Annotated in this window: 21 protein-coding genes and 1 pseudogene; 13 read left to right on the top strand and 9 right to left on the bottom strand. The window is 70.8% G+C overall.

Features of this window, described 5'->3' with window-relative positions; genetic code table 11:
* Window positions 1-71 precede the first annotated feature (71 nt).
* The gene (locus ABZ855_RS28500; RefSeq protein ID WP_360811564.1) at window positions 72-1,031 is read right to left on the bottom strand and encodes a hypothetical protein; all 960 of its coding nucleotides are present in this window, start codon (window positions 1,029-1,031) and stop codon (window positions 72-74) included.
* A gap of 123 nt (window positions 1,032-1,154) precedes the next feature.
* Here ABZ855_RS28500 and ABZ855_RS28495 point away from each other — a divergent pair, with 123 nt between their 5' ends.
* Entirely contained in the window at window positions 1,155-1,973 is an 819-nt protein-coding gene (locus ABZ855_RS28495) for a methyltransferase domain-containing protein (RefSeq protein WP_360811562.1), read from the top strand.
* A gap of 24 nt (window positions 1,974-1,997) precedes the next feature.
* Here ABZ855_RS28495 and ABZ855_RS28490 read toward each other — a convergent pair whose 3' ends face one another.
* Window positions 1,998-2,252 carry a hypothetical protein gene (locus ABZ855_RS28490; protein WP_360811560.1) on the bottom strand — a complete coding sequence of 85 codons (255 nt, stop codon included), beginning with the start codon at window positions 2,250-2,252 and terminating at the stop codon, window positions 1,998-2,000.
* Between the two features lie 601 nt (window positions 2,253-2,853).
* Window positions 2,854-3,735: a formyltetrahydrofolate deformylase gene (purU, locus tag ABZ855_RS28485; protein WP_360811558.1), complete on the bottom strand. Its 882-nt coding sequence runs from the start codon at window positions 3,733-3,735 to the stop codon at window positions 2,854-2,856.
* A gap of 237 nt (window positions 3,736-3,972) precedes the next feature.
* On the opposite strand from purU, the gene ABZ855_RS28480 reads away from it, so the two are divergent.
* The 12 genes from ABZ855_RS28480 (at window position 3,973) to ABZ855_RS28425 (ending at window position 25,106) form a co-directional block, all read left to right on the top strand.
* Window positions 3,973-5,448 carry an aldehyde dehydrogenase family protein gene (locus ABZ855_RS28480; protein WP_360811580.1) on the top strand — a complete coding sequence of 492 codons (1,476 nt, stop codon included), beginning with the start codon at window positions 3,973-3,975 and terminating at the stop codon, window positions 5,446-5,448.
* Between the two features lie 20 nt (window positions 5,449-5,468).
* The gene (locus tag ABZ855_RS28475; protein WP_360811556.1) at window positions 5,469-6,602 is read left to right on the top strand and encodes a glycine betaine/L-proline ABC transporter ATP-binding protein; all 1,134 of its coding nucleotides are present in this window, start codon (window positions 5,469-5,471) and stop codon (window positions 6,600-6,602) included.
* Window positions 6,599-8,620, top strand: a complete 2,022-nt coding sequence (locus ABZ855_RS28470) for an ABC transporter permease subunit (protein ID WP_360811554.1) — start codon at window positions 6,599-6,601, stop codon at window positions 8,618-8,620. The genes ABZ855_RS28475 and ABZ855_RS28470 overlap by 4 nt, the downstream gene beginning before the upstream one ends.
* A gap of 19 nt (window positions 8,621-8,639) precedes the next feature.
* The gene (locus ABZ855_RS28465) at window positions 8,640-9,641 is read left to right on the top strand and encodes an ABC transporter substrate-binding protein (protein ID WP_360811552.1); all 1,002 of its coding nucleotides are present in this window, start codon (window positions 8,640-8,642) and stop codon (window positions 9,639-9,641) included.
* A 345-nt stretch (window positions 9,642-9,986) separates the two neighbouring features.
* Window positions 9,987-12,434, top strand: coding sequence for an FAD-dependent oxidoreductase (locus tag ABZ855_RS28460; protein WP_360811551.1), 2,448 nt, complete (start codon window positions 9,987-9,989; stop codon window positions 12,432-12,434).
* 138 nt (window positions 12,435-12,572) lie between these two features.
* Complete coding sequence (locus ABZ855_RS28455; protein WP_360811549.1) at window positions 12,573-13,805, top strand: sarcosine oxidase subunit beta family protein; 1,233 nt, start codon at window positions 12,573-12,575, stop codon at window positions 13,803-13,805.
* Window positions 13,806-13,829: 24 nt separating this feature from the next.
* Window positions 13,830-17,156, top strand: coding sequence for a sarcosine oxidase subunit delta family protein (locus ABZ855_RS28450; RefSeq protein ID WP_360811547.1), 3,327 nt, complete (start codon window positions 13,830-13,832; stop codon window positions 17,154-17,156).
* On the top strand, window positions 17,149-17,784 hold the full coding sequence (locus ABZ855_RS28445) for a sarcosine oxidase subunit gamma family protein (RefSeq protein ID WP_360811545.1): 636 nt from the start codon (window positions 17,149-17,151) through the stop codon (window positions 17,782-17,784). The genes ABZ855_RS28450 and ABZ855_RS28445 overlap by 8 nt, the downstream gene beginning before the upstream one ends.
* A 388-nt stretch (window positions 17,785-18,172) precedes the next feature.
* Window positions 18,173-21,085 (top strand): glycosyl hydrolase 115 family protein, encoded by a 2,913-nt coding sequence (locus tag ABZ855_RS28440; protein WP_360811578.1) that lies wholly within the window; start codon window positions 18,173-18,175, stop codon window positions 21,083-21,085.
* A gap of 135 nt (window positions 21,086-21,220) precedes the next feature.
* A complete protein-coding gene (locus ABZ855_RS28435) occupies window positions 21,221-21,904 on the top strand; it encodes a polysaccharide lyase family 7 protein (RefSeq protein ID WP_360811543.1) in 684 nt (227 codons plus the stop codon).
* Between the two features lie 3 nt (window positions 21,905-21,907).
* The gene (locus tag ABZ855_RS28430) at window positions 21,908-22,657 is read left to right on the top strand and encodes a heparin lyase I family protein (RefSeq protein ID WP_360811541.1); all 750 of its coding nucleotides are present in this window, start codon (window positions 21,908-21,910) and stop codon (window positions 22,655-22,657) included.
* A gap of 163 nt (window positions 22,658-22,820) precedes the next feature.
* On the top strand, window positions 22,821-25,106 hold the full coding sequence (locus ABZ855_RS28425; protein WP_360811539.1) for a glycoside hydrolase family 95-like protein: 2,286 nt from the start codon (window positions 22,821-22,823) through the stop codon (window positions 25,104-25,106).
* 92 nt (window positions 25,107-25,198) lie between these two features.
* On the opposite strand, the gene ABZ855_RS28420 is transcribed toward ABZ855_RS28425, so the two are convergent.
* From ABZ855_RS28420 to ABZ855_RS28395, 6 genes and pseudogenes are all read right to left on the bottom strand, one after another.
* On the bottom strand, window positions 25,199-26,395 hold the full coding sequence (locus ABZ855_RS28420) for a mannose-binding protein (RefSeq protein WP_360811537.1): 1,197 nt from the start codon (window positions 26,393-26,395) through the stop codon (window positions 25,199-25,201).
* A gap of 45 nt (window positions 26,396-26,440) precedes the next feature.
* Window positions 26,441-29,371: a hypothetical protein gene (locus tag ABZ855_RS28415; RefSeq protein ID WP_360811535.1), complete on the bottom strand. Its 2,931-nt coding sequence runs from the start codon at window positions 29,369-29,371 to the stop codon at window positions 26,441-26,443.
* Between the two features lie 188 nt (window positions 29,372-29,559).
* On the bottom strand, window positions 29,560-46,914 hold the full coding sequence (locus tag ABZ855_RS28410) for a hypothetical protein (RefSeq protein ID WP_360811533.1): 17,355 nt from the start codon (window positions 46,912-46,914) through the stop codon (window positions 29,560-29,562).
* Window positions 46,915-47,268 (bottom strand): hypothetical protein, encoded by a 354-nt coding sequence (locus ABZ855_RS28405; RefSeq protein ID WP_360811531.1) that lies wholly within the window; start codon window positions 47,266-47,268, stop codon window positions 46,915-46,917.
* A 2-nt stretch (window positions 47,269-47,270) separates the two neighbouring features.
* The gene (locus ABZ855_RS28400) at window positions 47,271-47,738 is read right to left on the bottom strand and encodes a YbaB/EbfC family nucleoid-associated protein (protein WP_360811529.1); all 468 of its coding nucleotides are present in this window, start codon (window positions 47,736-47,738) and stop codon (window positions 47,271-47,273) included.
* A gap of 82 nt (window positions 47,739-47,820) precedes the next feature.
* Window positions 47,821-49,433 (bottom strand): annotated as a pseudogene (locus ABZ855_RS28395) (microtubule/TRAF3 and DISC1 binding protein); the annotation flags it as partial.

Here is a 49,433-nt window from a genome sequence, read left to right as displayed (position 1 = left end):
GACGATCCACGGCCGCGACTCCCTTTTCCCCACGGCAAGACCAACGAGGAACCACGCCGACAGTCACATGATCAACAACTTCTGTTAGGACCTCTAAGCAGTTGGCGTCTCGTCGGGACCGGGCGTCGAGTCCGGTGGAGTGGGCCGTCCTCCGCGGTGCGGGGCAGCATCCGCACTGTCGCGTCCACCGTCCAGACCGCCACGGCCTGCCGCATGCCCGCTTGCCACACCGCGTTCTCCGCCAGGGTCGGATACACGCCGACGACCTCCGCGCGGTACGCCTGCTCGATCTCCGCGGCCAACCCGGCCGGCAACGTGAAGACGCACCAGCAGCTGGAGAACGGCATCCGGCAGTACGCGGCTGTCAGGAACACCGACTGGTAGGAGGCCGCCTCGAAGTCGATCAGGCGCAGGCCCTCCGAGGTGAGCAGGTTGTTGTCGGGGCAGGTGTCGCCCGGGGTGAACGCCGGGTACTCCTCTCCGCCCGCCGTCCCGATCCCGGCCAACTCCTCGGCGAGGCCGGGCGGAGTCGCGATACCCGCGCCTTCGAGCTGCGCCAGTAGCTCAGTGGCCCTCTGCGCGATCCACGGCTCCTCCCCCCACGGCGCCATGCCCTTGTCGTACTGGGACCGCAGCCGTGTGAGATCGGCCCGCCGGTGCACCGATTCGGCAGCCAGCCGCCCGAGCCCTCGGGCCCAGGCCAGCAACCCGCTTTCCGCGGCCTTCGGATCGTTCCCGAGCAGGACGTCCGCCAGGGTCGGGGCGTTTCCGAGGTCTTCCATCACCAGCAGGGGAACCTCGGGGTCCACGCCGAGAAGCTCCGGACCGGCGATGCCGAGGGAGAGCGCGGCGGCCTCAGCGGTGAAGCAGCGCAGGGAGTCCGGCTCGTTGCCGAACGCCTTGACGATCACGGTGCCGCCATCGGCCGTTGCACAACGCACCACGGTGCTGCGCGAGCTGCCACCCAGGTCGACCGGGCCGGACAACTCGACGCCCAGCAGTTTCCCGGCGGCGCGCAAGATCGACTCCACCTCCGGCATTCTGCCAGTAACGGCCTGGATGCTGTTGGCCGCTGCGTGACCGTCAACCGACTTGCGATGGTCTTTCCGGACTGAGGACGGACACGCGGAAGGCCTGCGGCTTAGGTTGGGTGAGTGACGACTACCGCACCGCAAGAGGCATTTCTGCAGGCGTTCCACGCCCAGTACCCAGCAGTGACCGCAGAAGCGTTCGGCCGTGGCCATGCTCCAGACGGCCGGTCAAGCTATGAGATCTTGTGCGATCGGGTGGCTGGAAGCATGCGCGTGCTGGACCTCGGCTGCGGCGACGGCCTACTGCTCGAGTTGCTGGCCCGAAGGACTGGGAGGCAACTCGCGGGAGTGGACCTGTCCCCGCACTCCCTGGCCCTGGCACGACGTCGGCCGGCGCTTTCCGGAGCGAAGCTGGAAGAGGGCCGAGCTCAGGAGCTTCCTTTCGCCGACGACAGCTTCGACGCCTGCGTTTCCCACATGGCACTGATGTTGATGAGCGAGATCGAGCAAGTCGCAGCTGAGGTGGCCCGGGTCCTGTCTCCCGGAGGGGTTCTGGCTTGCGTGGTGGGAGGCGGGGCCGTAGGCGGCGAGGCATACGAACGGTTCCTCGTGTTGCTGCGGCGCACGATCGAGGAGACGCCTGCCTCGCAGCGCATCCCGGCGTTGGGGGACAAAAGGACACGCAGTCGCGAAGGGCTCGATGAAGTCCTCGGGCCGGCAGGTTTCGCGGCTGTGGGCTGGGAGACCGTTCCTATCGATCTGAGCGGACCAGTGGAGCAGGTGTGGGCTGCGGTTTCCAGCCTCTATGATCTCGGCCCCCTCGATCGCGCTACTGTGCGGCGGTTGCGGCAGGCCTTCTTGGCCGAGGTGAGGGACATGACGACACCGGATGGGGTCATTCCCTGCGCCTTCAAGGTTCACGTCGCGGTGGCCCGTCGTTGACGTACGGGTGCCGAACGAAATTGATCAGCCGTTTCCGCTGATGACTGTCCGAGCGGCACTCGTGGTCACGATGTCGATGGCGAGGCGTAGAGGTGCTTCTGCCCAACCGAGCAAAGCTCGGGTGATCACGATCGACTGGATGATGCTCATGCCGTGCTCGGCCAGCAGAGTTTGAACCGCCTCCATCCCCTCGTTCGCGAGCACAGGCCGACATTGCTCGACAAGCGCGGTCCATCGCGCGGCTTCCTCGGGCCGCAACCCGGTGACGTGGTCGAACATGGGTGATACTCCCTGATGCCGGGCTCGGGTCCGTGGGCGCCTGGAGTTACTGGTCGCAAGCACTGTCGTGGTAGGTGCGGAAGTCGAAGAAGCCCAGTCCGTCGATCTGGAGGGAGCGTTCGATCTCGTGAAGGGTCCAGCAGTGGTCGGAGTAGTCGTCGACCGCGACGCCACCTTCTTGTAGAAGGCGTGATGCAAGGTCGCGGATCTCGGCTGTGCCATCGATGCGGCCGGAGATGTCGACCTGCAGGGCCCAGGAAGGGCGGGAGCCGAGCAGCTTCCAGACGGCGGACGTCTTCGGGTTCCCAGTCGGCGAACAGTTGGCCGTCGCGCTCGTTTTCGAGGTTGATGTAGAGGTTACTGTCAGTCCAGTATCCGGCCTGGCCTTCGAACAGCCGGGCCAGCGTTGCTGTAGTCGCAGTCATCTCGCCGCAGGGGAAGATGAAGACGGTCCGCATGGACGGAGAGTAGACGGTCTCAGAAGCCTGTGGCCAGGCAATTTCGTGCCGTCCGGAGGCTGCGGCGCTCGGCATGCCCGGATCGACGTGTGAGCATGGCGAGACGGGCGGGTGGGTGGGAAGTCTCGTATACGACCGCCGCCTCAGCGGAACACCACCGTCCTGTTTCCCTCCACCATCACCCTGCTCTCGCTGTGCCACTTCACCGCGTGTGCCAGTACCTGTGCCTCCACGTCCCGGCCCACCGTCACCAGTTCGCCCGGGTCCAGGGAGTGGTCCACCCTCACCACGTCCTGTTCGATGATCTGGCCCTCGTCCAGGTCGGACGTCACGTAGTGAGCTGTCGCGCCGACCAGCTTCACTCCTCGGTCGTACGCCTGCTCGTACGGGCGTGCTCCCTTGAAGCTGGGGAGGAAGGAGTGGTGGATGTTGATCGCCCTGCCCTCCAGCTCCTTGCACAGGTCGTCCGTGAGGACCTGCATGTAGCGGGCCAGTACCACCAGGTCGATGTTCAGGTCCCGGACCAGTTCCAGTAGGCGTGCCTCCGCCTCCGGCTTGGTCTCGCGGGTCACCGGGATGTGGTGGAAGGGGATGCCGTAGCTCTCCGCCAGGCCCTCGAAATCGCGGTGGTTGGAGACGATCGCCGGGATCTCGATGTTCAGGCCGCCCGTGCGGCGGCGGAACAGGAGGTCGTTCAGGCAGTGGCCGAACTTGGACACCATGATCAGGGTGCGGGTCGGCGTCGACGCGTCCCGCAGGGTCCAGGAGATGCCGTACGCCTCGGCGACCGGGCCGAATCGGTAACGCAGGTTTTCCAGAGTGGCGTCCGGATCGGAAACATCGAAGTGGACCCTCATGAAAAAGCGGCCCTGGAGACGGTCGTCGAACTGCTGGCTCTCCAGGATGTTTCCCGAGTTGCGGACCAGAAAGCCGCTCACGGCGTGGACCAGCCCCGAGCTGTCGGGACACGAGAGGGTGAGGACGTACTCACTGCCGGCTGCAGGGCGAGGAAACTTGGGGGACACGTCGACCTCCGCTGGTGCGTATTGCACAACATGGTGAGCGATACGCAACATGGTCGGCTCGGCGGGCGCTCCGGTCAAGAGCGGCCGGGTGAGTGTGCACACCGGGGAAGGCTGTCGAAATCGTCATCCGCCAACTACTTGACGTATGTCTGCACATTCGCCAGGGTGTTCCACCACAAGCAATTGGGTGCACGATGCGCAACGAATTTCAGTTGAAAGGCTTGGCGCGTGGCAGACCTGGCAGACCTGTATGTGGACGGTGAATGGCGGGTGCCGGTTGCCGGTGGCCGCCGGGAGATCCGATGTCCCGCCGACGGCAGGCTCGCCGCCACCGTCTCGGAAGGGACGCGTCCCGACGCCGAGGCCGCCATCGCCGCCGCCCGCCGCGCCTTCGACACAGGACCCTGGCCGCGTACTCCCGAACGGGAGCGCGGCCAGTTGCTGCTGCGCACCGCCGACATCATGGAACGCGACGCCAAGGAGTTCGCCCGCGCCGAGTCGCTGGACACCGGCAAGCGGCTGGTGGAGAGCGAGTACGACATCGCCGACGTCGTCTCCTGCTTCCGCCACTACGGCGGGATCGGCGGCACGGACGCCGGCCGCGTGATCGACACCGGACGTGATGACGCCGTCAGTCGGGTCGTGTATGAGCCGGTGGGGGTCTGCGGGCTGATCACTCCCTGGAACTATCCGCTCCTGCAGGCCAGTTGGAAGGTTGCCCCGGCGCTTCTCGCCGGTAACACCTTCGTCCTCAAGCCCAGTGAGCTGACCCCCTCCACCTCCATCCTGCTGATGAGGGCGCTGGCGGAGGCGGGGCTGCCCGCCGGGGTCGGCAACCTCGTGCTCGGTGCCGGGCCCGAGGTGGGGGCCCCGCTCTCCGAGGACCCCGCCGTCGACATGGTCTCCTTCACCGGGGGGCTCGAGACCGGCAAGCGCATCATGGCCACCGCCGCCGCGGGCGTGAAGAAGGTGGCCCTGGAACTCGGCGGCAAGAACCCCAACGTCGTCTTCGCCGACGCCGACTTCGAGGCGGCCGTCGACTTCGCCCTCACCGCCGTCTTCCTGCACTCCGGGCAGGTCTGTTCCGCCGGGGCGCGGCTCATTGTCGAGGATTCGATTCATGATCGGTTCGTTGACGAAGTCGTTCGGCGGGCTCGGCAGATCCGGCTCGGCGGGCCCTTCGATCCCGAGGCCGAGACCGGTGCGCTGATCTCCGCCGGGCATCTCGAGAAGGTCGAGGCGTATGTCGCGGCCGGTATCGCCGAGGGTGCCGTACTGCGGTGTGGTGGTGAGCGGCCTGACGATCCCGCGCTGGCCGGCGGCCACTACTACCCGCCCACCGTGCTCGACGAGTGCACGCAGGACATGCGTGTGGTGCACGAGGAGTCCTTCGGGCCCGTGCTGACCGTCGAGCGGTTCAGGGACGGCGACGAGGATGACGCCGTACGCATCGCCAACGACACCGAGTACGGGCTCGCCGGGGCGGTGTGGACGCAGGACGCCGGCAAGGCCCAGCGGGTCGCGCGCCGGCTGCGCCACGGCACCGTGTGGATCAACGACTACCACCCCTACGTACCGCAGGCGGAGTGGGGTGGTTTCGGGCATTCGGGTGTGGGCCGGGAGCTGGGACCGAGCGGCCTGGACGAGTACCGAGAGCCCAAGCACATCTGGCAGAACATCCAACCCCGGCCGCAGCACTGGTTCCGCGGCTGAACGCCGAAAAGAGGTCGATCGTGACCCCAGTACAGACCGAGGTGCCGCAGCGGCGCGGCACGTCCCAGAACTCGGACGGCACGCCGGTCATCTCCGTGCGCGGCCTGTGGAAGGTGTTCGGACCGAAGGCGGAACGGGTCCCGGAGTCGGAGGAGCTGTGCGGCCTCACCCGGCGCGAGCTGATGGACCGTACGGGATGCACCGCAGCCGTGCGCGACATCGACTTCGACGTGGCGCCCGGCGAGGTGTTCGTGGTCATGGGTCTGTCGGGCTCCGGCAAGTCGACCCTGGTGCGATGTCTCACCCGGCTGATCGAACCGACCGCCGGTGAGATCGTCTTCGAGGGCGAGAACATCCGCGACGCCGACGACAAGCGCCTGCGCGAGCTGCGCCGCGAGAAGTTCTCCATGGTGTTCCAGCACTTCGGGCTGCTGCCGCACCGGCGGGTCGTCGACAACGTGGCCTTCGGGCTCGAGATACGTGGGATGAGCCGGGCGGAGCGCGTCAAGCGGGCCCTGGAGGTCGTCGAGCTCGTCGGCCTGTCCGGGTACGAGAACTCCTACCCCGACCAGCTCTCCGGCGGTATGCAGCAACGCGTCGGCCTGGCAAGGGCGTTGGCGGGCGATCCTGAGGTTCTGTTCTTCGACGAGCCGTTCTCGGCGCTCGACCCGCTGATCCGCCGCGACATGCAGAACGAGGTCATCCGGCTGCACCGCGAGGTCGGCAAGACGATGGTGTTCATCACCCACGACCTCTCCGAGGCCCTCAAACTCGGCGACCGCATCCTCATCATGCGCGACGGCAAGATGGTCCAGTGCGGGACCGGGGACGAGCTGGTGGGCGCGCCCGCCGACGACTACGTACGCGAGTTCGTGAAGGACGTGCCGCGTGCCGACGTCCTCACCCTGCGCTGGATCATGCGCCCGCCGGCCGACGGCGACGACCTCGACGGCCCCGAACTGGGTCCGGACGTCGTCGTACGGGAGGCCACCCGGGCTGTCCTCGCCGCCGAGAGGCCGGTCAAGGTCGTCGAGAACGGCAAGCTGATCGGCCTGGTCGGCGACGAGGAGATCCTCGCGGTGGTCGCCGGGCAGGGACAGGGACCGGCACAGGGACAGGGACTGGGACAGGGACAGGGAGGCGGCGCGCGATGACCGTCGCCATGGAGAAACCCCCGGCTCCCGAGCCTCCGCAGCAGACGGACACCGTGCCCGAGGCCGCGGCGCCCGTCGCCGCCGTACGCCGGGTCAGCCGGCGCATGGTGGTCGGGGCGATCCTCGTCCTCTGGCTGGTGCTGTTCGCCGTACTGCGCGGCACGAACACCCTGCCGCTCGCGGCGGCGGACCTCACCTGGCTGCACCGGTGGCTGAACGACGTCAACGACTCGATCGGCGCCAACCGCAACTCCAACCCGCTCTTCCTCTACTTCTTCAACGAGATCCGCCTGGTCATCGACAACCTGGTGACCCTCGTCCAGCAGCTGATCTCCCAGCCGTCCGACTCCCGGCCCCTGCCGCAGATCGGCTGGCTCGGGGTCGTCGGCATCGCCGGGTTCGTGTCGTGGGCCGTGGGCAACTGGCGGGTGGCGCTGCTGACCGTGGCCGGGTTCGTCTTCTTCGGGCTGCAGGGGCTGTGGCAGGAGAGCATGGACACGCTCTCGCTGACGCTGTCGGCGGTGTTCGTGGCGCTGCTGTTCGCGATCCCGCTGGGCGTGTGGGCGGGGCTGTCCGACCGGTTCAACCGGATCATGACACCGCTGCTGGACTTCATGCAGACGATGCCCACCATGGTCTATCTCGCCCCGCTGACCCTGTTCTTCCTCATCGGCGGCGCCTCCGCGACCATCGCCACCGTCGTCTACGCGGCCCCGCCGACGATCCGCATCACCGCGCACGCCATCCGGACCGTGCCGGAGACGACCGTCGAGGCCGCCGACTCGCTGGGCGCGACCCGGTGGCAGGCGCTGCTGAAGGTGCTGCTGCCGATGTCGAAGCGGACCGTCGTCATGGGCGTCAACCAGACGATCATGGCCGCCCTCGCCATGGTGACCATCGCCGCCCTGATCGACGCGCCCGGCCTCGGCAAGACCGTCATGCAGGCCCTCGAGTCGCTCGACGTGGGTACGGCCTTCAACGCGGGCCTCGCCATCGTCGTCATGGCCATCGTCCTCGACCGGGTCACCACTGCGGCGAGCGGACGCGAGGAGGCGGCCCGGCGTTCGGGCGGCAGACTGCTCGCCTGGCGGCGCCGGCTGGTGGTGGCGGGCGCGGCCGTCGCCGCCGTACTCGTCTACCTCTCGCACACCTACGTGTGGGCGGCGGAGTTCCCCGGCGAGGGTGATGTCGGCAGTTCCGTCGCGAAGGCGGCCGACACCGCGAGCACCTGGGTGCAGGACAATCTGTCGGGCCTCACCAACGCCTTCCGGGACTCCCTCACCAACGGTCTGCTCAACCCCTTCCAGACCCTGCTCACCGACTCGCCCTGGTGGCTCGTCGGCGCGGTCCTGATCGGCATCGCCGTGGTGCTCGGCGGCTGGCGGGCCGGGGTGACGACGGCGGTGTGCGTCGGTCTGCTGGTCGCCACCGGTGTCTGGTCGGACAGCATGACGACCCTGGCGTCCACGCTCTTCGCCACGGTCATGACGATGCTGCTGGCCGTCGTCTTCGGCGTGTGGATGGGACGCAGCACGCTCGCGGACCGGCTGATCCGGCCCACGCTCGACGCGGCGCAGGTCATGCCGCCGTTCGTCTACCTCGTACCGTTCCTCGCGCTGTTCGGCGCGACCCGCTTCACGGCGATCGTCGCCGCCATCGTGTACGCGGCCCCCGTCGCCATGAAGATCATCGCGGACGGGATACGGAACGTGCCCGCGGCCACCGTGGAAGCGGCCACCTCCGCCGGGTGCAACACCTGGCAGATCATCACCAAGGTCCAGCTGCCGATGGCACGCGGCGCTCTGACCCTGGCCACCAACCAGGGCCTGATCTATGTGCTGTCGATGGTTGTTGTGGGCGGCCTGGTAGGCGCGGGCGCCCTCGGCTACGACGTCGTGGCCGGCTTCTCGCAGGGGCAGCTGTACGGGAAGGGGCTGGCGGCGGGGCTGGCCATCGTCCTTCTCGGAGTCATGTTCGACCGGATCACTCAGGCAGCGGCGCGGCGTGCAGGCGCGTAACGCGTAAGGAGCTACCACCATGGCAAGGCAAGCAACACAGTGGAGAGTCGGCGCGGCCGGCATGGCCGTCCTCGCCCTCACCCTCACCGCCTGCGGCGGCGCGAAGGTCGGCGACGACTCCTCGGGCTCCGGCACCTCCGGGGGGTCGTCCGGCGGGACCTCCGGCTCCTCCGCGAAGTGCGGCACCTTCAACCTCGCGGTCAACCCGTGGGTCGGCTACGAGGCGAACGCGGCGGTCGTCGCGTACGTCGCGGAGCACGATCTCGGGTGCAAGGTCACCAAGAAGGACCTGAAGGAGGAGATCGCCTGGCAGGGCTTCGGGACGGGCGAGGTGGACGCCGTCATCGAGAACTGGGGCCACCCCGACCTGAAGAAGAAGTACATCACCGACCAGAAGACCGCCGTCGAGGCCGGCGCGACCGGCAACGAAGGGCTGATCGGCTGGTACGTGCCGCCGTGGCTCGCCAAGGCGCACCCGGACATCATCGACTGGAAGAACCTCGACAAGTACGCGGCGAAGTTCAAGACCTCCGAGTCGGGCGGCAAGGGCCAGCTCCTCGACGGCGACCCGTCGTTCGTCACCAACGACGAGGCGCTGGTGAAGAACCTGAAGCTGGACTTCAAGGTGGTGTACGCGGGCAGCGAGACCGCGCTCATCCAGGCCTTCCGCAAGGCGGAGAAGGACAAGGAATGGGTGATCGGCTACTTCTACGAGCCTCAGTGGTTCATGTCGGAGGTGCCGCTCGTCAAGGTCAAGCTGCCGGAGTACAAGGACGGGTGTGACGCCGACCCGGAGAAGGTGGCGTGCGACTACCCCGTGTACAAGCTCGACAAGATCGTCAGCACGAAGTTCGCCGGGTCGGGGAGTCCTGCGTACAACCTGGTGAAGAACTTCAGCTGGACGAACGATGACCAGAACACGGTTGCGAAGTACATCGCCGAGGACAAGATGACGCCTGAGGCTGCGGCGAAGAAGTGGGTTGAGGCGAACCGGGCGAAGGTCGACGCCTGGATCAAGTGATGCCTCGAGTGTCCTGAGGTGTGTTGAGCATGGTGCCCGGTGGGCGGTGCGCGTAAGTGTGCGCCGCCTGCCGGGCATTGGCGTTTTTCTTCGCCCCCGCCGCCCCTACCCGTCCCATCCGTCTCGGGGGCGCTGCCCCCGAACCCCCGCTCCTCAAACGCCGGAGGGGCTGACTTCCAGCCCGTCCGGCGTTTGAGGACGAGCGCGTTCAGCGCGAAAGCGGGGGTCTGGGGGCGCAGCCCCCCAGGGGGCGAGAACCCCTTGACACCCACCTGTGCTGCAGGCACATTGAGTTGCGCAACCTGAGTCATGTTGCGTAGAAAGCAACTAACCGGAGGTGCGGCGATGGCGGGACCCCGAGTGGTCATCATCGGAGCGGGCGTCGTTGGCGCGGCACTCGCGGACGAGATCTCCGCGCGAGGCTGGACCGAAGTGACCGTGGTCGACCAGGGCCCGCTGCCCGCCACCGGGGGCTCGTCGTCGCACGCCCCGGGCCTGGTCTTCCAGACGAACTCGTCCAAGACGATGACCGAACTGGCCCGCTACACCGTCGAGAAGTTCTGCTCCCTGGACGTCGACGGCAAGCCCTGCTTCCTCCAGGTCGGCGGCCTCGAAGTGGCCACCACCCCCGAGCGCCTCACCGAACTGCACCGCCGCCACGGCTGGATCACCGCCTGGGGCATCGAGTCCCGCCTGCTGACCCCCGAGGAGTGCGTGGAGCAGCACCCCCTGGTCAACCCCGAGCGGGTCCTGGGCGGCCTCCTGGTCCCCACGGACGGCCTCGCCAAGGCGGTGCTGGCGGTTGAGGCGCAGATCCGCCGGGCGACCGAACGCGGCGTGACCTTCCTGCCCCGCCACGAGGTGCTGGACGTCCTGCAGACCGACGGGCAGGTCACCGGTGTCCTCACGGACCAGGGCGAGATCGCCGCCGACATCGTCGTGTGCTGCGCCGGCATCTGGGGGCCGAAGATCGCCCGCATGGCCGGCCTGAACCTCCCCCTCACCCCCCTGGCCCACCAGCTGGCCTGGACCGGCCCGGTCCCCGCGCTCGCCGGCCAGACGGAGGAGGCGGTCCGCCCGATCCTGCGTCACCAGGACGCCGACCTCTACTACCGCGACCGCTTCGACGCCATCGGCATCGGCTACTACGGCCACCGCCCGATGCCCGTCTCGGCCGACGACATCCTCTCCTTCGGCCAGGCGGACGAGGCCGGCGGGATGCCCTCCGTCCTGAAGTTCACCGAGGACGACTTCGAGCCCGCCTGGACGGAGACGCAGTCCCTGCTCCCCGCCACCAAGGACGCGAAGGTCGAGGAGGGCATCAACGGCCTCTTCTCCTTCACCACCGACAACTTCCCGCTGCTCGGCGAGTCCCCGGACGTCAAGGGCTTCTGGGTCGCCGAGGCCGTGTGGGTCACCCACTCGGCGGGCGTCGGCCGGGCCATGGCCGAACTGCTGGTCGACGGCTTTTGCTCCTCCTTCGACCTGCACGAGTGCGACCTCAACCGCTTCGAGCCGCACCAGCTTGCCCCGGAGTACGTCCTGGCCCGCGACTGCCAGAACTTCGTCGAGGTCTACGACATCCTGCACCCCCTGCAGCCGTCGGGAGACCCGCGCCCGATCCGCACCAGCCCCTTCCACACCCGCCAGCGTGAGCTGGGCGCCTTCTTCCTGGAGGCCAACGGCTGGGAACGCCCGCACTGGTACGAGGCCAACGCGCCCCTGGTGGCGGGCCGTTCCATCCCCACCCCGGGCGACTGGGCGGCCCAGTACTGGTCGCCGATCGTCGGCGCCGAGGCCCAGGCGACCCGCGAGACGGTCGCGATGTACGACATGACGGCCCTGAAGCGCCTGGAGGTGACCGGCCCGGGAGCCGCCAACTTCCTCGAAGGCCTCACCACCAGCAAGGTCGCCAAGTCGGTCGGCTCGGTGACCTACACCCTGCTCCTGAACGACGACGGCGGCATCCGCAGCGACATCACCGTGGCCCGCCTCGGCCGCGACCTCTTCCAGGTCGGCGCCAACGGCAACCTCGACCTCGACTGGTTCACCCGCCACCTCCCGGCCGACGGCACGGTCCAGGTCCGCGACATCACCCCCGGCACCTGCTGCATCGGCCTGTGGGGCCCGCTGGCCCGCAAGGTCCTCCAGCCCCTGACCGACGAGGACTTCTCCAACGACGGCCTGAAGTACTTCCGCGCAAAGCGTGCCTACATCGGCAGCGTCCCGGTGACGGCGATGCGCCTGTCCTACGTCGGCGAACTCGGCTGGGAGCTCTACACCACCGCCGACCAGGGCCAGAAACTCTGGGACACCCTCTGGCAGGCCGCACAGCCGCTCGGCGGCATCGCGGCGGGGCGCGGCGCCTTCAACAGCCTCCGCCTGGAGAAGGGCTACCGCTCCTTCGGCACCGACATGACGTACGAGCACGACCCGTACGAGGCCGGCGTCGGCTTCGCGGTGAAGCTCGACAAGGGCGACTTCGTGGGCAAGGCGGCGCTGGAACGCCGTAAGGGCGAGGTGCGGCGCAAGCTGACCTGCCTGACCATCGAGGACCCGGGGTCCGTGGTGATGGGCAAGGAGCCGGTGTACGAGGGTGACCGGGCAGTCGGCTATGTCACCAGCGCGGCCTACGGCTACACGATCGGCAAGGGCATCGCGTACGCGTGGCTGCCGGTGGAACTGGCCGCGCCGGGGACGGTGTTGGAGATCGGTTACTTCGATCAGCGGGTGGCGGCGGTGGTCGCCGAGGAGCCGTTGTTCGACTCTACGATGTCGCGTCTCCGTGGGTAGGCGCGCCACGGGGGGTGCGGTTATCGACCTGCGGGCCGGTGGGGGCTTGTCGCGCAGTTCCCCGCGCCCCTGTCGGGGCGCTTCGCCGCCCCTCCTCAGGATGACGAGCCCACTCACTGCAGAAGACGGAGACGCGTGATGAGCCCCCGTACACCCGGTGCCGAGCTGCCGGAGCATCCGGACTGGTTGTGGCGTACGCCTGAGCCCAAGCGGTCGTACGACGTGATCGTGGTGGGCGGTGGTGGGCACGGGCTCGCCACCGCGCACTACCTGGCGAAGAACCACGGCATCACCAACGTGGCCGTGCTGGAGAAGGGGTGGCTCGCGGGCGGCAACATGGCCCGCAACACCACGATCATCCGTTCCAACTACCTGTGGGACGAGAGCGCCGGCATCTACGAGCACTCCCTGAAGCTGTGGGAGGGCCTGGAGGAGGAGCTCGACTATCCGATCCTCTTCTCCCAGCGCGGAGTGCTGAACCTCGCGCACAGTCTTCAGGACGTCCGTGACAGTGTGCGCCGCGTGGAGGCCAACCGGCTGAACGGCGTGGACGCGGAGTGGCTCGACGCCGAGCAGGTCAAAGAGGTCTGCCCGATCGTCAACATCTCGCCGGACGTGCGCTATCCGGTGCTGGGCGGCACCTATCAGCCGCGCGCCGGCATCGCGAAGCACGACCACGTGGCGTGGGGTCTCGCGCGCTCGGCGGACGCGGCCGGCATCGACATCATCCAGAACTGCGAGGTGACGGGACTGGACGTGGTCGGCGGCAGGGTCGTCGGCGTCCAGACCACCCTGGGTCCGATCTCGGCGGGCAAGGTCGCGCTGTGCTCGGCGGGCCACAGCTCGGTCCTGGCGGCCATGGCGGGCATCGAACTCCCGCTCCAGAGCCACCCGTTGCAGGCCCTCGTCAGCGAGCTGCTGGAGCCCGTGCATCCGACGGTCGTCATGTCCAACGCGGTGCACGTGTACGTCAGCCAGGCACACAAGGGCGAGTTGGTGATGGGCGCGGGCATCGACTCGTACAACTCGTACACGCAGCGCGGGGCGTTCCACATCATCGAGGAGCAGATGGCGGCCGCGCTGGAGCTCTTCCCGGTGTTCGCCCGGGCGCATGTGCTGCGTACGTGGGGCGGCATCGTCGACGTCAGTCCGGACGCGTCGCCGATCGTCGGGCTGACGCCGGTGGACAACCTGTACCTCAACTGCGGCTGGGGGACCGGCGGTTTCAAGGCCACCCCGGGTGTCGGCTGGGTCTTCGCCCACACGATCGCCCACGACACGCCCCACGCCCTCAACGCCCCCTTCTCGCTCGACCGTTTCACCACCGGCGCGCTCGTCGACGAGCACGGCGCGGCCGCGGTGGCCCACTAGGGATCCTCAAGGGAGCCGAACGACATGCTGCTCATCCCCTGCCCGTGGTGCGGGCCCCGCGACGAGGCCGAGTTCCACTACGGCGGCGCGGCACACGTGCCGTACCCGGAGGACCCGTCGGCCCTGACCGACGAGGAGTGGGCCCGGTACCTGTTCTTCCGCGACAACGCGAAGGGTCCGTTCGCGGAACGCTGGAGCCACGCGGCGGGCTGCCGCCGCTGGTTCAACGCGGTACGGGACACGGGAACGAACGAGATCCTGGCGGTGTACAGGGCAGGGGAGGAGCGTCCAGTCACAACTCCGGTGGCGGATGCGGCTGTTGCTTCTCCTGGGGTCACCACTCAGCCCCGGCCGGCACCTCCAGCCCGTCCGGCGCTTGAGGACGAGGCCCCTTCAGGGCCGAACGGGGGGCTGGGGGCGGAGCCCCCAGAACTTTCGGGAAGGGGTGGGGTGGGGGAGGAAACCCAGCCGTTCAGACTCCCCACCCGCGGCCGAATCAACCGCCAAAACCCCCTCACCTTCACCTTCGACGGCACCGAATACCAGGGCTACGAAGGCGACACCCTCGCCTCCGCCCTCCTCGCCAACGGCATCATCCAGACCGGCACCAGCATCAAACTCGGCCGCCCCCGAGGCATCTTCTCCGCCGGCGTCGAGGAACCCAACGCGGTCATCCAGATCGAGGCCCCGTTCCCCGAGCCGATGCTCCCCGCCCCCACGGTCGAGCTGTACGAGGGCCTCGCAGCGAGCAGCCTCCCCGGCCAGGGCCGCCTGGCCACCACCCCCGACCCCGCCCGCTACGACGCCGTACACGCCCACTGCGACGTACTGATCGTCGGCGCGGGCCCCGCGGGCCTCGCCGCCGCCGCGACGGCTGCCCGCACCGGCGCCCGGGTCATCCTCGCCGACGACCGTCCGGAGCCGGGCGGCAGCCTCCTGGGCACGGCCGAACACCTCGACTGGGTCGAGTCGACCAGGGCCATCCTGGAAGCGGCGCCGGACGTACGTGTCCTGCCCCGGACCACCGTCTTCGGCTACTACGACGACAACCACCTTCTCGCCGTCGAACGCCGCACCAACCACCTCGGCGCGGCGGCCCCAGAGAACGTCTCCCGCGAACGCGTCTGGCGTATCCGCGCCCGCCGCGTCGTCCTCGCCACCGGCGCCCACGAACGCTCACTGGCCTTCGCCGACAACGACCGCCCCGGCGTGATGCTGGCCGCCTCGGCGCGTACGTACGTCAACCGGCACGGTGTCCTGCCCGGCCGCAGGGCGGTCGTGTTCACCACGAACGACAGCGCGTACGCCGCCGCCCTGGACCTGGCCGGAGCGGGCGCGGACATCGCGGCGATCGTCGACACGCGCCCCTACCCGGGGGAGTGGGCCGACCGCGCGAGGGCGGCCGGCATCGAGGTGCTGGCGGGACACGCGGTCGTCGGCACAGAAGCCGCCACGGAAGCCGGCGACGGCACAGAGGCGGACCCGCGCCTGACCTCCGTGACGGTCGCCGTCTACGAAGGAGAGCCCACAGGAAAGCCCGCCGAAGCCGGAGCAACCACAGACAGCCGACGCGAGTTCGCCGCCGACCTGCTCCTCGTCTCCGGCGGCTGGAACCCGGTGGCCCAGTTGTTCAGTCAGGCGGGCGGCAAGCTCCGCTACGACGGCGCGCTCGGCGCCTTCGTCCCCGACACCTGCCGGCAGGCGGTGGAGGTCGCGGGCAGCGCGTCCGGCGTACTCGACCTGCCCTCGGTGCTCGCGCAGGGCGTCGGCGCGGCCTCCCGCGCACTCGAGGCGGAGGGCTACGCCCCCGAGGCGCCCCGTCTCCCCGCCCCCGACCCCGCCGCGCAGCCCCACACGCCGCCCATGCACGTGTACACCATCCCGGATGCCTCCGACACGCACTCCTTCGTCGACCTCCAGCGCGATGTCAGCGTGGACGACCTGGCCCGCGCCACCGGCACCGGTATGCGCTCGGTGGAGCACACGAAGCGCTACACGACCGCGGGCACCGCCAACGACCAGGGCAGGACGTCCGGTCTGCTGGCCAGCGGTATCGTCGCCGCGCTGCTCGGCGTCGACATCTCGGCCCTCGGCACGACCACGTTCCGGCCGCCGTACACGCCCGTCTCCTTCGCCACCCTCGCGGGCCGCGACCGGGGTGCGCTGCACGACCCGATCCGTACGACCGCCCTGCACACCTGGCACGTCGAGCACGGCGCGCTGTTTGAGAACGTCGGCCAGTGGAAGCGCCCCTGGTACTACCCGCAGGCGGGCGAGGACATGGAGGCGGCCGTCCTGCGCGAGTGCGCCGCCGCCCGCGACAGCGTGGCCTTCATGGATGCCTCCACCCTCGGCAAGATCGACGTCCAGGGCCCGGACGCGGGCGTCTTCCTCGACCTGCTCTACACCAACATGATGAGCACCCTGAAGGTCGGCATGATCCGCTACGGCGCGATGTGCCGCCCCGACGGCATGATCTTCGACGACGGTACGGTCATCCGTCTCGCCGCCGACCGCTTCCTGGTCACCACGACGACGGGCAACGCCGCCGCCGTGCTCGACTGGATGGAGGAGTGGTCCCAGACCGAGTGGCCGGACCTGCGCGTCCACTGCACCTCCGTCACCGAACAGTGGGCGACGGTGGCACTGGTCGGCCCCCGCTCCCGTGAGGTCCTCGGCTCCCTGGCGCCTCAACTGGCCGTGGAAAACGCCGACTTCCCGTTCATGGCGTGGCGCGAGACGTCCGTCGCGGGTATCGACGCGCGCGTCTGCCGGATCAGTTTCTCCGGCGAACTGGCCTACGAGATCAATGTGTCGCCGTGGGAGGCCCGCGCCCTGTGGGAGGCGCTGTACGAGGCCGGCGCCCCGTACGGGATCACCCCCTACGGCACGGAGACCATGCACGTCCTGCGCGCCGAGAAGGGCTACCCGATCATCGGCCAGGACACCGACGGCACCGTCACCCCGCAGGACCTCGGAATGAGCTGGGTGGTGTCGAAGAAGAAGCCCGACTTCATCGGGAAGCGGTCGTACGCCCGTGCCGACGCCGTCCGCCCCGACCGCAAGCACCTGGTCGGCCTGCTCCCGGACGACCCGGGCACCTTCCTCCCCGAGGGCACACAACTGGTCGCCGACAGCGTGCTGCCCGCGCCGCCCGTCCCGATGCTCGGCCATGTCACCTCCAGCTACCGCAGCGCCGCCCTGGGCCGGACCTTCGCGCTCGCCCTGATCAAGGGCGGCCGGGAACGCGTCGGCGAGCGGCTGTACGCGCCCGTGGGTGACCGGCTGGTCCCGGTGACCGTCGCGAGTCCCGTCCTCTACGACCCCGAGGGAGCCCGCCGAGATGGCTGACACCACCACCCTGAGCGCCGCCCGGCCCTCCTCCTTGTCCTCCCCGTCCCCCGTCTCCCCCCTCTCGGACGCGGCCGGCCGCCTCGCCGCCGCCACCCGCACCTCCCGGGGTGCGGTCCGACTCGCCGAACTCCCCTTCCTGGCGCAGCTCAACGTGCGCCTCGACGCCAAGGGGGCGGCGGCGGACGCGGTCGGCCTCGCCCTCGGCCTTCCGCTGCCTCTCGCGCCCAACACCGTCGTACGGGCAGGGGAGTTGGTCGTCCTGTGGCTGGGGCCGGACGAGTGGCTGCTCGTGGGGCCGCCCGGCAGCGAACGGGAACTGGAGAGCCGTATCAGGGAGGCGGCGGGGGAGGAGCCGGTCTCCGTGACCGACGTCTCCGCCCAGCGGACCACGCTTCTCGTCTCGGGCCCGCGCGCCCGCGACCTCCTGGCCCACGGCTGCCCACTGGACCTGCATCCCCGCGCCTTCGGCACGGGCCGCTGCGCCCAGACGACCCTGGGGCGCACCCAGGTGGTCCTGGTCGCCCGGGACGAACCCCGGGCCGGCTTCTGGGTGCTGGTCCGCTCGTCCTTCGCGGGCTATCTGACGGACTGGCTGCTGGACGCGGCTACGGAGTACATGGCCTGAGGCCCCGGGGAGCCGAACCCGAGGGCGTGGGTGGCTCCAGAGAGGGAGTTGCCTGGTGGGAGGCCGGACACCGACGGGGGCAGTCGGTGCCGGTGGACGCCCTTGGTGCGGGCGAGTGGCATGCGCCGGGATATGGACTCCGGGTTGGCCCTGCCCTAGGGTGCATGAGGTGTAGCAAGCGCTTTCTGGCCTGCGTCATCTCACCGTCCGCACTCATACGCTCAGCTCCTTGACCGGCTGCGCGAAAAGCCGACGCGGGGCCTGGGCGGAGAAGGAGCGTCTCGTGCCCCACCGCGAATCCCAGGACCGCTCGGCGCCGCAGACCCCGGCACAGAACCCGCCCCAGACACCGGCGCAGCCCTGGACCCGCAAGTCCTTCCTGCGGGGCATGGCCGCCGCCGGAGTGACCCCGCTGCTCCTCGGGCCCCTCTCCGAGGCCGCCCACGCCGCGTCCTCCACCCGGGTGGGCCGGACCGGCGGCGCCGAATTCCCCCTGGTCCGGGGCGGATTCGCCACTGACGTCCATGTGGACGCGGCCGACGACCCCGCCGTGATCCGCGCGGCCGGGGATCTGCGGGCCGACATCGAGCGGGTCGGCGGGGTACGACCGGGCCTCCTGCACACCGTCCCCGAGAAGGCCGCGCACCTCGTCCTCGTCGGCACCATCGGGGCGAGCCCTGTCATCGACGGGCTCATCGCCGAAGGGCGCCTGAACGTCTCCCGGATCAAGGGGAGTTGGGAAGCCTCGGTCACCCAGGTGATCGACCGTCCGCTGCCCGGCGTCGACCGGGCCCTGGTCATCGCGGGCAGCGACCGGCGGGGCACGATCTACGGGATCTACGACACCTCGGAACGCATCGGCGTCTCCCCCTGGTACTGGTGGGCCGACGTGCCCGTCGAGCACCGCGACGAGGTGACCGTCCCCGCCTGCCCCTTCACGCGGCACGAGCCCTCCGTCCGCTACCGGGGCATTTTCATCAACGACGAGCAGAACCTGACCACTTGGTCCCACCGCACCCAGGAGCCGGACAAGAACATCGGCCCCGAGACCTACAAGCGCGTCTTCGAGCTGCTCCTGCGTCTCAAGGCCAACTACCTCTGGCCGGCCATGCATCCGTACTCCGACTTCTTCAACAAGCACCGCGAGAACCCCGAACTCGCCGAGCACTACGGCATAGTCGTCGGCTCCAGCCACCCCGAGGCCCTGCTCCGCAACGGCGTCCACGAATGGGACCCGTGGGCGGCGGAGCACCGCAACCCCGACGGCAGCCTGCCGGTGTACGACTACACGGTGAACCCCGGTGTCATCTCGGACTACTGGAGAGCGCGCGCCCGGCAGAACGCCGGCTACGAGAGCAGCTGGACGCTCGGCATGCGCGGCCTGCACGACAGCGCGCTGGAGACGAGGAACGCCACCACGATCCCCGAGAAGGTCGTGGTGATGAACGACATCATCGCCGACCAGCGCCGCATCCTGACCGAGGAGGTCGGCCGGGCCGCCGAGCCGCAGATCTTCATCCCGTACAAGGAGGTGCTGGACCTCTACAACGCGGGCGTCCAGGTGCCCGACGACGTCACCCTCATCTGGCCGGACGACAACCACGGCAACATGCGCCAGCTGCCGAACGACGCGGAGCGGCGGCGCGCGGGCGGCAACGGGATCTACTACCACCTCTCCTACTGGGGCCGGCCGAAGAGCTATCTGTGGCTGGACACCACCCAACCGGCCAAGCTCTGGCAGGAGTTGCGCCGCGTGTACGAGCACGGCGCCGACCGTATGTGGATCTTCAACGTGGGGGACCTCAAGTCGATCGAGAACGGGCTGTCCTTCGCCATGGACATCGCCTGGGACGTGAACCGCTGGGACGCCGACGACACCGGGGGATTCCTGGTCGAGTGGGCGGGCCGGCAGTTCGGGCGCCGGCACGGCCGCGAGATCGCCGCGATCCGCACCGAGTACCACCGCCTCGCGGCGGAACTGCGCCCGGAGTTCATCGCCCCGGGCCTCGTCTCCGTCATCCACCACGGCGATGAGGCGGGCCGCCGGATGGCCGCCTACGAGCAACTGCTCGAACGGGCCCGCACCTTGGGCGCCAAGCTGCCCGAGGCCTACCGGGACGCCTACTTCGAGCTGGTCGAATACCCGGTGCACGGCGCCTACTTGATGAACCTGAAGTACTACTGGGCGGACCGCAACGCGCTCGCCCGTCGCCAGGGACGCGGCGCCGGGACCAACCGCTTCGCCGACCTCGCCGAGGCGGCCCACGCGACCGAGGCGGCGCTCACCAAGCGGTACAACACCGAGGTGGCGGGCGGAAAATGGGACGGGATCGTCAACCCGTACCCCTCGCAGATCCCCAAGGCACCGGGCCGCCCGGCCGTCACCAGGGTCGCCCGCCAGGAGACGTCGGGCCTGGGCGTGGCGTCCGAGGGCAATGAGACGGGGACGGCCCGTCCGCTGTCCTTCTTCTCCGGTACTCGGGACCGCCGCTTCCTGGATGTCTTCAACACCGGTTTCCTGGAGGTGAGTTGGACCGCCGAGACCTCTCATCCCTGGGTGCGGCTCAGCGAGTCGGGCGGTTCGCTCACCGACCAGGTCCGGGTGTGGGTGGAGATCGACTGGGACCGGGTGCCCGAGGGAACGTACGACGCGACGGTCACCGTGAGCGGGGGCGACGCCGGGCAGCGGATCGACGTACCGCTGAGGGTGCGCAACGACGGTGAACGGGCGCTGCGCGGGCGGGGGTTCGTCGAGGCGCACGGGTACGTCTCGATCGACGCCGCGCACACCGACCGCCGGGTGGCGCGTGGCGGGGCCCGCTGGCGGACCGTACGCGGGCTGGGCCGTCGTAGCGGCGCGGTGGAGGCGGTGCCGTCGACGGCGGAATCGTTCACGGCCGAATTCGCCGACCGGGCACCGGAGTTGAGGTACCGGGTGCGGTTCAGCAGCAGCGGTACCTTCCCGGTCACCGTGTTCCGGCTGCCGTCGCTCGACGAGCGGGGACGGCGACGGGTGGCGGTGTCGCTCGACGACCAGCCGGTGACGGTCCTGTCGGGCCAGTCCGTCGCCACCGGCAACCGGGGTGACGCCTGGGCCCGCAATGTGGAGGACGGTGTCGAGCGGCTGACGGCGACAGTGACGGTCACCGAACCCGGCGAACACGAACTGCGGCTCTTCATGGTCGACGCGGCCATCTCCGTCGACCAGATCGTCATCGACACGGGCGGCCTGCCGGTCAGCTATCTGGCTCCGCCGGAGAGCTTCCACCCGGCGTTCAACCCGGGGCCGCGAGGGGAGTAGCCAGGCTCTGAGGGCGGTGTACATCGGATCTATCTTCGGCCGGACGTGAATATTGACGCGCTTCTGGTCTAGTCCTACGCTCCATCGGGAGATAGATCCGATGAATCACCGATCCCTGTGAAAGGTTGATTTGGCATGCCCATGACTTCATCGCGGCGTACGGTTCTGACAGCCGGAGGCTTACTCGCCGCGGGCGCCGTCTGCTCGACGGCCTCCGCGTCTCCCGCCGCCGCGGCCCCCACCGCGTCCCCCACGGACGGCTGGACCAAAACGCCGTTCACGTACAGCATGCACAAGCCGTGGAACCTGGACCTGAGCGACCGGTACAGCGACAGCGGCGGTGTCCGGCGCATGTGGGTGTACGACACCGACGAGCCCCTGTCGGAGGGCAGTTCCACCGATCCGCGTACGGAGATGCGCTGGAAGCAGGAGTACACCTCCGGCCGGCACATGTGGGACGCCGACGTGTACCTCCCGTCCGGCACCAACGGCGCGACCTTCGCGCAGATCCTCCGCGTGATCCACCCCGAAGGCACCCCGGCCACCGACTTCATGCTCAACATCTACAACGCGAACGGCGGAACGGTACGGGCGTTCGACCGCACGGTCCTGAAGACCGGCGCGTACGACACGTGGTTCAACGTCAAGCTCGCGCACGACGCCTCGGCCGGCAGCGTCAAGGTCTACCTCGACGACACGCTGGTGCTGACCGCCCAGGACCGGGGCCCCGCCACCCGGCACTTCAAGAACGGCGTCTACCACCACGGCACCGGACGGGCCGAGGCCCGCTTCCGGAACATCACCTACTGGACCAGGTGAGCCGTGCGCAGACGAGCGGCACTCACCGCGCTCGGCGGACTCGGCCTCGCCGGTGCCACCGCCGCGATCCTGCCGGGACAGGCCCGGGCGGCCGACGAGGTCCAGTTCCAGAACCGGGGCAGCGTCGAGGGCTGGGATCATGCCTACACACAGAAGGACGGTGTCATCGCGACCGTCGACTCGCCCACCTACAAGGGCGCACACGCGCTCGCGGCGACCCAGACGTACATCGACGAGACCGGCGGTTACCACTCCGAGGTGATCCGGCGCGGCGCGCAGAGCGTCGGCGAGGACCGGTACTACGGCCAGGCGATCCGCCTCGCGCCCGACTGGACCTTCCACGACCAGAACGTCACCTTCCAGCAGTGGTCGCCCGAAGACCCGGAAGGGCCCTGGCTGTTGATGTTCGTCATCGGCTCGGAGATCCGGTTCGGCGGCTCCGGGGGCATCAATGGCACCGCCGGATCGATCAGCGCTCTGCGCGGCACCTGGATCCGGATCGTCACCCGGCTGAGGCTCGACGGCGACGGCCGGGGCGCCTTCGAGGTGTGGCTGAACGGCACGAGGACGGTGAGTCGGACCGGCATCACCGTACTGCCGTCCACCTCGCGGACGATCCGCTGGTCCAACGGGATCTACTGCACCGCCTGGCGCGAGGGCACGCCCAGCGGGCCTCGGACGCTGACGATCCTGCACGACAGCCACCGGATCGCTTCGACCTACGCGCTGGCCGAACCGGCCAACTGGTCCTGACGGCGCCGATCCCTCCGGCCGGGTTTCTTCGCCCCCGCCGCCCCTACCCGTCCCATCCCTTCCTGGGGGCTGTCGCCCCCAGACCCCCGCTTCGGCCTGAACGGCCTCGTCCTCAAACGCCGGACGGGCTGGTAGTCCATCCCCGTTTTCTGGAGGCACCCGTATGACCTCTCGCAGAGCAGTGCTCGGCTCGGCGCTGGGCGGTACGACGCTCGCCGCCCTGCCCTCGGTCGGCCAGGCCGCCGCCACCACGGCCGCACCCCGTCCCTGGAAGCTCCGCAACCGTATGGACACGTCCGACGCCTGGAGCAAGTTCCTGCGCGCACAGGACCTGTTGTGGCGCAGGATGCCCACGCTGTGGCACGAGGGCCCGTTCCTCGGAGACGGGCGTCTGGGCAGCATGGTCTACCGGGAACCGGGCGTGAACGCCGTCCGCTTCACCGTCCAGCACGGCGAAGTCCAGGACCACCGGCCGGAGTTGGGCAGCGGCTGGGGTACCTGCCGGCTCCCCGTGGGACATCTGACCCTGGACCCGGTCGGCACCATCACCGGGGTGGACTGGCGCCTGAGCCTGTGGAACGCCGAGCTCACCGGCACGATCACCACGGACAAGGGCACCCTGACCCTCGCCGCCCTCATCCGCGACGGCGTCCTCGCCGCGCGCGTCACGGCGGACGGCGACGAGGAGGTCCACTGGACGTTCCATCCTGAGGAGGCGATCAGCCCCCGCAAGATCAGCGAGGCCCCGCCTGCGGACTACGTCACCAACCCGCCGTGGACGACCCTGACCACCGGCGACATCGAACAGGTACTCCAGCCCCTGACCGGCGGCGGTCAGACCGCGACCGCGTACCGGCACTCGGGCGACACCCTCGTCCTCACCGTCGCCCACAGCCACCCGTCCAACACCCGGGCGGCCGAGACGTCGCTGAAGAAGATCCAGAAGGTAAAGAAGACAGGCTCGTACGCGGCCCTGCGCGGCCCCCACACCCGTGCCTGGCACGCTTTCTACCGCAAGAGCTTCGTGTCGATCCCCGACGAGCGGCTGCAGAGCTTCCACTGGATCCAGCTCTACAAGGTCGCGTCGGCGAGCGTCGCGGGGGGCCCGCCGATGGCCACCTGCGGCCCCTGGCTGGAGCCCACGCCCTGGCCTGCGGTGTGGTGGAACCTCAACATCCAGCTGGAGTACTGGCTCATCCACGGCTCCAACCACCTGGAACTCGACTCGCTGGCCACCACCGTCCGCCAGAACCAGGAACAACTGACCGCGAACGTGCCCGCCGCCTACCGCTCGGACAGCGCCGGGGTGGGCCGCAGCTCCGACATGTTCGCCAACCGGACCGTCGGCAGGCCCGGAACCGGCGCCGAGGTGGGCGATCTGACCTGGGCCCTGCACAACGTGTGGCTGAGCTACCGCCACAGCATGGACGACAGGCTGCTGCGGGACACCGTCTTCCCCCTGCTCCGCCGGGCGGTCAACTACTACCTGCACTTCCTCCAGCCCGGCGACGACGGCAAGCTCCACCTTCCGTCGACCCTCTCCCCGGAGTACCCGGTGGTCCCGCCGCAGGACACCAACTACGACCTGGCGCTGATCCGTTGGGGCTGTACCACCCTCCTGGAGGCGGCCCGGCGCCTCGGCGTCGAGGACCCGCTCGCCCCTCGCTGGCAGGAGACCCTGGCCAAGCTGACGCCGTACCCGGTGGACGCCAACGGTTTCATGATCGGCGCGGACACCCCGTACGCCCAGTCCCACCGCCACTACTCCCACCTGCTGATGGTGTATCCGCTGTACCTGGTCAACTGGGACCAGCCCGAGCAGCGCGAGCTGATCGAGAAGTCGGTCGTCCACTGGCACGCGCTGACCGGCGCCCACCGCGGCTACAGCTACACGGGCGCCGCCTCGCTCTACGCGATGATGGGCCGCGGCGACACCTCACTGACGTACCTGAAGAAGTTCTTCGACCCCACCACGCGCTATCCGTGCCGCGCCAACACCCACTACACGGAGGCCGGCCCGGTCATCGAGACCCCGCTGTCGGCCTCACAGTCCCTGCACGACATGCTCTGCCAGAGCTGGGGCGGCGTCGTACGCGTCTTCCCGGCCGTCCCGTCCGCCTGGCAGGACGTCACCCTGCACGACTTCCGCACCCAGGGCGCGTTCCTGGTCAGCGCGGCTCGTACGGCGGGCACCACCCGGTTCATCCGGATACGCAGCCTGGCCGGCGAACCCCTGCGCCTGCGCCACGACCTGACCGGCGGTCGGGTGAGCGCGGTGCTGGACGACGGCACCCCGGCCCGCACACGCACCTCGACGGACGGCACCCTCACCATCGAGCTGGCCAAGGGCCGGGAGGTCCTGCTGTACGCGGGGGAGCGGCCCGACCTCGTGATCGAGCCGGTGGCGCCGGGGGAGCGGGGGGCGGCCTGGGGGCTGCCCCAGCCGTAGTCGGCCCCACCCACGGATGCCGCAGGCCCTGCCCGGACGATGTCGGGCAGGGCCTGCGGCAGGTCGCGTGAGGCGCGGGGACGGTCGGACCGTCAGGTGGACCAGATGACGGTGCCCTTGTCCACGATGACCACCTTGGTGTCGGACCGCAGGATCAGTTTGGCGCCCGGGTGCCCCTGGGTCTGGGAGGCCCATACAGGCCGGTTGTCGCCGTTGTAGACGACGAGGTTGCCGTCCTCCTGGAAAATGGTCCTGTGGTTCTTTCCGAACATCATGGACGCCCACCGCGCCTTGTTGTTCTCGTCGTAGACGACCAGGTTGCCGTCCTCCTGCTGGACCAGCTTGATCCGGTTCGTGGTCCAGGACTCACCGACGGAGATCGTGCTGGGAGCGGAGACGGACGTCTGCGTCCACACGGGGGCCTTGGGCGGGTCCGGTTTCGGGGTCGGCTTGCTCGCCGGCTGCGGCTTGGGAGCCTTGGCCGTCGACGGCTTCTCGGCGGTCTGCGGCGGCTTGGCCTGTGACTCCTGTGACTCCTGTGGTTTCTGCGCTTTCGGCGGTGCGGCGGCCGGAGAGCGCGGCGGGGCCGAGGTCTTGGACACCTTGGGGCTTGGGGGTGCGGTGGGCCGCTCGGTGGCGTAGTCGTCCGGCGACTCGCTCGCGGCGTCCATGCCCAGAATCGTGTCGGAGTCGTCCCGCTGGGACGCGCTCTGCACGGTGTCCGACTTCTTGCCGTCGTCCTTCCCGCCCGACATCAGCAGGAAGGGTACGGCGATCAGTACGGCCCCCACGATGGCCGCCGCGGCCAGCATCGGCTTCTTCGGACGCCCCACATGAGCCGCGTGGGTGTCGCTCTCGGGCGGCGCCCCACCCGCTGCCGCCGCGACGGCGACCGGCATCGCACCCTCGGGATCCTGCCCGCGCGCGCCCGTCGCGGAAGCGGCGCCCTCTTCCGTGGAGGCGCCCCCGCTCACGGTGGTCGTCGCCTCCGGCTGGGTGACGGAGGCGGCAGAGGTGGCGGACGCGGACCGTTCGGATGTGGTGGAGGCGGGGCGCTCGGATGTGGTGGAGGCGGGGCGCTCCGGGGCCGTCGAGGGGGCGTTGGCCGTGGTGCGTTCGGGGTCGGCGGACGTGGCCCGCTGCTCCGGGGCGACGGCGGGCCGGCCGCCCGGGGTCAGGGCGCCCTCAGGGGGCTCCGCCGAGGCCGACAGGGCGACCGCGACCCGTACCCGTGGTGAGCCGTTCGCGGTTCCGGGTGCCGTCCCGTCGCCCTCGTTTCGTGCGCCCATCCAGTCGTTCCTCTCATCAGGACAAGTGGTTCATGTCGTCCGTGGTCAGTACTCGCCGACCGGCCCCGAGCAGCGTTCGGGCCACTCCTCCGGGTCCGGTGACGTGCGGTCCTTCAGGGCGTGCCGGAGTCGTTCGAGGGCCGTGTGGTCGGCGTCCTCCAGCACTCCGGACGTCGTGGTCAGGTCGGGGAGCTGGCGGAGCAGCACCAGCGGGGTGGCGCCCTCGGTTCCCGCGTCGAGGACGTCGACGACGTCGAGGACCCTGAAGGGGGTGCCGGGCGTGAAGACGATCTCCTCACCGGAGTCCAGCAGCTGCCGTACCCGGCGGCCGGTGATCGACCAGATCGCGTAGGCCACGCCCCCCACCCGGTCCTTCCCGGCCGGGTCCAGCGGCACCCCGCTCAACGGCGCGGGATCCCGCAGCACCGCCCCCGGCCGCAGCTCCCCGTGGCCCGGGGCGCCGCCGGGGCCGCGCAACACCGCGCCACGGTACGAGGGCAGCCGTCCGAGTCCGGAGGCCAGACAGGCCGCGTACGGCAGCAGCCCGGGCTCCCCGTCCCGTAGCGACCGGGTCAACTCCCGGTGGCTCAGCGGCGCTTCGCCGCCCTGGAGGTACATCCGCACGGCGATCAGATCGGCGCGGGCGGCTTCCTGGGCGGCCCCGCGCAACGTCGGCATCCCGGCGAGGGCCCGGTTCACGGCCGCGCTGTGCCGCTCCCAGGCGGCGTCGGCCAGCACGCGGAAGGAACGCCGTTCCTCCTCGGTGCTCTGGTGCCGGGGCGGTATCGCCCCGGCGGGCAGCGGGCGGCCGGCCGGAGGAGGCGGTGAGGACTTGGGGGAGGGGGTGGGGGCAGGGACGGGGCGGGCAGGGGGTGGCGTCGGGTTGTTGGGCGTGGGGTTTGGGCTGGGTTCGGGGGTGTCGGAGGCAGAGGCGGGGCGGGGTGTCGGAGTGGCAGGGCGCGCGCCCGGGGCCGCCGCTGAGGTGGGTATCGGGGGCGGGCTGCCGGGTTCGCTCTGCCTTGGTTCCGGCTGCTTCGGGTCCGGGAGTGCGGTGGGGGACGTCGTGGGTGCGCGGTTCGGCTGGGGGGCGGGGGTGTTGCTCGCGGTGGGGAGCGTGGGGGGCGGGGTCGGCGTAACTGGGGTCGCTGGCGCGGGAGTTGTCGAGGCTGGGGGCGCGGGTTGCGTGGCGGCAGGGTTGTCCGGGGCCTCGGGTGTACTCGTCGTACGGGTCTGGGCGTTGTCGCCGGTGGTGGACGCGCCGCGGGCGCCGCGCGGAGTGGTCGGCGGGGTCTGACGCAGGGGCTGACGCGGGGTCGGTGGGGCGGCAGGGGTGCCTGCCGCCCCTGAGGTTGCCGTCCCTGAGGTTGCCGTCCCCGAGGTTGCTGTCCCTGAGCTTGCCGACGCCGGGCTCGATGCCGCTGCGGGGGCTGTCAGGGGACGACGGCCCTCGGGTTCCGTCCGCTCGGGTTGCCGGGGTGCCGTAGGCAAGGGCCCGCCCGTCGCTGTCGGGCGGGGGGCCGGTGGCGTCGGCTCCGGGTGGGCCGGGGGTTCGGGTTGTGGTGCTCGGCGGGGGGTCTGGGGCTTGGCGAAACGGATCATGCGGAGACCCTGGTCGGCGGCCAGGCCACGCAACGCTCGGCCGCCGTCGAGCGGAGTGCCGTGCACATGGAGGGCCGAGCGCTCGCGCAGGGCGGGGGCGAGGGTCTCGAGGAGACGGGACAGGACCGGCCACAGCGAGGAGTCGAGCCGCTCGCCGGGGCGGCCGATCTCGATGACCGGACCGTCGCCGCTCACCGGATGCACACTGTTCGGCGGCGGGGCGCCGTCACGCGCCCCCACCCACAGCCCCGCCCTCGTCGCCGTGGCCTGCCACTCCTCGGAGAGCCGGACCACCCCGTCCTCCGTACCGCCGATCTCCTCCAGGGGCGGAGCCCAGTGCAGCAGCCCCGGCGGCGGAGGGTTGTCGGCGTCCCCGGAGGGCGGGCACACCACGGCGTCCACGAACGGCACCCACACCGGCCCCCCGTCCGCGCCGACCAGCACGGAACGGACACCGTACGAACCCAGCGGGCGTTCGGCGGCGAACAACGGCAGCCCGGTCGTGACCTCGACCTCCGCCTTCAGCATCCAGGCCACCGACTGGCCGAGCCGCAGTACATCGCGCCGCCCGCCCGGGGCGAGCCGGACCCGGGACCGTACCTCGGCCGGCAGGGTGATGAGCAGTTCGGCGACCTCGGACGCCGCGACGTCCTCGCCCCACGGCACGCCGACGACCACAGCGGGACGCTTGTTGTCGACCGGTATCGCGTGGAACACGTCTCCGGGCCTGGACGCGGTCGCCTCCGCCGGACGGATCAGCAGGCCCGCCGGGATCCGGTCCACCACGCAGCCGTCCGCCATCCGGGCGGGCGCCCGCTGCACGCCCGTCTGCCACTCGGGGGCAGGTGTGCGCGGGCCGAGCAGCTCGGGCTGCTCCCCGGGCGCGAACCGCCACCAGCCGCTGTCACCGGGAGGCACGAACACCGAGCCGCCCGGCACCACCAGTACCTGCCCGTCGGGAGCCTCGACGACCAGTTCCCAGGCGTCCGCGATACGACGGGCCAGGGCGGGCCGCTCCGGGCGGTCGTCCCCGGCGCCTGCCATCACCAGCCGTACGGAGCGGGTGCCCTCCGCGTGCAGGGTGTCGAGCAACTCGCTCAGGCGCGGCCACAGCGCCCCCGCCGCGCCTTCCGGCACGGTGGCGACGATCGTGACCGTGCCGCTCTCCGGGTGCAGCGTGTGGGCCAGGTCGGCGATGTCGGCGGGGTCCAGGGTCTCGTCCGAGGCGGGGCGCAGGAGGAACAGGCCGTCGTGGTCCTCGACCAGGACTCGCTCGGCAGGCTCGCCCGCCCCCTCGGTGGAGGGTGACACCCGTCCCGTGTCCGCCGCCGGGCGGCCACCTCTGCGCCGGCCGAGGGCGCCGCCCCAGCGGCTCACGCCCGGCTCCCGTCGACCGAGGCGGGCACGGCACGCCTGTGCGCGCCGGTCGCCATGGCAAGTCCACCGGAAGACAAGACGCGTACCACCCTTCGAACCTTTCTTCACCCACCCGACCGGAATCCCTCCCGGCCGGCCTGAACGTGTGTTGCACAAACGTTCGGGGGGAGGGTCAACACTACCTACCGCTAATCGACTTGAACGCCGGGCGCCTCCTCCGGAACCCCGACGAGACGGCCGTCACTGCCAAAGACGAGGAGAACGGTCACCGCGCTCCCACCGGACCCGCTGGACCCGCCGAGGAGCGTCACCTCTCCGTCCGCATCCACCACGGCCACCCCCTTCACCCCCTCGAACAGGTGCACGGCAATCGCGAGTAGCGCGGACAGTCGTGTCTCCGCGTCCGTGTACGCGGGTTCGCCGAGCAGTACGTGGAGGCGCTGAACCGGCGTCAGATCGCCGAGGGGCAGGTCGCCGCCGAGCAGGATCGCCTGGGTGCGCTGGGAGTTGTCGAGGAGCACCCCCAGTTCCTCCAGCCGCGCCACGGAAAGGCTGAGGTCACTGGCCGGCTGCGGCACCGTCCCGGCGGGCACCTCACCGTCCCCGACGCCACGCACCAGCCGCTCGCGAAGGGCGTTCACCGTGTCGATCCCGGCGTCCGCGAGTGCGGTGGGCGCCGTGTGGCGCAGTACGGACAACAGGGTGCCGGTGTCGTCATCGGGCGCCGCGCGCAGGGTGAAGGCGGTTCCGTCGAGTACGGCGGTGAGCGCGCCGGTGCGCTGGAAGCCGGGCGTGCCCGGGATGTCCTCGGCGCCGCCCGGGGAAGCGGGGGTGGCAGGGGCAGCCGGGGTGTCCACGCTGGTCGTGGCCGTCGTGGCCGTCGTGGCCGTCGTGGCCGTCGTGGCCGTCGGGATGGTGGGGGCGCCGGTGTTCGTCGGCTGCGGCTGCCCGGACACGGCGCCCGAGGGCGTCGTCTGGAGTGCCGTACCGTCGGTCGACGCGTCGCTGCCGTCGTAGTGGTTGAAGCCGTTGTAGTAGATCTCCACGCTCCTGCCGGCGGCTCCGCCGACCCCCTGCGCTCCGAGGCTGCTGACCACGTGGTGCCCTCCTGTCGGGAGGGTTCGTGCCACATCGAGCCGGACCCCGAAGGCGTGCGCCGTGAGCGCCGGGAAGACCTCTCCGTACGCCGACTCCCAGTTCTGCGCCCAGCTCTGTACCGCGTTCAGGAGACCGGCCAGTTCCTCGGTGGTGAGCGGGGCGGGGCTCGTCGCGTAGGCCAGCGTCAGCTGTCTGCGCAGTTCGTTGTCCGACAGGCTGTTCAGTCCGCCGGGCGGCACGGGGAGGCCGTGCCAGCGGGCGAGCGCGAGCAACTGGGCCGTGCGGGTCTTGCGCAGTTCGGCGCTGAACTCCTGCGTGGTCGAGAGCCGGAGCTGACCGATGATCTCGTGGGGCAGCTGCCCGCCGCCCGTCGCGCGGACGAGGTAGTCCGTGATGAACTCCCGCATGGCTGCGGTCACTTGATCCGCCTGCGGGTGTGGGGGCAGGACGCTGGTGTTGGAGTACGCCTTTGCCCGTCGCTGGAGGGAGGTGCGCACGGCGCCGGTGTCCGACAGCCACTGGAAGGCCCCGGGGTGGTCGGAGGCCAGGCCCGGGAGGTTGTGGCGGACGTGCTGCGGCGCACTGGCGAGGAACGAGTGGAGCAGGCACTCGCCGTTGGCGACGGTACGGATGGAACGGCCCCCGGCCGGAGGCAACAGGTTGGCGTCGGCTTTGGCCTTCCCGGAGCCGCCACCTGCCGTCTTCGACGGTGGCACGCCTGCCGAGGAGGACGACGCGGCTGACTGCACGAGCGGGGATGCGGGCGGGGTCACCGTCACTTTCGAGGGCGCGGGCGGAGTCATGGTCGACTTCGGGGCAGCGGGCGGCGTCCCCGTCTTCGACGTAGGCGCGGGCGGCGACATGGGCGGGACCGGCGGCACAGGCTTCGTCTTGCCCTGCGCCGGAGGCGCGGGCGGTATCACCGTCACCGTCGGAGACGCGGGCGGTGTCCCCGTAACCGTCGAAGGAGCGGGCGGCGTCCCCGTCTTCGGCGTTGGCGCGGGCGGCGCCACCAGCGGGTCCTGCGACGCGGGCGGCGTCACCAGCACCGTTGGGACAGTAGGAGCCGGCGGCGTCACCAGCACCGTCGGGGCGGCAGGCGTCGGCGGCGTCCACGGCGCCGTCGGAGGAGTCGGTGGTGTCACCGTCAGGGTCGGTGTCGCAGTGGTCGTCCGCGATTGTGTCGGCCCCGGTGCCCCCGGTCGGGGTGCCCGCAGTGGGCCCGGATTGCGGGCCGGGGTGGAGGCCAGGGACGACAGGGGGACGCTCACCAAGCCCTCGCCGCTGGTCTCGCGGGCCCCGCCGAGTGTGCTCGCGAGGTTCGGCAGTTGCTGCTCGGCGGTGGTCTGGTCGGTGGCCCGGTCGGCCTGGTCCTGGAGGGCGAGGACGATGTTCCGGTTGAGGGAGCGCAGCCCGTCCCGTACGGCATCGTGGTGGGCGGTGACCGTGGCGAGGTCGTCGATGGCCGTGTCCAGGCGGGTCTGTGCACCGGACGCCTTTGCCGTCGCGTCCGCCAAGGTCTGTTCAAGGTCCGGCAGTTGGTCGGCGGCCGTAAGGGCGTTGGCCCGCGCGGCCTTGAGTTCGTTCTGGAGGCGGACCTGGTCCGCGCGCAGGTCCCTCAGCTCCCCTTGGACCAGGGCGAGCCGGTCGCCTGCCTGCTGGGCGCGCTTCCGCGCTTCGGCCGCCCGTGTCTCGGGTACGGTGCCGGCGTTCTGGCGGGCGATGTGATCGAGGAAGGCGTCGGCGGCCCGTGCCTCGCCGGACGCGGCGGACTCCCGCTGCCTGGCCTCCGCGATCCTCTCGGGCAGGGCGAGGAGCGCGGCGGACAGCTTGCGGCTCTCGCTCTCCCAGTGGTCCCGCTGCGCCCGGCCGGAGGCCAACGCGGTCTGCGCGTCGGTGAGTTCGGTCTCGGCGCTGTCGAGGGCGGTCCGGGCCCCGGTGCGTTCGGTGGTGGCGGTGTCCAGGTCGGACCGGGCGGTGGTGAGGGCGTCGCGGCTCTCGGCCTGCGGGCCGCGCAGGTCGCTCTCCCGCTGCCGTGCGTCGGCCTGGGCGCGGGCGGCGTCGGCGTGTGCGGTGATCCGGGCGGCGAGGTCCGTCCAGGCGTCGGTGGTGTCCGCGTCGGTGCTCGCCAGAGCGCCGGTGGCGTCGAACCGCCAGTGCCGCAGGCCGTCGTCCGTACGCAGCACCAGCTCCACCGGGCGGTACCCCAGGACGGCGGTCCGGGAGGCCGCGTAGAGGGCGCGGCCCAGGAGGGAGCCGTCGGGGTCGGGGCCCGTCGCGAGCCAGAGCTGCGCGGCGGGATCCGCCGGGTCGAGCCGGTCGGCCAGGGCCCGGGGCAGGTCGGTCAGCGGGTGGGTGGTCCAGTCCCGCAGATCGGCTGCGGGCTGGTCGGCGAGCATCGAGCGCAGGTCGTAGATCTGCGGATCGGTACGGGCGTCGGTGATGCCGTACCCGAGCACGTCCCGTTCGGACAGCCGCAGTTCGGCGCTGCCGATGACGTGCCGGGTGCCTTCGGGGCCCTCCACCGTGATCACGACGTCGGCCATGGTCTCGTAGCTGCGGACACCGCGCCCGTCCGCGGGCACCGCGCTGCCGCCGGTCTTGAACCACTCCCGGCGGGTCGCGGCGCCCGCCGAGCCCTGCCCCTGGGTGATGGGCTGCTGGGCCAGCAGCGGCACGCCCACGCCGACGATGTTGCGGCCGTCGCCGCCCGCGTCGTAGGCGGCCTGCAGACCGGCGCCGGGGGTGACGCCGGTCGCCAGCAAGGTCGAGGCGGCCGTGGTGGGCAGGCGCAGCCGGTCGAGGGTCACGTCTCCGGCGTCGGTGACACGCCGGGGGTTGTGCAGGGAGATCCGCAGGGTCGGGGCCGTGTCGGGGTCCGGCTCCAGGGGGTAGGCGCCGGGCAGGGTGTCGGTCAGGCCGGCGGTGGCGCGGGGCAGGTCGAGGCTGATCTCGCCGGCCTGGATGAGTTCCCCGATGCGTACGGCGGTGGCCTCGGCGGAGCTGGAGGCATCCGTCGACCGCCACTCGGACGCCAGCCGGGGCGCGACCGTCCGCAGGGCCTGTCCGAGTTGGGGATAGCCGTTGAAGTGGAACACCGGGGTCGGCCCGGTGGGCACGATCCGCTGCCCGTCGGTGACCCGGCGCCCGTCCGTACCCGGGGGCGCCTGGGACGGGTGGACGTCGGAGACGGCGGCCGGGAGCGGGGTGGCGGGCGCCGGGGGGTCCGCCGCCTCGCTGCCGGTGAAGCGCAGGGTGACCTCCGCGGGCACGGTCACCGTGCGGGCCGGACGGCCGTGCAGGGTCTGGTCCAGCCAGTCGGCGAGGCCGGTGTCCCCGTCGGAGTCGTACCAGGCCAGCATCCCGCCCTCGACAAGGCCGCCCGGGACGTCCAGCGGCCAGTCGGTGACGAGTTCGGAGCGGACCGAGGCCACGTACTCGTACTCGAGGTCGAAGTCGGCCGCGTTGTCGGTCCGCATCCAGAAGCGGTCCTCCGCCGAGGCGGAGACCTTGCTGCTGTCCGTACGGACGCCGGCGACCGTCAGCGCCGGGCCCGTGCGGTCGGTGCGGGCGTCGTCGGCGGGGCGCGGGTAGCGGGTCGTGGGGTTGAAGGTGCCGGTGTGCTGGCGGGTCTCGGAGACGGCGCTCGAGGTGTTCGCCGGGGCGTGGATGTGCACCTGCTCCTGCCCGGTGCCCGCGCCCGCCGGCCTGCCGCGCACCGTGCGCAGCCCCGCGGTGTCCTGTACGGGCCTGGCCCTGAGGGTGACCTCGACGAGCCGGGCGCCGCCCTTGGCCACATGCCGGAAGTGGAACCGCTGGACACCGTGCGGCCCCCGGCCGGGCAGTGCGCGCAACGAGGTCGGCATGGTGAGGTCGGCGATCCTGGCTCTGACGCCGGGCAGGTACGAGGCCCGGCCCGGCGTGGTCGAGCCGGGCGCCTCGCGTTCGACGAGGGCGGTGAGTTCGGTGCGCAGCCGGTCGCGCTGCTCGGCCCGGCCGTCGGGGCCGCCGCCGAGCTGCTTGACGGACAGGACACCGGCCAGGCCCGGTTCCCCGGTGCGGGCGAACCTGTCCGGCAGGGGCAGCGTCGCCTCGGGCCGCTCGGGCGCGGTCAGGCCGTCGATGTCCTCCAACCAGGCCGCGTCGCGGGCGAGTTGGGGGTCGGTGAGCAGGAACTGCGCCGCCTCCGGCAGCTCCACGGCCACCGTGATCGGTTCGGCGCTGCCGAGACCGAGGCTGTTGCCGAGCAGGTTGCGCCGTCCGTGCCGGACGGTCATGAGGATGGTCGCGCCGCTGCGGACGCGGTGCTGGGTGCCGCTCTCGGTCGGGGTCCGGGTGACGCCGGTGCTCGATCCGAGGGTGTGCGTGTCGTCCGTACGGCGGGTGAACCCGTAGCGGCCGGAGGGGTTGAACCTGGCGGAGGGGCCGGGCTTGGGCGCGCCCTCGGGGACCTTCGGGGGCCGCTGCTGCGACGTGGCGGCGACGGCGACCCCGTGGCTGCTGCTGGTGGTGGTCTGCTGGGCGGCGGTGTCGGTGGCGCCGACGTCCGTCTCCAGGTACTGCTTGGCGCTGTGGAGGTGCTCCGGGTCGTGCAGGAAGCCCTGGAGTTCCACCGAGAACTCGTGGTCGGCGCCGAGGCCGGGCAGGGTCAGGCCCTCGATGACGTAGCCGCCCTTGAAGATCTGGTGGGCGCGTGCGACGAGGTTGGCGGGGCTGAGCGCGGTCCGCAGCGCCTCGGTCGCCGGTGAGCTCTGGTCGGTGATGTCCGAGCCGGTCAGGGCCTCGGACGCCCAGTCCCTGGCGGGCGCGGTGACCGACGCCACCTTGCCGGGCACATAGGCGGCGACGGTGTCCCACGCCTGGTCGAGCAGGCCGCGCTCGGGGTGACCGGGGTAGGTGTTGGTGACGGCCTGTTCGAACGCGTCGAGCAGGGCGGCGGTGCCGCGTACGCCGTCCATGATCGCGTCGTCGGGCAGCCGGACGACACCGGGCAGCGGGTTGCCGTCCGGGCCGGTCATGGCCAGCTTCGCGTGGTCGTCGGCGTTCGCGAGGCGGACGCTGTGGCCGGGCGGGGTCTCGCGCTGCTGCCCGGGCTCGACCGTGCGGTGGTGCGGGACGAGGAGGGTGAGGCGCCCGCCGACGGTACGGACGACGGGACGCTCGGGCTCCGCCGGGCGCTCGATGTCGGGGGGCGCGGCGGCGGACACGTCGTCGTCCGGGTGGTGCCCGGGGTCGGCGAAGCGCACGGCCGGTTCCGTGCCCGGACCTTCGTACAGGTCGAGCGCGAGCTGCGCCGGAACCTCGAACACCTCGGCGGCCTGGCCGCTGCCGATGAAGAACTGGTCCTGGTTGATCCCGGCGCCGACCGTGGCGGTGTGGGCGGTGCCGGCCGTGTACGTGTAGTCCCCGCTGCCGCCGAGCGACCACGGCCGGTCGCCGCCGACGGGTCCCGACGCGCCGCCGCCGAAACCGGCCTGCCAGCCGTAGGCGTAGCCGTTCGACTCGGTGCCGCCGATACCGAACGACGAGATGCCCATGTTCTGCACATCGGGCAGCGTCCGGCGGTGCCGCGTCTCGGTCCCTGGACCGGTGTCCCGGAAGGCGGACAGCCGCAGTTGGACGCGGCGGGTGCCGCCGGTCCGCGTCGGCCGGTCGAACCACAGGGCCTGGCCGCCGTCCAGCATGGCGTCGACCGACGCGCGCAGCCCCACCTCGGAGCGGGCCTGTTCGAACCGCCGCAGGTTGATCAGCTGGGCCTTGGCCCTCTCCTCGTCGAACAGGGTCCCGGACGTCGGCTCGGCCGGCGGGAGGAAACCCTGCTCGCGCAGCCACGACTCGGCCCGCCCGAAGAGCTGTTCGGTGCCCGTCACGGCCAGCGGGGCGGCGGACATGCCCAGGTTCCGCAGGTTCTCCAGATCGTCGGGCAGCTCACGCGGGCCCTCGCCGGGCGCGTGCTCCTGGCCCGTCGCGTCGGCCTTGCTGAGGATCCGCAGCCGCATGCCCTCGTCCCAGGGCCCGAAGTCGTGGGACGTACTGCCGCCGCGCGCCCGGATCAGGGTGACCCGGTGGGTCACCCGGACCGGGCCCAGCAGATGGCTGCGGTTGCTGCGCATGGCGTGGGTCATGCTCGCGGAGCCGCCCGAGGCGAGCGCGCTGTTGGTCTGCCACTTCGCGCCCGCCTTGCCGACGAAAGTGCCGGAGACCACCGACGAGGCCCCGGCGTGTCCCTGGGCATGGTCCCCGGTGAACGAGGGGCCGAGGCTGCCGTCCAGGGCGACACCGCTGGTCAGCTTCGCCGAGCCGTCCACCTTCACCGTCTGGGTGACATGCGCCTCCAGGTTGATCTTTCCGTCGAGCGAACGGTGGGTCGCCGCCACCGGCTCCACGACGGTGGTGAGCCGCAGCATCCCGATCGCGTTGCCGTCGCCGTCCAGCAGAACCGGCGAGAACACGCCCCGGCCGCGCTGCAACGGCAGCGTGCCGCGCAGGACCGGCTCGGACAGAAACGCCTCGAGCTCCCCGACCGAGGACTTGGACAGCGCCGCCAGCTCGGTGCCGAAGGCCTGCCGCACCTCCGCCAGCAGCCGCCCCGGCTCCCGGACCGAGTCCACACCCCACACCGGCAGGTCGTCGAGATCGGCGGGCTCCGGCAGCTCGCCCTCGTGGTCGACCGCGAGATGCTCCGGGAACCAGATGGTCACCGGTCCGTGCGACCTGGGCGGACCCCAGTACACCGGCGGTGCGAGCGGCGTCGAGTCCAGCCGTACCTCCCACTCCCCGCTGAACTCGAAGGGCTGCGACAGCTCGTTGCTGCGCTGCGCGGTCATCGTCTGCACGAGGTTGGTGACCGTGGTGGCCGAGGAGAACTGGTTGTGCGTCAGCGTCAGGGACAGCGCGGCGTCGACCGCCCGCACCGGCCCGGCCGCCGCGATCGGAAACGAACCGGACCACGGCACGGGGATCGCGCGGACCGTCCCCGACGCGACCGTGCCCGACGACTCCTGCGTACCTTGCGCACGCCGCTCCACCCGGCCCTCGGGATCGGTGACGCTGTTCGCGCCGTAGCGCTCCGAGCGGACCGGGTCACGCAGCGCGAGACGCACATCGACCGTGCGCTCCCGGCCCTCGTGCACCACCGTGACGCTCAACCCACCACTGCTGCGCAGATACGGCAGCTCCCGCGCCAGCTCCTCCGCGCTGAGCCGGTCCCGCAGCCGGCCCAGCACCGGGTGGTCGTCGGCCACGGGCCGGGGGATACCCAGCGCGGCCATGACCTGGTCGTGCAGCCCGTCGACCACGGCGGCGGGCAGCGGCTCGACATGGACGAGCCCCACGTGGCCGTCGTGCTCGGAGCCGTAGGACCGGACGAAGGACGAGGGGGGCGTGGTCCAGATGCCGGTCCCTTGCCCCGACTGCTCGGACTGCTCGGGCTGCTCGGCCTGCTCGGACTGCTCGGCCTGTTCGGAAGCGACCGGGGGCGCGCTGTGCAAGGCGGCCTCGGCGGCTTCGGCCTCGCGCTGCCGCAGGGGGGCCAGCTTCTGCTGGATCAGGGCGTCGATGCCCGGCCGGCGTGCCTGCCGGGCGGCCTCCGCCGCGTCCGCCGCCGCCTGCGCCACCTCGGCGGGGGGCACCTGGCGTCGCGCGGTGACCAGGGAGGCGAAGTCGCGGGCGTTGCCGTGACCGATGCCGATGTTGTGATGCGTACGGTCGGTCATCACCGCGGCGACATCCTGCGCGGACCTGAAGTTCGCCCCCGCGCCCGTGCGCAGCCGTTCCTGGTGGATGAGCGCCGAGTCACGGATCTGGTAGGCGCCGGACTCCTGGTTCGGCGTGCCGAAGCGCCCCGCGAAGCCCCAGTAGTCGGCCCAGGGCAGGGTGAACTCCACGACCACCTCGGTGTCCGACGCCGCGTTCGCGTTGCTGAACACGCTGGTGTGGGACAGGGAGGTGGTGAAGAACTTCCGGTACTCGTTGCTGCGGTTGTACTCCATCGCGGCGCCGATACCGGCCGCCGGGTTCCTCGCGCCGAGGATCTGCGCGGCCTCCTCGGCCGACATCTTCCGGTAGAGCCTGGCCGGTTCGCCGCCCGTGTGCGGGATGACCGTCGGCAGCGCCGCCTGCTCGTCCCGGATACGGACCAGGTCGTCGTGGAAGGCGCGCATCCGGGCGGCCAGCGAGTCGTGCGTCGCCAGTCGGCTCGTCAGGATGTCCTGGCCGTCCGCGAACACGTAGTAGCCGCTGTTGAAGTCGGCGGCGGAGGCGTCGGACTCGAAGAAGTCCGTGTAGGCGCGGAAGTAGTCCTCCATCACGTCGGCGGTGATCCGCCTGGCCGGACCCGAGGGAGCCGCGTGCATCCCGGCAACCGCGTCCGAGTCCGTGTCATCGGCGACGCTGTCCGTGTCCACGTCCGTGTCCACGTCCGTGTCGGCGTGCGTATCCGCCGGGGAAGAGGAAGTCCCCGTCGCCGTAAGGGACTTGGCCGCCGAATCCGTCACGGGCTCGGGGTCCCCGTTGACGCCGGCCATGAACTCCCGGAAGTTCTTGAGGACGGTGTTGTCCGCACCGGTCGCGGCCACCGGGTTCGCCGGTCGGTTGTGCACGGCCTGCGGATCGGTTCCGTACAACCGCCGCAGCAGCGACAGCAGGCGCGGCTCGTGGTCCTCCACCCACTTGTCGCCGTTGTTGCGCGTGCGGCCCGTCGTCGGGTCCGTGCCGTGGTTGGTGCCCAGGTACGCGTTGCTGAGCTGGGCGAAGAACTCGTACTCGTTGAGGGCGGAGTAGGTGTCGGCCGGCCGGCCGGTCAGGTCCTGGCCGACACCGTCCGGCCACTGCACCTGCGGGCCCGGATCCCGGCCCTCCGCCACCGCCTCCCGCCAGGCGGCCTCCTGGTCCTTCTTGGCAGTGAACACATCCTTGATCAGGTCGCGCTCGCCGTCGGTCAGGGCGGCCAGGTGCAGCAGGTGCGCGATCTCGTGGGTGGCCGTCGAGTAGCCCTCGGCCTGGTGCGGGGCGGGTCCCACCGGGGTGGTCTCGCCCAGCAGGTTCTCCTCCGGGACGGCGGCGGTCAGCCCGCCCGTCGTCCCGCGCCGCTCGTCGAAACGGCGTCGGGACTCCGCGTCCAGTCGCCGGTGGAGACGGGTGAAGGAACTCATCCGCGACAGCGGCACGTCCTGCGGCAGCACCACCACCGCCCCGCCCGACATCAGCAGCTGTGCGGTGGTCCCCTTGTCCTGCAGCATCCGTGCCGTCTGCGCGTACGTCTCGTGCCGCGACGACACCGGCCGCAGCACCTCACCCGGCACCACCACCAGCAACCGTGCCGCCACCCGCGCGAACTCCGCGGCCGACAAGGACTGCCCGGCCCCGTCCACGAACGGCCGATGCGTGGCCAGCCACCGCCGGTGGGCCGGGTCCAGTAGCTCCAGGGTCTGGTTCAACTCCCCTGCCGGCAGCGCGAGCAGACCCGTCACCAGCGCCTCGGCCTCCGGCGGCCGGACCGCCTTCACCACCGACACCGCGTCGGGTTCCACCTCCGAGTCCAGGTCCAGGTCCAGCAGATCCGACCAGTCGTCGGGCAGTACGGGGGCCACCTCGTCCAGCGTCGCCAGATAGTCGACGAACGGCTCGCCGTGCACCGCGGCCCGCTGCCGCGCAGCGTCCAGCTTCCGCTGCACCAACTCCTGTGCCAGCCGTACGCGTTCCAGGTTCGCGGCGTCCCGGGCGTCCTGCGCCGCCCGCGCGACCTCGTCCGCCGACAGCGCGCGCATACCGGTGATCAGCGCGCCGAACTGCTTGCTGTTGCCGTGGCCGATACCGACGTTGTGGTGCGTCAGGTCGGACACGACGGCGTCGACGTCCTCCTTGGACTTGAAGTTCGCCGCCGCGCCGGTGCGCAGTTGCTCCTGGTGGACGAGTGCCGAATCGCGGATGCGGTAGGCGCCGTCCTGCTGGTTGGGGGTGCCGTGCTGTCTGACGAAGTTCCAGTAGCCGTCCCAGGGCAGCGTGAACTCGATGACGGCCTCGGAGGGCGAGGCCGCGTTGGCGTTCTCGAACACGCTGGTGTGGGACAGGGACGTGGTGAAGAACTTCCGGTACTCGTCACCGCGGTTGAAGCTCATCGCCTTCGCGAGACCCGCCTTCGCGTCCCTCGCGTTCAGGAAGTCCGCCGACTCGGTGTCCGCCATCTTCCGGTACAGCCGCATGGGTTCACGATCGGAGTGCGGAATCACCGTCGGGCGCGCCGACTGTTCCCTCTCGATGGCCAGCAACTCGTCGTGGAACTTGGCCATCTGCGGCAACAACTTCGGATGCCGGGCCAGATCCGGGTCCAGGACGGTCTGTTCGTCGAGGAACGCGTAGTACACGCTGTCGAAGTCCCGGGCGCCCTGGTCGGAGAAGAGGAAGTCCGCGTATCCGCCGTAGAACGAGGCCGTCACCGCGGGCGTCAGCTTCTTCGCGGGCGCCGACGTTCCCTCCGTGGCGGACGTCTCCGCCGGGGCGGGCGGCGCCGAAAGCAGGGGCGGCGCGCCCTTGCCGGAGAAGTCGAGGTACGACCTGATGGTCCGGCGGTCCTGCGGGGTGAAGCCGCGCCACTCACGGCTGTTCTGGATGCCGTACACGGCCAGCTCGGCCGTCTTCTTCTCCGCGCGGATCTTCGCGTCGGCGCTGCCCCACCAGGGGACCTCCGACTCCCGCCCGGCGTTCCGCGCGGCGTTGGCGACCACCCACTGCCCGGCGAGGGTCGGCACCTTGTTCAGGGTGATCCGCTGGTAGCCGATGGCCGGCGCGTGCCAGGTCTGCATGCGCTTGGCCTGCAGGTTGCCGTTCTCCTCCAGATAGCGGACGTCGTGCCCGACCAGTGCGAAGGACTCCAGGTTGCCGCTGCGGAACCCCAGGTGCCTGAGGTCGCCGTCCGCGATGTTCCTGAGGTGGTCGAAGACCTGGAGCTGGTCCTCGCGGGTCGCGTCGGGGAAGGCCTCCCGCCAGTCCTCGCCCGTCCAGAACTCCGTGAGGTCGTGCACGTTGGCGTGGCTGTCGGCGAGCCGCCCGAGGGCACCGTTGTGCGCGGTGTCCCCCGCGATGATCACGGTCGTGCCGGGCGGCAGGTCGGCGATGATCTGCCGCAGCCCCTGGGTGCCGGTGTCGTGCTGCGGATGGGCCTCGCCCTCCTGGCGACTGCCCAGCCGCGACCACAGGACGACGTACGGGCCGCGCTCCGGAACCCCACGGGCCGCGAGGAAACCCCGCACCCGGTCGGTGCGGGGGGAGTCCAGCCCCCAGGCGGTCCGCATACGGGCCCGCTCACGGTTCCGGTTGCCCCACAGGTTCGCGACCTCGCTCGTGGCGTACGCGGTCGTCTTCTGGAGCCGCATGCTGCGCAGCCCCGGCGGCACCGGCGGGCTCATATCGGCATAGGAGATCGGCCTGTTGCCGTTGGCGGTCTGGGTGTACAGGCTGTGCGGATCGTCGGTGTGCAGGATGTGGACGCGCTCCTCCTGCGCCCGCAGATCGGCGTCGCGCCGGGCATCGAGCCCCGCCAGCCTCTCCGCGCGCTCCCCGGCCGACAGACCGGTCTTCGCGTAGAGGTCCGCCACCGCCCGGGCGTACTCGGCGCGCACCGAGGCCGCGAGGGTTCTGCGGACGAAGGGGCCCAGCTGGTCGGAGGTGCGCGGCCCTGTCAGCACGCCCAGATGGAGCTTCGGGTTGAGCGTGAGGGCGGTGGCGATGCCGAACATGTCACCGCTGAAGTTGCCGGCCGTGAGGATCAGGGCACGGTACGGACCCGACCCGGCCCGGAAGACGTCGGCGAGGTCCGCGAGGACCCCCTGCAGCCGCTCGACGTCCTGGGGTGTCGCGCCGAAGGCGGCCCACTGTTCCGACAGGGCGGTACGGGCGGCCTTGGTCCCCGACAGCCCGCCCAGCACCTGCCCGAACTGCGCGGTCAGCTCGGCCTTCCCGCCCGCCGGGATCCGGGCGGCGTACTGCCCGGCGCGCCGCTTCACCAACGTCTCGGCGAGAGCGGCGTCAAGGCCCGGATTCGCGCCCAGCGCCCACAACAGGTCGAACAGGGCCGAGGCCCGCTGCCGTTGGTCCACGCCCACGGCCAGCGCGAACGCGGTGTCGATCGCGGAGTCCAGCTCCGACGGGAGGGTGTGGCCGTCCTGGACTTCCGGGGCGTCGTCGAGAAGGCCGTCGGCGGGACCGATGGTGACCTCGACGCCGTCGATCGTGCCGCTGAGCGTGCCCGGGTTGCCGGGGTGCGCCCGCAGTACGTTCGACGAGGAGCCGGACGAGCCGGGGAAGTGCGCGGCCAGGGCCTGGTTGACGGCGTCCGCGTACGGCCGGACGTCACCGGTGCCGAGCCGGAACTCCAGCCGGTCGACGGGACGCGGACTGTCGAAACGCACCGTCGCCTGGGCGCCCCCGGTGAGTACGGCGGGACCCGTGACGTCCCCCATTCGGCCGCCCCCGATGAGGGCGTCGAGGGCCGCGCCGATCTTCTGGCTGATTTCCAGGCTGCGCCGGTTGGCCGCCGGGGTGACCCCGGGCTCGAACACGGGCCCGCTGATCGTGGCCGCTCCGGGCGCGGCGGCCGAGGAGGAGGACGCCGTGGCCGGCGACTGCGCCGACACGATGCGTATCTCATGGCTCACGGTGCTGGGCCGGCCATCGGCGGTGTGGGTCAGCAGCACCTTGTGCTTGGCCCCGGCCTTGAGCTTGGTGCTGGGCTTGGGCACGGTGATCTCACCGGCCAGGCCGGTGGCGCCGATCCGCTCCAGGACGAGGGGCGTCAGCTCGCTCGCGGTCACGCCGGCGCCGTCGATCGTGAGGGTGAGGATCCCGTCGCCATCCTCCTGGCTCTCGACAGCGGCGCTCCAGAGCCCCTCGATCTCCTTGACGGTCTCGGACGAGGTGGTGAGACCGATGTTGGCCTGCGAGGGCGGATGAGCGGGCCGCAGCTCCACGGGCGCCAGCAGATCGGCGGGGTCCTTCGAGACCGTGACCACGGCCGGAGCGGTGAGCGGATGGTCGGTGATCACCGGCCCGGAGTCGATGACGTCCTCGATGCCGCGAAGGTAGTGCGCGGGCAGCCCCGGCTCCGGCAGCGTGTCCGGGTCGGCCATGACCCCGGAGGTGTCCACGGCGGCGTTCTTCGTACGGCGGAACAGGAACCCGGGATCCAGCGCCCGGTCCGCGAGACCGGCGTAATGCAGCAACTCGTGCAGCGCCCGCGCGTCGTTGACCTGTTGCCGCCGCTCGTTCTCCTCGGGCCCGAGGGCCGGGTCCTCGGCGTACAGCTGGAACTCGAACTGGTCGAAATCGGTGGGCCGGTCCACCCGGCTGAGCTTGATGGCCTCGGGGTGGTCGGGGGCGTGTACGAGGTTCAGATCGAGGTTGAGCTGGTCACCGGACCTCGGCAGCGGATCCGGCCCGCCGTTCACGAACGTGTCGAGCAGCTCCCGCAACGAGCCCTGATAGTCGTCCAGTTGGTCGGCGGAGAACCCCTCACCGAACTTGACCGGCAGATTCAGCGTCAGGTTGCGCACCCAGCGCCCGTCGTCGGCCTGGACACGCTCGATCGACACCCGGATGACGGTGTCGCGCCCACCCAGGGTCCCCTTGCCCCGACCCGGCCCGGGAGCCAGGGGATCGGCGGCGGGGTCGTAGCGCTCGGTCCGCAGGGAGGCGGAGGGCGCCCCAGCCTGCCGTCCGCGCCACTGCTCCGGACGGATCGGCGCGGTGGCCGTGGCCACTTCGGCGACGGTGGTGGTGGGGTCCGGGGGCGTTGCCGACGCGGTGGCGAGGGCGACGGGGGGAGCGGGCGGGGCGGGGTCGGTCACCAGGGCCCGACCGGCACCGGTCGGAGCACCGGCGAGTGTGTCGCTGTCGCTGTCGCTGTCGTCGATGTCGTCGCCTGATCCGTAGCCGCTGTCACGGTCGTCGTCGAGGTCAAGGTCGACGTCGAGCTCGAGACCAAGGCCGGAGTCGAGCTTGAGGTCCGGCCGCTTGCCACCCGTGGGGATGCGGACGGGGTCGGCCGGCGCCGTGCCGACCGGCTCGACGAGTTCGGCGTCGAGCTGCCCGGGGATGTGCGTGCCATCGGCGTCCACGCCGGTGGCTGGGGCGGCCGGGGTCTCGGTCGGGGTGCCGCGTGGGGTGGTCGGTCGGCCTGTGTTGCCGGGGTGGGTGGTGGGCGGTGCGTCGTGCAGGGCGATGGGACCGTCGCCGAGCGGCTCGGCGAGTTCCGGGTCTGACTTCCCGGGGGTGTGCGTGTCGGGAGTGCCGTGGGGGTCGGCGTCCACGCCGGTGGGCGGGGTGTCCGGGGTTTCGGTGGGGGTGTCGCGTGGGGTGGTCGGTCGGGCTGTGTTGCCGGGGTGGGTGGTGGGCGGTGCGTCGTGCAGGGCGATCGGTCCGTCGCCGAGCGGCTCGGCGAGTTCCGGGTCGAGCTGTCCGGGGGTCTCGGAGGACGTACGAATTCCCTGCGGCACCGTCCCCGGGCTGGCCGGGGACGCCGTGGGGGAGGACGGGCCGGGCTGGCCGGCGGAGCCCACGGTGTTGTCAGCACCCTCGGCAGCCACCGGGCCGTCGCCGACGACCTGGTCCTCGGTGACGAGCGTGCTTTCCGCGCCCTCCTCGTCGGCAACTCCGTCCGTGCTGCCGTCGGCTGAGTCGGCACTGCCGGACTGGCCCGCCTGCTGCGACGCCCCCGACGAGCCATGCGCACCCGAACCGCTCGACGCACCCTGCGGGCCCGTCGACGTGCCCACCGGAGCCGGGGGCGCGACGGCGTCGGAGCCGAACACCGGCTCCCCGTCGGTCTGTTCGCCGTCGCGGACGATCTCCTGGTCCGCGATGGACTGCGTACCGCCCGTGCTCCCTGTCCCGGTCGCCCTCGGGGGCGTGGAGGAGGAAAGGTCGTCCGACGAACCCGGCAGGCTGGACGCGCCATCGGGGTTGAGTACGGCGTCCATGTCGAGGTCGGGCATCGTCGTGTCGATGACCCCGGAGTCCGGGATGAACGAGGACCCGGAGGTGCGCGGCGGCGTGAAGGCGGACGTCGTCGACCCGGTCGGCGTGCTGAGCGACGGCGAGTCGAACAACGGAGTCGCGGAAGTAGAAGTAGAAGGAGATGTAGAGGTAGAGGTAGAGGTGTCTGAAGTCGTGACGACCGGGATGCTCGGCTGCGGCAGGACAACCCCGTTGTTCCCCCCGATGGGCCCCGACGACGACGTCGTCAGCGGTGCCGGGGTCACCACCGGCCCGGGCGTGAAGAGGGAGGTGTTGGCGGCCCCTCCGACACCCGCACCCGTACCCGTACCCCAGACCCCACCCTTACCCGTCGTCGTACCCGAAGGACCGTTGGACACGGGCGACTTGGACGAGCCGGAACCCCCACCGCTGCCCAACGGGCCCTTGGTGCCGGGCAGATCGTTCAGGTGACGCTTGAAGAGGTCCATGTCGGCGAACCACTTGTTGTACGCGTACAACCCCGCGGCCCCGACCGCGACACCCGCCGCGAGTTCGAAGACCGCACTGGAGCCGCTGCCGACGAACGTCTCCCACTTGAATTCCCAGTTGCCCTCGAACACGCCCTTGACGACGTATTCCGCGAGCCCCTCACTGGCACCCCCGATCACGAAGGCGGCGGCGATCTCGCCGGGGCCGTTCTTCAGGCCCTTGAACAGCAACGTGTCGGGGTCGAACTTGAACTTTGTGAGGACGTCGTCCATGAGGTTCTTGAAGATGTTCTTGAGCGGCTTGAAGACCGTCTCGAACACCTCCATGAACCCACCGGTGATCGCACCGAAGGCGGCGGCCTTTCCGACGTCGCCCCAGTCGACGCCGTCGGGCTTTCGGCCACCGCTGTTCAGTCCGATCTGGGCCAGCCGGACCGCGAGGGTCTGGATGGCCTCCTCCACCGCCCCCGACAGGCTCGGCATCAGATGGGTCATCCGCAGCAGCCGGTCGATGATCATCAGCACCGCGAACCTGCTCCTGGCCCTGGCCAGGAACATCTGCGAAATGGACGCACCGCCCGTGAACGCCATCAGGGCGGCCAGGATCGCCAGTTCGGCGATCAGCATGATGATCTCGGCGATGATCTCCCACTTGGACCCCTGGACCTTCTGGGAGAGATCGATCTGATTGTTCGCGAGATCGTCGAGCTGATCGATGAGACGCTGCACGGGGTCGTTCCCGTACCCCTCGCCGATCAGCATCGTGAGGCCCTGGATGTACTGCTCGGCGACCGCCGGCGGCAGCGAGTCCCGCGCCTCGATGATGGTCTCGCGGGCGGCTTCCCGGAGCCTGATCAGGGCTTTCTGGCAGGCGAGATAGAGGTTACGGCTCGCCCACAGCAGATTCTCCCTGGCCTGGAGGGGCGCCTCGCCCAGCAGGACAAAGAGCATCTTCCGGACGTCCGGAGGAAAGTTGATCTCCTCCACTTAGCGCCTCTCGCCCCCTTCGAGGCCGTCCAGTTTCGAGGACTGCTGCTGGATCAGGTCGTTGGCGCCCTCTTGGGTGCTCAGGATGTTCGTCCGGTTGCCGGAGATCGCGGACCCCAGCCCGTCGAAGACGTCCGCGAACGCGTTGAGCGCCGCCAGGACAGCGTTGTTGTTCGCCTCGTACCGGGGTTGGGTCTCGTCGTGGAAGTCGTCCGTATGGCCGTTCAGGCCACGGTAGGCGGACTGGTCCGTGATGAAGTCGTCAGCGATCTTCTGCGCGTGCGCCGCCAGCCCCCCGGTGTTGCCGCTGCTCGTCTCCAGTCCTGCCGGGTTCGCTTCGTAGGTGCCCGACATGGCTACCGTCCCCTCGGCAAGGTGTCGTCCGTGTCCTCATGGATCTCGTCGCGCAGCCGGTCCCGGGACGGCCGTCCGTAACCGCTGCCGCCTTCCGGGTCGAGCGCGGAGCCGAACATGCGCTCCCAGTCGACGTCGATGCCCGAGATGCCCGTGCCGGCGCCCTGCCGCTCGGTCAGCGGCGCGAAGGTGTCCATCACCTTGCGCGCCATCTGGGCCCGGCCCTCCTGCACGGCCTCCAGGATGGAGGTCGCGAGCTGCGGTCCCGGCATGCTTCGGTACTTGCCGTCCAGGAACCGCAGACCGGTCAGCTCGCCCTGCGGGCCGACCGTGACCTCCACGGCGCGGTCCCGGGACCGTACGGTGGCCGAAGCCTGGCTGAGTTCACTCTCGGCCCGGGCCACGGCCTCCTGCACAGCGGTCAGTTCGGCCATCGCCGCGGCCAACTTCCGCTCCATCGACTCGCTCAACGGGCACCTCTCCGCACAACAGTGGTCATCCGACACGGGGTTACGAAGTCCGCGGCTCCCCGGTTCACCTGGTCCACCCGGTTCACCGGCCGATCACGGCGGGCGCGCCCCCTTCGTCCGTTCCCCAGACGTCGTCGTCCTCCGGCTCCCACGCGTCGCGGGTCCGGTCGCCGCTCTGCGTCTTGGTCTGCCCGGGCCCGCCGGCGCCGCCCGTCCCCGGCAGGAACGGCGTACTGCCGGAGGTGGTGGGACCGCTCGCCGCCACGCGTACCTCGTCCTCGGCGTAACCCCCGCGGCCGGTACGGGTGCCCGCCCTCGGGCGGCGGTTGCTGACCACGTCGCCGTCGAAGACGTTACGGACGCGCTCGCCGTTGTCCCCGGCGCCGCCGCCCGCACCGCCCATGCCACCGCCCATGCCACCGCCCATTCCGCCGCCCATCGGCGCTCCGCCCATCGGCGCCCCGCCGCCCGCGGGGTTGCCCGACACGTCCGAGCCGCTGGTGCTGAGACCGGGGAAGGGGCCGGAGTTGAGGAACTGCCGGGTGGGGCTCGGCTGGGGACCGGACGAGGAGCCGTAGTCCAGCGGCGACTGGTAGGGGGAGCCGTCGTAGAGCTCCTCCTCGTAGGAGTCGTAGCCGTTGTACGAAGGGGAGTTGACGGAGGGCAGGCTGAGGTTGCCGTTGAGGTTGCCGGACGTCGTCGTGCCGTCGGGGTGGGTGACCGTGGTGGTGCCGGTGTCCGCGTCGACGGTCTGTACGGTGCCGTCCTGGTACTGCGTGACCACGTCGCCCCGGGAGTCCAGGTGCGTGACGCTGCCGTCCGGATTGGTCAGCAGGTCACCGGAGTTGAGCGGACCGGAGATGGTGGAGCCGTCGGGCCGGGTCACGGTCGAGGTGTGGGTGAGCGGGTCGATCGTCGTCGAGCTGCCGTCCGGATAGTCGGTGACCACACGACCGTCCGCGTCGACATGGGTGTGACCGCCGCCGGGAATGTCCAGCGCGCCGTCGTTGAGCAAGCCGCCGCCGAGATCCAGCACCCCGCCGTTGACCGGCCCGCCGATGTCGGTGGGCGACAGCTGGGAGAGATCACCGTTGTTGAGGACGGACCGGCGTTCGGCCTCGTACCGCTTCTCCGCCTCGGCCTGCTTCTGCTCCTGCTCGGCGCGGATCTGATCGGCCTTGGCCTCCGCCTCGGCCTGCCGCTGCTCCTGCTTGGCCTCCGCCGCGGCCCGTTCGGCCTTCTGCTCCGCCTCCTGCTGCTCCTGCTTGGCCTCCTGCTCGGTGCGGATCCGGTCGGCCTTGGCCTCCTGCTCGGCCTGTTTGGCCTCAGCCTCCTTCTCCCGCTGCTCCTGCTTCGCTTCCTGCTCGGCTTCCTTCGCGTCCTGCTTGGCTTCCTGCTCGGCGCGGATGCGGTCGGCCTTGGCCTCTGCCTCGGCCTGCTTCGCCTCGGCCTCCTTCTCCTTCTCCTCCTGCTTGGCCTCCTGTTCGGCCTCCTTCTCCTCCTGCTGCTTGCGCTGCCGCTCCTGTTCGGCCTTCGCCTGGTTCATCTGGGCGATCTGGAGCTGCTCCTGACGAGCCTGAGCCTCGGCCTGCTTTGCCTCGGCCTCCTTCTCCTTCTGCTCCTGCTTTGCCTCAGCCTCGGCCTGCTTGGCTTCGGCTTCCTTCTCCTTCGCGTCCTGCTTGGCCTCTTGCTCGT

The sequence above is a fragment of the Streptomyces sp. NPDC047042 genome, assembly GCF_040644035.1.
In the GTDB taxonomy this organism is placed as follows: domain Bacteria; phylum Actinomycetota; class Actinomycetes; order Streptomycetales; family Streptomycetaceae; genus Streptomyces.
The sequence above is the reverse complement of the archived record's forward strand: the minus strand, read 5'-3'. Positions and strand labels throughout refer to the sequence as shown.

Bases quoted from the DNA above. Each gene is read 5' to 3' on its own strand.
- ABZ855_RS28460 (WP_360811551.1), top strand. From the start codon at position 9,987: ATGGCGGGACCCCGAGTGGTCATCATCGGAGCGGGCGTCGTTGGCGCG.
- ABZ855_RS28420 (WP_360811537.1), bottom strand. From the start codon at position 26,395: ATGGGCGCACGAAACGAGGGCGACGGGACGGCACCCGGAACCGCGAAC.
- ABZ855_RS28490 (WP_360811560.1), bottom strand. From the start codon at position 2,252: ATGTTCGACCACGTCACCGGGTTGCGGCCCGAGGAAGCCGCGCGATGG.
- ABZ855_RS28435 (WP_360811543.1), top strand. From the start codon at position 21,221: ATGCCCATGACTTCATCGCGGCGTACGGTTCTGACAGCCGGAGGCTTA.
- ABZ855_RS28465 (WP_360811552.1), top strand. From the start codon at position 8,640: ATGGCAAGGCAAGCAACACAGTGGAGAGTCGGCGCGGCCGGCATGGCC.
- ABZ855_RS28445 (WP_360811545.1), top strand. From the start codon at position 17,149: ATGGCTGACACCACCACCCTGAGCGCCGCCCGGCCCTCCTCCTTGTCC.
- ABZ855_RS28455 (WP_360811549.1), top strand. From the start codon at position 12,573: ATGAGCCCCCGTACACCCGGTGCCGAGCTGCCGGAGCATCCGGACTGG.
- ABZ855_RS28470 (WP_360811554.1), top strand. From the start codon at position 6,599: ATGACCGTCGCCATGGAGAAACCCCCGGCTCCCGAGCCTCCGCAGCAG.
- ABZ855_RS28440 (WP_360811578.1), top strand. From the start codon at position 18,173: ATGGCCGCCGCCGGAGTGACCCCGCTGCTCCTCGGGCCCCTCTCCGAG.
- ABZ855_RS28405 (WP_360811531.1), bottom strand. From the start codon at position 47,268: ATGTCGGGCACCTACGAAGCGAACCCGGCAGGACTGGAGACGAGCAGC.
- ABZ855_RS28450 (WP_360811547.1), top strand. From the start codon at position 13,830: ATGCTGCTCATCCCCTGCCCGTGGTGCGGGCCCCGCGACGAGGCCGAG.
- ABZ855_RS28425 (WP_360811539.1), top strand. From the start codon at position 22,821: ATGACCTCTCGCAGAGCAGTGCTCGGCTCGGCGCTGGGCGGTACGACG.